Here is a 57,671-nt window from a genome sequence, read left to right as displayed (position 1 = left end):
GAGGGCCGCGTCATCCGGCTGCAGCGTGAACGCGCCATCGCTTGTCATCCCGATCGGGATGACGGTGAAGCGCTCGCGGTCAATCGCCGAGAGAACCCCGCCCGCTGTTGCGCAACTGATCGAATGCTCGCTTGACCGACCCCCAAAGAGCAGCGCCACCGTGAGCTTGTGCGTCATCGAGAGTCCTTTCGCCTTGCGGCTCGTCCGAATCGGTTGTGAGGTGCGGTGCGATGTCGCGCGGGTTCAGCGTGCCGGCCAGAACCTGGCGCACCTGCTCGACGATCGGCATCTCGACACCCTTGGCCTTGGCCAGTTCGAGAATGGGGCCGACGGATGCCAGGCCCTCAGTTGTCTGTTGCATCTGCTTGACCACGTCGCTCTGGCTGTAGCCCTGGCCGAGCAGACGCCCGGCCGTGTTGTTGCGCGAGAGCGGGGACTGGCAGGTGGCGATGAGGTCGCCGAGTCCGGCGAGGCCGGCGAGCGTCTCCGGATGCGCACCGTACGCCACGGCGAAGTCGGTCATCTCGACGAGCCCGCGCGTGATGATCGACGCCTTCGTGTTCTCGCCGTAGCCGACGCCGTCGACGATGCCGATGGCGACGGCGATCAGGTTCTTCAGCACGCCACCGAACTCCGTGCCGATGACGTCGGTGTTCACGAAGGAACGGAAGTAGTCGTTGCGGGCGAGCAGCGCGACGGCCTGGGCCGTCTCGAGGCTCGTCGAGGAGACGACGGCGGCCGTCGGCTGCTGCTTCGCGATCTCGAGGGCGAGGTTGGGGCCGGAGATCGCCGCAATGTTGTCCGGGCTGATCGGCAGGACCTGCTCGATCACCTCGCTCATGCGCAGCCCGCTCGAACGTTCGACGCCCTTCATCAGGGAGACGATGATCGCGTTCGCGCCCAGGTGCGGCTCGGCGGCGATCAGGTTCTCCCGCAGCGACTGGCTCGGAACGGAGACGAACACCTGCTCGGCGCCTGCGAGGGCCAGGTCGAGCCTGGCGGTCGCGCGGAGCGAGATCGGCAGGTTGATGCCAGGCAGGTAGTCGCTGTTGCGCTTGGCCTCCTGGATCTCGCGTGCGAGCTCAGGCCGGCGCGCCCACAGCACGACGTCTGCCCCGCCGTCGGCGAGGATCTTGGCGAAGGTCGTCCCCCAGCTTCCCGCTCCGAGCACGGCGACGCGTGTCCCCGGTCGAACGGTTGCGGTCTTGGCCCTAGGAGTCAAAACGACCCGTCTCCTTTTGGTCGTGGGCGCTGGGGTTCCAACGCTCGGCCGGAGCCTTCTCTCCGCGCAGATCTTCGAGCAGTGCGGTGATGGCATCCATCACCACGGCGGTCGCCTGGTTGAGGGATGCGGTGTCGAGAGGCTTGTCTCTGAATGCGTCTAGGTTCACGGGGTCACCGACCTTGACGAGAATGTGCTTGCGCGGGAAGAGGCTGATCTTCTTCGAGTAGCGGGCCATCAGCTGCTGGGTGCCCCAGTGCGCGACGGGGATGACGGGGATGCCGCGCTCAAGCGCGATGCGCACGGCGCCGGTCTTGCCGCGCATCGGCCAGAGATCGGGGTCGCGGGTCAGCGAGCCCTCCGGGTAGACGACGACCATGCGTCCCTTTTCGACGAGCTCCTCCGCGGCACGAATCGCGGAGTGCGACTTGTTGCCGTGGCGGTCGACGGGGATCTGCCCCGAGACACGCAGCGCCCAGCCGAGCACGGGAACCTTGAAGACGGAGGCCTTCGCGAGGAAGCGGGGGTAACGCCCCAGCTTCCACGCGACGACGCCGACGACGACGGGGTCGATCTCGCTGTAGTGATTCGGCGCGAGCACATAGGCGCCGTGCCGAGGCATCTTGTGCCCGTCACGAATCTCGTAGCGGGCAGCGAGGTTCATCAGCGGAACGGCGAGCAGCGCGAAGATCCAGAAGATCGACGGGTGACTCTTCTCCGAGCGCACGCGGCGTCCGGACTGTGTTGGTGCGGGCATTCCCCTATTATCGCGATCAGTCTTCGAGAACGAAGTCTGCACCGAGAATCTCGAGCTTGGTGAGGAAGTTCTCGTAACCGCGCGCGATGATTCCGACGTTGCTGACCGTCGAGGTTCCGTCCGCGCTCAACGCGGCCACGAGGTGGCTGAAGCCGCCGCGCAGATCGGGAACCTCGATGTCGGCACCCTTCAGAACGGTCGGTCCGGTGATCACAGCGGAGTGGTTGAAGTTGCGCTGCCCGAAACGGCAGGCCTGACCACCGAGGCACTCCTTGTGGATCTGAATCGTCGCGCCCATGTCGACCAGTGCGTCGACGAAGCCGAAGCGCTGCTCGTAGACGGTCTCGTGGACGATCGAGACACCCTTGGCCTTGGTCAGCGCCACGACGAGCGGCTGCTGCCAGTCGGTCATGAAGCCGGGGTGAACGCCCGTCTCGATGATGACCGGGTTGAGCTCGCCGCCTGGGTGGTAGAAGCGGATGCCGTCGTCGAGGATGTCGAACTGGCCGCCCACCTTGCGGTAGACGTTGAGGAAGGTCAGCATCTCGGCCTGGCGCGCGCCGCCGACGGTGATGTCACCCTCGGTTGCCAGCGCGGCGGCGGCCCAGCTGGCTGCCTCGTTGCGGTCGAAGAGCGAACGGTGCGTGTACCCGCTGAGGTGCTCGACGCCCTCGATGCGGATGACGCGGTCGGTGTCGACCGTGATCGTCGCGCCCATCTTCTGCAGGATGTTGATGAGATCCATGATCTCGGGCTCGATGGCCGCGCCCTTGAGCTCGGTGATGCCCTCAGCACGCACAGCGGTCAGCAGTACCTGCTCGGTGGCACCGACGCTCGGGTACGGCAGCTCGACCTTGGCTCCGTGCAGCCCGTTCGGGGCCGACATCCGGATGCCACTCGGCAGCTTCTCGACGACGGCACCGAAGGTGCGCAGCACGTCGAGGTGGAAGTCGATCGGGCGGTCGCCGATGCGGCATCCGCCGAGGTCGGGGATGAATGCCTCGCCGAGGCGGTGCAGCAGCGGCCCGCAGAACAGGATCGGGATGCGGCTGGAACCGGCGTGCGCGTCGATCGCCGCGAAGTGGGCGACCTCGACGTTGGTCGGGTCGAGGATGAGCTCGCCCTCTTCTTCGCCCTCGCTCACGTGGACGCCGTGCACCTCAAGGAGTCCGCGCACAATGCGGACGTCGCTGATGTTCGGAACATCCTTGAGCACGCTGGGCGTCTCGCCCAGCAGCGCAGCAACCATCGCCTTGGTGACGAGGTTCTTCGCGCCCTTCAGCTCAATGCGTCCCACGAGCGGCTTGCCGCCGTGGATGGTGATCTTGTCGACGGAGAGACCGACGGCCGAGCCGTGGTTCTTTGCATCATCGCCGAGACTGTTCAAATTTCCGCCTGCACGTTCTGCCTCACTGGGAGGGTCTGTGGCAACCAGCTCTCGCGGGTTGCCTCGAATTCTGTAATCAACGCTTCGTCGCGCAGGGTGAGCCCGATGTCGTCAAGACCTTCGAGCAGCCGCCACCGAGTGTAATCGTCAACCTCGAACGGAAGCTGAAGATCACCGACGGTGACAGTTCGCTCAACCAGATCGACGGTCGCTTCTATTCCCGGGTTCGCGTCGATGGCTGCCCAGATCTTCTCGACATCCTCCTCGCTGATCTGGGCGGCGAGCAGGCCCTGCTTGCCTGAGTTCCCGCGGAAGATGTCACCGAAACGCGGGCTCAGCACCACGTCGAAGCCGAAGTCGCGCAGCGCCCACACGGCGTGCTCACGCGAGGATCCCGTGCCGAAATCGGCACCGGCGACCAGCACGCGCGCGCCCTGGAACTCGGGCTTGTTGAGCACGAACTCCGGGTCCTGACGCCAGCCGTAGAAGAGCGCGTCGTCGAAGCCAGTCTTGGTGACGCGCTTGAGGAAGACGGCGGGGATGATCTGGTCGGTGTCGACGTTGGAGCGGCGCAGCGGAGCCGCGACGCCCGTGACGGTTGTGAACTTCTCCATGGCTACTTCGCCTCTCCCTCTGTGTTCAGCGACTCGGTGCCGTGCTCGAGGTCCCACGGGCTCGACAGCGTGCCGCGGATGGCGGTTGCCGCTGCCACGAGCGGGGAGACCAGGTGGGTGCGACCGCCCTTGCCCTGGCGGCCCTCGAAGTTGCGGTTCGAGGTGGATGCGCAGCGCTCCCCCGGGGCCAGCTGGTCCGGGTTCATGCCGAGGCACATCGAGCAGCCGGCGAAACGCCACTCGGCACCGAAGTCGGTGATGATCTTGTCGAGGCCCTCGGCCTCTGCCTCGATGCGCACGCGGGCGGATCCGGGAACGACCATGACGCGCACGCCGTCGGCCTTCTTCTTGCCCTGGATGACGCTGGCGAACGCGCGCAGGTCTTCGATGCGGCTGTTCGTGCACGAGCCCATGAAGACGGCGTCGACGGCCACCTCCTTGAGCGGAGTGCCAGCGGTCAGGTCCATGTACTCCAGTGCCCGCTCGGCGGCTGCGCGCTCGTTGGCGTCGCTGAAGTCGGCCGGGTTCGGGACCGTGTCACTCAGCGAGATGCCCTGGCCGGGGTTGGTGCCCCAGGTGACGAACGGCTCGAGCGTGTTCGCGTCGATGACGACCTCGGCGTCGAAGCTGGCGCCGTCATCAGTGGCGAGGGTGTCCCAGTATGCGACGGCGTCGTCCCAGTCCTGGCCGGATGGCGCGTGGGCGCGGCCCTTCAGGTACTCGTAGGTCGTGGCATCCGGTGCAACCATGCCCGCACGGGCACCGGCCTCGATCGACATGTTGCAGATCGTCATGCGGCCGTCCATCGACAGCGCACGGATGGCGCTTCCGCGGTACTCGAGCACGTAGCCCTGGCCTCCGCCTGTGCCGATCTTGGCGATGACGGCGAGGATGATGTCCTTGGCTGTAACACCGGGGCGAAGCTCGCCCTCGACGGTGATCGCCATCGTCTTGAACGGCTTGAGGGGCAACGTCTGCGTCGCCATCACGTGCTCGACCTCGCTCGTGCCGATGCCGAAGGCCATGGCGCCGAACGCGCCGTGGGTCGAGGTGTGCGAGTCACCGCAGACCACGGTGATGCCCGGCTGCGTGAGCCCGAGCTGGGGGCCGACGACGTGCACGATGCCCTGCTCGATGTCGCCGAGCGAGTGCAGGCGGACACCGAACTCGTCGCAGTTGCGGCGGAGCGTCTCGATCTGGGTGCGGCTCGTGAGATCGGCGATGGGCTTGTCGATGGCGAGCGTCGGCGTGTTGTGGTCCTCCGTCGCGATCGTCAGATCGGGGCGGCGGAGCTGCCGGCCGGCCATGCGCAGCCCGTCGAATGCCTGCGGGCTGGTGACCTCGTGAACGAGGTGCAGGTCGATGTAGATGAGGTCGGGAGTGCCGTCCTCACCCTTCTTCACGAGGTGGGCGTCCCAGACCTTCTCGGCCAGGGTGCGCGGGCGTGATGCAGAACGTGTTTCTGTGGTCATTGTGTGAGCGTCTTCCTCAATGAATGGTGGTCAGCCAACGACGAACTCCGCGACGAGGGAGGCCTGGGTTTCTAGGACTCGTCGCGGCACAGAAGAAGTCGACCGTACAACACAATTACAGGCTAGCACTCGGCGTGAAGGCGTCCGTTCGCACGACGACAACAGAGACATTGTCGCGCCCGCCGGCCTCGACGGCGGCCTCGACGAGCTCGTCGGCGATGCCGCCGAAGTCTCCCCGCGCCTCGCGTCTGGCGAAGATCGCCGTGATCTCGCTGCGGTCGAGTTCTTTGGTGAGCCCGTCGGAACAGATCAGGAAGGTGCTGTGCTCGACCGGTGAACTCAGCCAGACATCGACGTCGACGGTGTCCTCGGCGCCGAGCGCGCGGGTGATCACGTTGCGTTCGGGGTGCTGCTCCGCATCCTCTGCGCTGATGAGGCCGGCATCCACCATCGCCTGCACGGCGGAGTGGTCGACACTCTGCTGCTCGAGCACGCGGCCGTCCCAGCTGTACACCCGGGAGTCCCCGACGTTGAAGATCATCCAGCCATACTCGTTCTCGATGTCGCCGTCGACGAGGGCGACACCGGTCAGCGTTGTGCCGGCGACCGCCGTTCCAGAGTCCCCGGCCTCGCTCAGATCTCGGACGGCGTCATTGGCCGAGTGGATGGCGTCGAGCACCTGCTCCGGGGTGGTCAGGACGCCGGGCACGATGTGCTCGGTGAAGACGCGGGTGACCACCTGGCTGGCCGCGTCGCCGCGCGCGTGCCCGCCCATGCCGTCGGCGACCAGGAAGACGGGCGGTGCGGCGAGGAGCGAGTCCTCGTTCACCTTGCGCACGAGGCCGACGTCGCTGCGCGCCTCGACGACGAGCGCAAGTGTGCCGCTCGGCAGCGCGATGGTGCTCGGCAGGTCTGTTGCCACGTGCTTCTCCCGGATGACGAAGGTGCTGCCCGACGAACGGGGCGCTCCACGCTACCAAAGCGCGGGGCGCCCCGCCCGCTCTCTCGCCCGCTGCACCACAAACAGGCAGATCTGGCCGGGTGATGCCGAAAACAGGCGGATCCGGCGAAATTCGCTCGGAACCGCCTGTTCTCGCAACGCTGCCCAGCGCTGCGGACTAGTCCTCGGTGAAGTGCGGGACCTCTTCGAGCAGCGTGTGACCGCGCTTCTTGGCATCCGCACGTGCCTTGATCAGGCTCGCGATCGTCGCGACCGCCATCGAGGCGATGATCACGGCGAGCGATGTCCACGTGTCGATCTCCGGAGCCCACTCGATGCCGTGGCCGCCGTTGATGAACGGCAGCTCGTTGGTGTGCATGGCGTGGAAGACGAGCTTCACACCGATGAAGAACAAGATGAACGCGATGCCGTACTTGAGGTACTCCAGGCGCTCAAGCAGGCCACCGAGGAGGAAGTAGAGCTGGCGCAGACCCATCAGGGCGAACACGTTCGCGGTGAATACGATGAACGGGCTCTGGGTGATGCCGAAGATCGCGGGGATCGAGTCGAGGGCGAAGATCAGGTCGGTGGTGCCGATCGCGATGAAGACGATGATCATCGGGGTGAGCACTTTGCGGCCGTCGATGACGGTGCGCACCTTGGCACCGTCGAAGTCGTCACTGATCTTGACGCGGCGACGCAGCCACCGGATGAGGCCGTTCTCTCCGTCACCCTCGTCTTCCTTGCCGAAGGCCTGCTTGATGGCCGTGAAGAGGAGGAAGGCACCGAAGATGTAGAAGACCCAGCTGAAGCTCTCGATGAGCTGGGCGCCGAGCAGAATGAAGATTCCGCGCAGCACGAGGGCGATGATGATGCCAACCATCAGCACTTCTTGCTGGTACTTCCGCGGCACGCTGAAGCGGGCCATGATGATCACGAAGACGAACAGATTGTCGATCGACAGGCTGTACTCGGTGAGCCAACCGGCCAGGAACTGGCCGGCGTACTCGCCGCCGGCGAAGAGCAGCATGAGGCCTGCGAAAACCAGGGCCAGGAAGACGTAGAAACCCACCCAGAGCGACGCCTCTTTCATGGAGGGCACGTGGGGGCGTTTGAAGACGATCAGGAGATCGGCGACGAGGATCAGCGTCAGAACGACAAGTGATCCGATTTCGAATGCGATGGGCAGCTCGAGTTGCACGGGGACCTTTCGGAGTGAGTGCTTCGCCACTTGCGGTGGGTAGCACGAAACTCGAAAGTCTCTCCCCCACGAAAATCCGGCCTGGCCGATTCCTCGCGTCCCAAACCCGGAGCACCGACTGCGGCGCTCGTATTGACGGATTCGAAATGGGCATTCCTGCCCGGTGGGATACTCCCCTTCGCGTTGCCGAGTCTAGCGGATGCCGCCGCACCAGCGGCACCCCGAGCGGGCCGCGCCCAGCTTCGGCTGTGCCGATTCCCCTAGAATTTCTGTGCGCAGCGTCGCGCTCGTCCCCCTCCCCCCATTCTCAGAGCTGGAGCCCCGAGTGAGCATCGTCACGCCGCCGACCCGTCAATTCCGCAAGAGCCCGGCGTCGACAGCTCTCGGCTACACGATCTTCTTCAGCCGCTGGCTGCAGGCGCCCCTCTACCTCGGTCTCATCGTCGCCCAGGGTGTCTACGTCGTGCTCTTCATGCGCGAGCTGTGGCACCTCATCACGCACCTCGAGACGCTGACCGAGACCGGCGTGATGCTGCTCGTCCTCGGCCTCATCGACGTCGTCATGATCGCGAACCTGCTGATCATGGTCATCATCGGCGGCTACGAGACCTTCGTCTCGAAGATCAACCTCGACGGTCACCCCGACCAGCCGGAGTGGCTCAGCCACGTGAACGCCAACGTGCTGAAGGTCAAGCTGGCCATGGCGATCATCGGCATCTCCTCGATCCACCTGCTCAAGACCTTCATCGCCGTCGGCGACATGGGCGCCCCGAACTACGACGGCGGCTACACCTGGGACGGCGTGCTCTGGCAGGTCGTCATCCACTGTGTCTTCATTCTCTCGGCCATGGCGCTGGCCTGGATCGACAAGATCTCGCACAAGGCGCACCTCGAAGCCGTGCAGGCCCACACGCTGGACGACGCCGTCGTAACGGACTGATCCGGCCCCGTCACCCGGGGTAACATCGCCTCTGTACCATCCATCGGCGGCAGATCGCCGTCGCGTTCATCGACGAGCGAGAGGCGTATCAGTGCTGGCACTATTCAAGCCACACGGCGCTCCCGGACTGGAACTGGCCGATCGGCCGGAACCCCAACCGGGCGACCATGAAGTAAAAATCCGCGTGCTGCGAACCGGCATCTGCGGAACAGATCTGCACATCGAGAGTTGGGATGCCTGGGCGGCGAGCACCATCAAGCCACCCATCATCCCCGGCCACGAGTTCTACGGCGAGGTCGTCGAGGTCGGCCGAGACGTGCGCGACGTGCAGGTCGGCGCCCGCGTGTCCGGAGAGGGCCACATCGTGTGCGGCATCTGCCGCAACTGTCGCGCAGGGCGCAGGCAGATGTGCATCCGCACCGTGAGCGTCGGCGTGAACCGCGACGGCGCATTCGCCGAGTACGTGGTGATCCCGGAGAGCAACGTCTGGGTGCACACGGATGACGTCTCCCCCGAGGTCGCCGCGATCTTCGACCCGTTCGGCAACGCCGTGCACACCGCACTCAGCTTCCCGCTCGTCGGCGAAGACGTGCTCATCACCGGTGCAGGGCCCATCGGGCTCATGTCGGCGGCCGTCGCGCGCCACATCGGCGCCCGCTATATCGTCGTCACCGACGTCTCAGAGCCCCGCCTCGAACTGGCCAGGCAGATGGGCGCCGATCTCACCGTGAACGTCGCCGAGCGGCGGATCGTCGAGGCGCAGCGGGAGCTCGGGATGCGCGAGGGCTTCGACGTCGGCTTCGAGATGAGCGGCCACCCCGGCGCACTGCCGGAGATGATCGAGAACCTCAACCACGGCGGACGTGTCGCAATGCTCGGTCTGCCGAGCGCCCCGATCGATGTCGACTGGGCCAAGGTCGTGACGCACATGCTCACGATCAAGGGGATCTACGGCCGCGAGATGTACGAGTCGTGGAACGCGATGAGCGCCATGCTGCAGTCCAGCAGCGAGCTGCGCGGCGCACTCTCGGCCGTCATCACCGACCGCTTCCCCGCGCGAGAGTGGGAGGCCGGTTTCGCAGCGGCACGGGAGGCACACGGCGGCAAGGTCGTGCTCGATTGGAGTGAGGTCTGAGATGTACGGAACCATGAAACAGCGGGCTCAGCAGAGCCTTGACGAGATCGCGGCGGCCGGGCTGTACAAGCACGAGCGGCGCATCAGTTCGGCGCAGTCCGCGCACATCACGGCCAACGGCGGCGACGTGCTCAACTTCTGCGCCAACAACTACCTGGGGCTCGCCGACCACCCAGACATCATCGGGGCGGCGAAGACCGCGATGGACGACTGGGGCTTCGGCCTGGCGAGTGTTCGCTTCATCTGCGGCACGCAGGATCTGCACATCGAGCTGGAGCGGCGCGTCTCCGAGTTCCTCGGCACCGACGACGCGATCCTGTTCTCGAGTTGCTTCGATGCGAACGGCGGAGTCTTCGAGGGACTCTTCGGGGCGGAAGACGCCATCATCTCCGACTCGCTCAACCACGCGTCGATCATCGACGGCATCCGACTCTGCAAGGCCAGGCGCCTACGTTACGCCAACCGCGACATGGTCGAGCTCGAGGCGCAGCTCGTCGCGTCCGCGGATGCCAGGACGCGCGTCATCGTGACCGACGGCGTGTTCTCCATGGACGGCTCGCTGGCTCCGCTGGCCGAGATCTGCGACCTCGCCGAACGCTACGACGCGCTCGTGATGGTCGACGACTCGCACGCGGTCGGCTTCGTCGGCGAGCACGGCCGGGGCACCCCGGAGCTGGCCGGCGTCTCCGATCGGGTCGACATCTACACCGGCACGTTCGGCAAGGCCCTCGGCGGGGCGTCCGGCGGTTACGTCGCGGCCCACGCCGAACTCGTCGCACTGCTGCGCCAGCGCGCGCGGCCGTACCTGTTCTCGAACACGGTCGCCCCGGCCGTCGTCGCCGGCACGCTGGCCGCGCTCGACCTGATCGCAGGCAGCGGGGATGACAGGGAGCGGCTGCGTCAGAACGCCGCGCACTTCCGGGCGCGGATGACGGAGGAGGGCTTCGATCTGATTCCGGGCGAGCACCCGATCGTTCCCGTCATGTTCGGCGATGCCGCCCTGGCCGCCAGGATCGCGGACCACATGCTGGGCGACGGCGTGTATGTGATCGCATTCAGCTACCCCGTCGTCCCGCAGGGGACGGCGCGGATCCGGGTACAGCTGAGTGCTGCGCACAGCCGCGACGACATCGAGAAGGCCGTCGCGGCGTTCGTGAGCGCCAGGGCTGCGGAGAGCCCGGCCCAGCCCTCCTAGGCGTCTTCCAGGCCCCGCTCGTCGAAGCGGGGTCCTGGAAGCCACGGCGCGACATCGGGCGCCCCGGCGACGGCGTCATCGTCGTCGTCGCTGCTGAGCGGGTTCGCAATCTCGTCCTGCGGCATCCTGGCCCAGAGGATCGCGATCGCCGCGAACACGGCAGGCAGCACGCCGGCGATCAGGAAGGTCGGCCCGAGCCCGATGGACTCGCCGACCGGACCCGCCAGCGCCATCGAGATCGGCATGAGCGCGAGGGACACGAAGAAGTCGAGGCTCGACACCCGCCCGAGCATGTGCGGCGGCACGCGGCGCTGCAGCAGCGTTCCCCAGATCACGCCGCCGAGCGAGAAGAAGAAGCCGACGATGAACACCGCGACCGCCATCACCCAGACGTGGCTGGTGTAGCCGATCACGACGAGCGGCAGACAGCCGAGACCCCACGCCAGGTTCATGACGGTGAGGTAGCGCCGCGGCATCCGCATCGACGAGATCAGCAGTGAGCCGATCACGCTGCCGACGCCGAACGCGGCGAGCACGATGGCATACTCGGCCGGCCCTCCCCCCGCCGCGTCCTTGACGGCGAACGGCGCGAGCACGTCGATGGGCCCGATGACGACGAGGATGAACGCCAGCGCGAACAGCAGCGTCGCCAGCAGCCACGGCGTCGTGAACATGTACCGGAAGCCCTCGGCGAGGTCGCCGATGGCTGCGCGCACCGGGTGTCTGGTCTCGTGCGAGAGGTCCCTGCGAAGCGGCACGGTGCGCAGCACCACGAGGGCGGCGACCGCGAAGAGCTGCAGGACACCGACGATCACGAAGGCGAGAGCCGGGGATGCCGCGGCGACCGCCGCGCTGGCCAGGGCCGGACCGGCGGCCTGCAGTGCGGCGGGGCGCAGCATGCCCTCGAAGCCGTTTGCCGCCAGGAGATCGTCGCCGGGCAGGATCGACGGGAGCATTGCGCTGTATGCCGGGTAGAAGAAGCCCTCCCCGATGCCGATGATGAGGGCGGCGATCGCCAGGTGCCAGAGTTCGAGCCCGCCGGCCAGCGCCAGCGCGGCGACGGCTCCGATGACGAAGATCTTCGCCGCCTCGACGACGAGCAGTGTGTATTTCTGTGGGACCCGGTCGGCGACGACCCCACCGATCAGCACGACGGAGACGAGACCGATCCCGCTCATTGTCGCGACCAGGGAGAGCTGCACTGGACCGCCTCCGAGCTCGATCACCTGCCAGACGATCGCGACGAGCCACATGCCGGAGCCGAGCAACGACAGGGTGAGCGCTGTGGCCAGTATCCGGTACTGCGGCGCGCGGAACGGACGCAGTGCCCGCGGGAGCCCCCGCCCCGCCCGCTCAGTGCTCATCGTCCCCTCCGGCCGCATCGCTCGATAGCATCCGAAGCTACCAGCGGACGCCGACACGGGAAACAGCTGGAAAGCACGAAAGCCTCCGGCGAACCGGAGGCTTTCTTATTGTGACCCCAACCGGATTTGAACCGGTGCTGCCGCCGTGAGAGGGCGGTGTCCTAGGCCGCTAAACGATGGGGCCGTTTGTGCAACGTAACAATTATGCCGTACTTTTCACCCGGCCGAGAACACGGTTCCCGGCGCGGAAAGTCACGACAAAAAGCCCGGCTCCCGCGAAATGCGGGAGCCGGGCTGATGGTGACCCCAACCGGATTTGAACCGGTGCTGCCGCCGTGAGAGGGCGGTGTCCTAGGCCGCTAAACGATGGGGCCGTTTTTGCAACTTGAAAAGTATGTCACAGGGAATCGGTCGTTCCAAATCGACGCACGCCCGGGCGTTTCGTTCTGTGGGGTCCTGTCAGGCCAGAACCTTCAGCGCACCTGGCACGATCTCGACCTCGACCGGAAGCGGGCCGACCCGCTCCCCGTCCGCGTAGGCGACGATGTCGGCGGCGAGAAGTGAGACGCTGCGAACCCGCGTGATCTCTACCTCCGGCTCGCTCACATGCTCGCCGGAGAACACCCGGGGGAAGAGTCGGAGCAGCCGCGGTTTCGACAGTGCGCTCACGATGAAGAGGTCGAGCTCACCGTCGTCGAGCTCGGCGTCGGGGGTGATCTTCATGCCACCGCCGATCGAGACGCCGTTCGACACCGCGATCAGCATGGCGCTGACCTCGCGGGTGACGCCGTCGACGACGAGTGAGTACTGGATCGGCTTGAAGCTCAACAGCTCACGCAACATGGCGATCGTGTACCGACTGGGGCCGCGCGGGCGCGTCATGCGGTTCGCCCGCTCGTTCACCCTGGCGTCGAAGCCGGCCGAGAGCGCGCCGCAGAACCAGGTCGTGAGGGCGCCGTGGCGCACTCGGGCCGCGTCGATCACGCGTGGCGCACGCTGCAGCGCTTCGAGCAGCCGCTCGATGGCGGCATCCGCGTCGTCCAGGGGCAGACCGAGCACCCTGGCCATGTCGTTGCCGGTTCCGGATGCCACGATGCCAAGCGGGATCGATGTGCCGGCGACGAGGTTGGCTCCGAGCGAGACCATGCCGTCACCGCCGACGACGATGAGCGCATCGGTTCCGCGCGCGACGGCGTCTTCAGCCTCGCGGCGCAGCAGCTCGAGATTGGGTTCGCGCAGCATCGCGACCTCATAGCCGGCCTCGACGAGGCGTTCGGCGACGCGCGGTCCGACGTCGCGGCGTCGCCCGAACGATGCATTCGGGTTGATGGCCACGGTCAGGCGCAGCGGAGCAGTCGACATAGGCCGATTATGGCGGTGCCCGGCGCCCGCGCACGAATTGCGCACTGCGTGTTGCGCGTGAATGCGGCACGGTGTTTGCTACAGACATGCGCATTACGAAGCTGGAACACGCCGCCGTCGTCATCGAAGAAGGCGGCAAGACCCTCTTCATCGATCCGGGCAAGTTCACTCGCCCCGTCGCGGCCGACGCGTCGACCGCCGCCGTGGTGATCACCCACATGCACGACGATCACTGGACCCCGGAGCAGATCGAGCGCATCCGCGAGGCCAAGCCAGGCGTTCCGATCTTCGGGCCGGCCGGAGTCGTGGCCGCGGCCGCCGCGCACGGCATCGACGTCACGCAGGTCGAGGCGGGCGGCGCCGCGTCCGTCGACGGCTTCGAGCTCCGCTTCTTCGGCGGTGAGCATGCCGTCATCCACCGTTCCATCCCCATCATCGACAACCTCGGCGTGCTGGTGAACGAGCGTTTCTACTACGGCGGGGACTCCTTCGTCGCTCCGACCGGTGCGTCCGTTGAGGTACTCGCGGTACCGGCAGGCGCCCCGTGGATGAAGATCGCCGAGGCGATGGACTACGTGGAGTCCGTTGCCCCCGCGCAGAGCTTCCCGACGCACGAGATGCTGCTCTCGGATGCTGGCAAGGCACTCTCCAACGCCCGCATTGCGTGGAGCACTGAGCAGGGCGGCGGCACCTTCCGGGCGCTCACCCCCGGCGACAGCATCGAGCTGTAGGCCTCGCTCGGCTGACGCCCGCGATGGCTGGCAGCGGCCATGACCTGTCGAAACGCTGACGGCTTACTCGCCGTTCCCGTTTCCGTTCCCGTTCCCGTTCCCGTTCCCGTTCCCGTTTCCGTTGCCGTTCCCGTTGCCGTTGCCGTTCCCGTTGCCGTTGCCGCCACCGTTTCCACCGCCACCAGTACCGCCGCCGGTGTCCCCAACAGTGCCGCCGCCGGTGTCCTCAACAGTGCCGCCGCCGGTATCGTCAACAGTGCCGCCGCCTGTGTCGTCTCCAGGGATGTCATCCGTGATCTCACCGGTGACATCGGAACGCTCTCCGACGATCGCAGACGGGGGCAGCGTCGTGAACTCGTCTCCCCCGTACTTCGCATTCGCAACGGACATGACGGCCGGCCACATCCGGTGCCTGGCGGTCGAGGCGAGCCCGCTGTCGAAGGAGATCGCGCGCTGATTCGCATCCCCGGTCACGCTCACGACGGCGGCGACGGTTGCCACCTTGCTACTCGCCCCGTTCATCCAGGTGTCTTTGTTGCCGTCAGTCGTTCCTGTCTTGCCAATGACCGGCACCCGCGGCTCCGTGGCGAAGTATGACTGCGTCGCCGTTCCGCCCGTCATCACGCCCTGCAGGGCGAAGTGCATGGCCGCGGCGACCTCAGCCGAGACGGACTGCGAGCAGGTGGACTGCGGAACCGGCAGCTCAGTACCGTCCGCTTTGACGATCCGATCGATTACCACTGGACTGCATGTGACTCCGTTGTTGGCGATCCCCGCGAAGGCCACGGCCATGCTGAGGGGTGCGACCTCGTTGATGCCGATCACGGCCGATGCGCTCTGCACGAGCGGGTCGCCGTCTGCCCGATGCATCCCAAAGGCCTCGGCGGTCTTGCGAATACCGCAGAGGTCGAGTTTCTTCGCCATGCCGATGTATCCGGTGTTGATCGACTGCACCGTCGACTGCAGCGCCGTGTAGTTCGCACCCGACTCGTTGGCATCGTTCTTCGGGCTCCAGTGCTCACTGTTGTAGTTCTGCGGGCCGAGACAGCTGTCTTGGAACGTTCCCCAGTTCGCCTTGGGGCGCGAGTCGACCCGCTCGTTCAGCGAATGGCCCTCCTTCAGCCATTCGGCGAGCGTGAACACCTTGTAGCCGGATCCCGGCTGGAATCCGCTCGATCCGCCGTGTGCGTAGTCGGTGCTGTAGTTGATTCCCGTGTAGTTCGGATCATTGGCCGTGACCGCCGGATCCTGGCTGTACAACTTGTTCTGCACCATCGCGAGCACCCTGCCCGTGCCGACCTGCACGCTGGTGATCACAGCCCCGACGTCCCAACCTGGGTACGTCATCGGAACATTCGCCGCCATCGTCGCGGCGGCGGCCCCCTGCAGATCGAGGTCCAGGCTCGTGTATACGTTGTAGCCGCCACGCCGGAAGTTCAGCATGCGGGCGTCCGCATCGACTCCGAAGGTCGGGTCGGTTTGCAGCACGGTGCTGACGTAGTCGCAGAAGTACGCGGCGTTGCCTGCGCTCTGGCACCCGGTGCTCGGCTCCGTGATCATCGGCTCGACGGGACTCGCCACCGCCTCATCGTGCTGCGCCTTCGTGATCTTCGTGTACCGCAGCATCTGGTCGAGGATGTAGTCGCGGCGCGCCTTGTTCGCCGCGTAGCCGTTGGCCACGCCGTTCTGCCAGTCGTCCGGATGGTCGAGCTGGAACTTGACCGGGTTGTTCACGATCGCCATCAGACTGGCCGCCTGGGCGAGCGTCACCCCGGCTGCCGTGGTGTTGAAGTAGTAGTTGGCGGCCGCCTCGACCCCGTACACCGTGCCTCCGAAACCGGCGATGTTGAGGTAACCGAGCAGTACCTGGTCCTTGGTGTAGCGCTTCTCCAGGCCCAGCGCCAGCCGCATCTCCTTGAGCTTGCGTGACGGCGAGGTCTCGGTCGCCTCGTCGTAGCAGCTCAGCCGTTCCTCTTCGGTGGCCGCCCGTTCGCACTCCTGCACGTGCACGTTCTTGACGTACTGCTGCGCGATCGACGAACCGCCCTGGATGTCGTCGCCGAGCACGGTCATCGCCACGGCGCGCAGGGTGCCCTGGGCGTCGATGCCGCCGTGATCGTAGTAACGCGGGTCTTCGCCGGCGACGGCGGCATCCTTGATGAACTGGCTCACGCCACCCCAACCGACCTCGATGCGGTTCTGGTCGTAGAAGGAGGCGAGGAGCACGGGCTTGCCGTCGCTCTGCACGGCGAAGATGTTGCTCTTCTGCGACAGCGGCGTGATCGCGAGGTAGTCGGGGAAGCCCTCGAAATAGGCGATCGACCTGCTTGCCGCCAGGCCGCCGACGGCGAGCACCGGGGTGACCGCCCCGGCCAGCAGGGCCCCGGCGGCGACGGCCGCCGCAACGAGGCCGAGCAGCCCGCCGAAGACCCCGCCGACGCTGCGAGTCTCTGTGAAGGCAGGATTTCGATCCTTGCGTCCCACGCGTTCACCCCCGGCCTGCACATTCGTGAACATTGCTCAGTGATCTATGGAACAACAACATTCCGTCGAAGTCCAGAAACTTCTCGGCACGGATTCGTAGCGATCGGATGTCGGGATCAGCCAGCCGGTTCGGGCTGGGCCGGTGGACTCGAACGGCGTGCGCGCGCCTTCCAGATGAAGTCCACTGCGATCGAGAGCAGGATGATCCCGATGAGTGCGATCGCGGTGGCCGGCTCGTTCGCGAGCGTCGTCGTGCAGAACACGATGAATGTGCCGAGGGTCGCCACGAGCGCAATCACCAACACGATGATGTTGGCACCGGTGATCTTGTACAGGCGGAAGTGCGCAACGGTGACGGCCGTGAAGACGAGCAGCGCGACGGCGCTGCCGATCGACGCGATGTTGTTGACGTTGAATCCAACCACCAGAATGCTGGCCAGGGCCGCCATCACCAGGAGCCCGACCGGGAATCGCCCGATCGAGCGCCCGAACACCGGCGGGAACTGCCCGACGGAGGCGAGGTGCGCCGTCATCCCGATCGACGGATAGAGTCCGGCGTTGACCGCGCCGGTCGTCGAGAACAGCGCCGTGATCACCATGAGCACGTATCCCGCCTGACCGAGGGTCGGCTTGGCGGCTTCGGCGAGCGCCGTCGTGCCGTACTCGACAACCTGGTCTGCGGTGAGCGTTCCGAATACCCCGAGCGACACAGCGACGTAGATCGTCGTGGCGATGGCGAGCGCGAGGTAGATCGCCTTGGGCAGTTGGCGTGATGGATTGGGGAGGTCCTTCGCGGTGAAGGTGATCACACCGAATCCGAGGAAGGCGAAGAAGGTGAGCGCGATGCTGGCGATGATCTCCCTGACGCCGGGGTACCCGGCGGGCGAGAGCAGCTCGATGTTCCAGTTCGCGATGGTCACCGCGGCGAAGACGACGAGGATCGCCAGCACAACGACCACGATCACCGACTGCACGCGCGCCACGGCGGTGGAGCCGACCGCGTTGAGGGCCGTCATCACCACGATCAACACCAGGGCGAGCACCGTCGCCCAGAACGGATCGCCGCCGGCGACCACCGAGCTGGCGTACGCGCCGAACGATGAGGCGATCATCGCGACGACGATGGACCCGGCCGTGAAGAACAGCCACGACGCGATCCCCGTCAGATGCCCCTCGCCGAGACCGTGCGAGAGGTAGCCGAGGATCCCGCCGCCAGACGGATACTTGGCGCCCAGTTTGGCGAAGGAGTATCCCTGCAACGCTGCGATCACACCGGCGGCGAGAAACGACAGCCAGACGGCCGCCCCGGCAACGGCGCCCGCCGCGCCGAGGAGCGCGAAGATACCTGCACCGACCATCGAGCCGACCCCGATGAAGGTCGCTTGAATGACCGTCATCCGCTTCGCGCCGCTTGGAGCTGTCATGGGAATCGCCTCCACTACCCGTGTCCCGCGGTACTCAGCCGCGGCTGCGCTCGGCAAGGTTGAGGATGAACAGCGTCTGGGCGGCGATCATGCGCTCGATCTCGCCGGGGTCGACGGACTCATCGGAGGCGTGGATACGCGACTGGGCGGTGTCCTCAGCTCCCCAGAGGATGATGGCGCTCTCCGGCGCGACCTTCTGCAGCGAAGCGACGAGCGGGATCGAGGCCCCGCTGCCGATCGACTCAACCGAAACTCCGTATGCGGCCTCGAGAGCCGTAGATGCGGCGATGATCGCCGGGTGCGACTCGTCGACGGCGAAGGCGTGGCCGACCTTCACCTTCTCCACCTCGACCTCGCAGTTCCACGGCCGTTGCGAGCGGAGATGTGCCATGAGCGCCTCCAGCTGGGCGTCGCCGTCCGATCCAGGAACGATCCTCATCGAGAGCTTCGCGGTGACCTCGGGCAGCAGCACGTTCGAGGCCTCAGCCGTGTTCGGCAGATCCATGCCGAGCACCGTGACCGACGGCTTCGCCCAGATCCGGTCGGAGAGCGTGCCGGTTCCGAGGAACTCGACACCGGGCAGGATCGCGGATCCCTCGCGGTACACCGACTCCTCCATGCTCGCGCCGGCCCAGCTGCTGCTGTCGACACCGGGGATCACCGTGTCGCCGTTCTCGTCGTGCAGCGAGTCGAGCACGCGGATCATCGCCGTCATCGCATCGGGGGCCGCGCCGCCGAACATGCCGGAGTGCACGGGGTTGGCCAGGGTGCGCACGGTGACCGTGCACGCGACGTCGCCGCGGAGCGCGGTGGTGAGCCCTGGTCGGCCGACCTTCTGCGGACCGATGTCGGCGATGACATAGGCGTCGGCCGCGAAGAGCTCCGGGTTGTCCTCGACGAAGGCTTCGAGGTGCGAGATCGTCTCCTCCTCGCCCTCGACGAGGATCTTCACGCTGCACGGGCGATCGGCTCCAAGGAGTGCGAGGGTTCCGTAGTGGATGACGAGACCCGACTTGTCGTCGGCCGCACCGCGGCCGTAGATGCGACCGTCCGACTTCGTCACCGGCTCGAACGGCTCGCTCGTCCACCCCTGGCTCTTCGGCGCCGGCTGCACGTCGTAGTGCGCGTACAGCAGCACCGTCGGCGAGCCGGCGGGGCCGGGCAGGTCGGCGTAAACGCACGGGTAGCCGCCAGGGACGTCGAGGAGCTTGACCCCGTGTGCGCCGGCCGCCTCGAAGAGTTCGACGACCGCCGCCCCCATCGCGTGTACGGGTTCCGGATCGAATCCCGGGAAGGCGACGGAGGGGATGCGCACGAGAGCCTCGAGCCTCTCGATGATCTCGGGCATCAGCTCTGCCGCGCCGCGCGCGATCTGTTCTGGGTCGGACATTGGTGCCTCCAAACAGGGTGGTGTCTACAGGGTGGTGTCGATGAGCTTGGGTCTACGCGGTTGCGTCGACGAGGTGGGCGTTGCGCCGGTTCAGGCAGGCACGACGAGCTGGATCAGCAGGCCGGCGATGACGACAGCAACCCACGAGACGAGCATCGGGATCGTGAACGAGTGCCAGATCGGCACCTGGGTCAGCTTGGTCGAACCGGTGAGGTCTGTCTCCACCGCCGCGATCTGCGAACCATTGGCCGGGAACAGCCAGACACCGATCAGCGACGGCCACATGGCCGTGATGATTCCGGGCGCGAGCCCGGCGGCGAGCGCGATGGGGATGAGCGTGTTCGTGGTTGCCGACTGGCTCGTCGTGAGACCACAGACGATGAACAGGGCGACGGCGAGCAACAGCGGGTTGGCCTCGATCATCGCGCCGAGCGGTTCGATGATCGTCTCCTCGTTCGCCGAGATGAATGTGTCGGCCATCCAGGCGATTCCGAACAGCGCGACGGCGGCGACGAAGCCGGCCCTGAGCAGCGGCTGCTCGACGACGAGCGACGGCTTCACCTTCCTGACCAGGATGATCACGAGGGCCACGCTGAACATCACCATCTCGATGACGGTCGACATGCCGATCGGCACGAGCTCGCCCTCCGCATCGGGGAATGCCGGGCGCAGTCCGGGGAACAGGCCGAGAAGCACGATGAGCAGGGTGCCGGTGACGAAGATCCACGCGGCCGTCGCTCCGCCCTCAGGCACGGGATGCTCGATCAGCACCGGCGTCGCCTTGGCGCCGCCCCTGGACGCAGCACCGCCGGCCGCAGCACCGCCGGCCGCAGCACCTCCGGCCGCGGCCCCACCGGACACCGGGCCCGCTCCGCCCGCCGAGGTCGCGACCTGGCCGACGCGCGCCGCGTAGCGCTCCTGGAGCGCGGCAGGCACCTCGACGGTTCCCTCCGCAACTCGCTTCATGAACACCGGGTCATCGAGGAGGTCTTTTCCGAGGCGCTGCTGCACGAAGGAGGTGGCGATGCAGGCGACGATCGCCGCCGGCACCGTGATGAGCAGGATCTGCGGCAGACCGTATCCGGTTCCGTCCATCAGCACGATGTACGCGGCCATCGCCGCAGACACGGGGCTGGCCGTGATGCCGAGTCCGGAGGTGACGGTGGATGCCGCGAGTGCCCGCTCCGGGCGTTGCCCGTTGCGGTACGAGGTCTCGTAGATGACGGGGATCAGCGCGAAGAAGATGTTCGAGGTGCCGGAGAGCACGGTGAAGACGAACGCGACGAGTGGAGCCACGTAGGTGAGCCGTTTCGGATTTCGCTGGATGATCTTTGACGCGATGTTCACCAGGTAGTCGATGCCGCCGGCCGCCTGCATCGCCGAGGATGCCGTGATCACGGCGATGATGATGAAGAAGGCGTCGACGGGGATGGAACCAGGTGGAAGGTGGAAGGCGAACACGAGGACGACCGTGCCGACGACCCCCCAGAGCCCGAGCCCCAGGCCCCCGGTTCGGACACCGAGCACGATGGCCCCGATGACAACACAGCCCTGCAACGCGACGAGCAGATACTCCATCATTACCCCCAACCCTAGGCAGCGGCCCGACGAGCACGCCCTCGCCGATGTGGCCCAGAGTAAACAGGCCGGGATGGCGCGGCCATCATGCTGCAAGGGTGAAAGTTCGCTCGGCCGGCCGGCGGATGCCGCGATGGGGCCGTTAAACGACGAAAACCCGGGATATCAATCCCGGGTTCGTACTGTATTCACTGCTGGGGTACCTGGACTCGAACCAAGAACAAAGGTACCAGAAACCTCCGTGTTGCCAATTACACCATACCCCAATGCCCTACCGGGCCGGTGGCCGCGAAGCGAACTTCGAACCGAGAAGAACTCTATCCCATGCCGAGAGATCGGGCAAAACCGAGCCGGAATCCCGCGCGTGCCGCCGCCGGAATCCGTCGGCGGATGCCGTCAGACCGGCAGGAGCGGGCCGAGCAGATCGCGGTTCAGCGCAGCGGCGACCTGCGCGCCGTGCCCGGCCGCGATGATCAGCTGTTCCGGGCCGGGTGCGGTCGAGTCACCGGCCGCGTAGACGCCGGGAACGCTCGTGCGTCCGCAGGCATCGACGGCGATGAGGCCCTCGGCATCGAGTGCGATGCCGAGTCCGTCGAGGTAGCCGATGGCCGGAGTCCAGGCCGGGCGCACGAACCCGGCCTCGCGGGGAACCGTCTCACCATCGGCGAGGAGCACACCCGTCATCCGACCCTGCTCCCCCACCACGTCGGCGATGGGGCGGCGTTCGACGGCGATGCCGCGGGCCCCGAGCGCCTCCTGTTCGGCGGCGCTCACGGCATCCGCACCGTTGGTGAAGACGATCAGGTCGTTCGACCACTGGCTGATGAGAAGTGCGCGCTCGGCGAGGTCAGCCGATTCACCGATGAGCGCCAAGGCCTCATCACGCTTCTCGTAGCCGTCGCATTCGACGCAGCTGTGCAGATCGGTTCCGTACCAGGCGCGCAGGCTCGGCACCGATGGCATCGTCTCGACCAGCCCCGTCGCGACGACGATGTTGCCGACCGTGACCTCGAGATTCGCCGCACCGCGGATGCCGCGGGCGGCAAGCTCGAAGCCACCGCCCTGCAGCGCGCGCACGCTCTGCACCAGGCCGGCATGGAAGCTGGCGCCCGGGTAGCCCTCGAACTCCTCCCGGCCGAGCTTGCGCAGCTCGAGCGGCGGCACACCGTCACGCGTCAGAAAGCCGTGCGAGCGCAGCGTCGCCGCATTGCGCGGACGGTTGCTGTCGATCAGCAGGACCGTCCTGCGGGAGCGCACGAGGCCGAGGGCCGCGCTCAACCCGGCCGGCCCCGCCCCGATCACGGCGACGTCGAATTCGCTCATTGCAACCCCCTCGAAACTACGCGGTCAGCGAAGCAGCCAGTCGGTTCAGACGCGCCAACGTGTCATCCTTGCCGAGGATCTGCATCGACTCGAACAACGGCGGCGAGATCTTGCGACCGGACACGGCGACGCGCAGCGGGCCGTATGCGACGCGCGGCTTGAGACCCAGTCCGTCGATCAGGGCGCCACTCAGGGCCTCCTGCAGCTGCTCGTGCGTCCATTCCACCGCGGGAATACGATCGAGCGCGTCGACGGATGCCGCGAGCACCTCTCCGGCGTTGGCCGGCAGCGATGCGAGCGCCTGCTCGTCGTACTCCAGGCCGGCGGCATCCGTGAAGAGGAAGCCGAGCATGCCGGGCGCCTCGCCGAGCAGCGTGATGCGCTCCTGCACCAGCGGCGCGGCCTCTGCCAGCGTTGCCGCCTGGCTCGGGCTGAGCGGAGCCGTGAGGATTCCGGCCTTCTCGAGGTAGGGAACGGTGCGCGCGGCGAAGTCGGCGACGTCGAGCCTGCGCACGTGGTCGCCGTTGATCGACTCCGCCTTCTTCAGGTCGAAGCGGGCCGGGTTCGGGTTCACGTCCTCGACGTCGAACGCGGCGATGAGCTCCTCGATCGAGAAGACGTCGCGGTCGTGCGAGAGCGACCAGCCGAGCAGCGAGAGGTAGTTGACGAGGCCCTCTGGGATGAACCCGCGGTCGCGGTGGTGGAACAGGTTCGACTCGGGGTCGCGCTTGGAGAGCTTCTTGTTGCCGTCGCCCATGACGTAGGGCAGGTGGCCGAAGCGCGGCACGAAGCTCGTCACGCCGATGTCGATGAGCGCGTGGTAGAGCGCGATCTGGCGGGGCGTCGACGAGAGCAGGTCCTCGCCGCGCAGCACATGGGTGACCTGCATGAGCGCGTCATCGACCGGGTTCACCAGCGTGTACAGCGGCGCGCCGTTCGGGCGCACGACGACGAAGTCGGTGAAGGAACCGGCCGGGAAGGTGATCTCGCCGCGGACCATGTCGTCGAAGGAGAGATCGGTGTCCGGAACCCGCAGACGCAGGGCGGGCTCGCGGCCCTCCGCGCGGAAGGCGGCGCGCTGCTCCTCGGTCAGATCGCGGTCGAAGTTGTCGTAGCCGTGCTGCTTGGGGCGGCCCGCCGCCTCATTGCGGGCGTCGATCTCCTCGGCGTTCGAGTACGACTCGTAGACGTGCCCTGACGCAACGAGCTTCTCGATCACACCGAGGTAGATGTCGGTGCGCTGCGACTGCCGGTACGGCTCGTGCGGCCCGCCGACGTTCACGCCCTCGTCCCAGTCGAGCTTCAGCCAGCTGAGCGCGTCGACGAGCTGGTGGAAGCTCTCCTCGCTGTCGCGGGCGGCATCCGTGTCTTCGATGCGGAAGATCAGCTTTCCACCGGTGTGGCGCGCGTATGCCCAGTTGAACAGGGCGGTGCGCACCATGCCGACGTGCGGCGTTCCGGTGGGCGAGGGGCAGAAGCGCACGCGTACGTCGCTGCCGGTGGCGGTGGACCAGGGGTGATTTGCGTCAGACATCGTGACCAATCTTAGTTGGCGCTGGCTGAATGGTCTGCTGGAGAAGCGGTGAGCTCTTCGAGCACGCGCAGGGTGGCCGCGATCGCGGGCACGTGCGTGGCCCCCGGGGTCGTGACGACGTGGATCGTGCGGTGATTGCGATTGCTCGTCGGACGCACGACGACACCGGCCGGCGTTCCCACCGACTCGATCGCGAGGGTCGGCAGCATCGCGACGCCGAGGCCGGCGGCCACCATGCTCATGACCGCCAGGAAGTTGTCGGTCTCGTAGCCGATGCGCGGGGTGAAACCGCCGGCATCGCAGAGTTCGAGCAGGTGGCCACGGCAGCGCGGGCATCCGGCGATCCAGGCCTCAGCGGAGAGCGCGGCGACGTCGACGGTCTCGGATGACGCATACTCATGACCGGCTGGCAGCACGAGCATCATCTCCTCCCGGCTCAATGCCTCCGCGCGCAGGCCGTGCGCGCTCTCGGTGTGCGGATCGACCCGGTCACCCGGGTAGCTGAAGGTGAGCGCGAGGTCGGCCTTGCCCTCGCGCACGGCCGAGACGGCCTCCGGCGGCTCCGCCTCGATGTAGCTGATGTTGATGCCCGGGTGCCGCGCGGCCATCGCCGCGAGCAGCCGCGGGACGATCGTCGGCGACGCGGAGGGGAACGCGGCGAGCCGCACCCGACCTGAGCGCAAGCCGGTGAGTTCGGCCAACTCGCCCGCCGCCGCATCGAGCGCCCTGATCACGGGGCGGGCGTGGCGGGCAAGCACCAGCCCGGCCTCCGTGAGGCGCACGCCACGGCCCACGCGCTCGACGACGGGCATGCCGATGCGCTGGTCGAGGCGCTTCAGGTGCTGGCTGATGGCCGGCTGGCTGTAGCCGAGCGCGTCGGCCGCCGCCGTGATCGAGCCGTGCTCGGCGATGGCGTCGACAACGCGCAGCGAGTGGGAATCGAGATCGAGTTCTGCGCTCATTCCGCAATCATAACCGTTGCTTATCAATCACATTGAATCACTCCCCTTGTCGAATGGAATCGGAGCACTCAAGCTGGAACCATGCACAGCGCCACGAGCCACCGCCCCGTCAGCACGACGGCGCACCGCGTGGTGCCCGGCAGCACATCGCTGAGCGACGCCGCCACCCTCTTCCGTGGCGGCCGCGGCTACCTCAGCGCATGCACGATGGGGCTGCCGACGACGGAGACGGTCGCCGCAACGCTGCGCGACGCTGAACGCTGGGCCCGCGGCGAGGCGAGCGTGCCAGACTACGCCGCCACCGTCGAGCGGGTGCGCGCGAGCTACGCCGGCCTCGTCGGCACCACGGTCGACCGTGTCGCCATCGGCGCCCAGGCCTCGGTGTTCACCGGCATGGTCGCTGCAAGCGTTGCCGACGGTGCCGAGGTGCTCTGCGTCGACGGCGACTTCAGCTCGATGGTCTTCCCCTTCCTCGGGCAGGAGCACCGCGGTGTCCGCGTGCGGCACGTTCCGCTGGCCGAGCTGGCGTCCTCGATCACGGCCGACACGGCCCTCGTCGTGTTCTCGTTGGTGCAATCGTCATCCGGCGCCGTTGCGGATGCAGCAGGCATCACCGCCGCCGCACGCAGGCACGGCGCGCGCACACTGTGCGACACGACCCAGGCCGCCGGCTGGATGCCCGTCGATGCCGAGGCATTCGACGCCACGATCTGCCACAGCTACAAGTGGCTCTGCGCCCCACGCGGCGTGGCCTTCTTCACCGTCTCGAGCGCCTTCCAGGACGAGCTGCGCCCCCTGCACACCGGTTGGTACGCCGGCGAGGACCCCATCGCCGCCTGCTACGGACCTGGCATGCAGCTCGCGGCCAGCGCGCGCCGATTCGACGCATCACCGGCCTGGCAGGCCTGGGTCGGCGCCGAGCCGGCGATCGAACTGTTCCGGAGCCTCGACCTCGAGGCGGTGCGCACGCACGCCGTCGGGCTGGCCGATGCGTTCTGCGACGGTCTCGGAATCGAGGCGCGCGGTCAGGCGATCGTGAGCTGGCCGGATGCCGATGGTACGGCGCTCGGGCAGCTGACGGCGTCCGGGATCACCGCATCGGGCCGAGCCGGCTGCGCACGGGTCGCGTTCCACCTCTGGAACGACGAGTACGACGTGCGCGACGCGCTCCGCGCCCTCGGCCGCTGAGGCTCTCGCGGTCTTCCGCTGGCCGAGTAGCGAGTAGCGAGTAGCAAGCGTCTCGCGACGTGCTGTGGATAACTTCTGCGGGCGAGCGCGACAATCCGAAATACTGCATCAATGCCGTACATGTACATCGTGGAGTGCGCCGACAAGTCGTTCTACGTTGGCAGCACGTGGGACGTTGAGCAGCGCGTGTGGCAGCACAACCACGATGGCGGGGCGGCATACACGCGACGACGACGGCCCGTTCGGCTGGTGTACTTCGAGGAGTACGAGTCGATCGCGGAGGCCCATGGACGCGAGAAGCAGGTTCAAGGCTGGGGACGTGCGAAGCGACGGGCGCTGATCGACGGCATCGGCGACACCGTGCTGCCATCGCTCGCGAAGAAGCGGTTCCAGACTCCGCGTTCCGGCACCGAGAGCGCCCCGCCTCCGCCGGTCGAGTAGCGAGGAACGAGGAACGAGCGTATCGAGACCACGCAGACACCCGCTTCAACCCGAAACCGGGTCTCGATACGGCCGCAAGCGGCCTACTCGACCAACGTAAACAAGCTCGGCCCCGCCTCCGCCGGTCGAGTAGCGAGGAACGAGCGTATCGAGACCCGCAGAAACCCGTTTCAACCCGAACCGGGTCTCGATACGGCCGCAAGCGGCCTGCTCGACCAACGTAAGCAACAGCAAGCGGACTACTCGACCAACGGAAGCAGCAGCGGCGGCCTACTCGAGCAACGGGAGCAGCCGTGGCGCTAGAGGCGGACGATGGGGTTGCTCAGCGTGCCGATGCCCTCGACGGTCACGGTCGCGACGTCGCCAGCCTGCACGGGGAATGAGCCGGCCGGCGCACCGGTGAGGATGACGTCGCCAGGCAGCAGCGTGAAGCAGCTGGAGAGGAACGACACCGTCTCGGCTGCCGAGTGCCGCAGCAGCGCGGTGTCGCCGTTCTGCGCCTGCGCGCCGTTCACCCCGCCGCTGACGTCGATGCCCTCGAGGTCGAACTCGGTCTCGATCAGCGGGCCGAGCGGGCAGAAGCCGTCGAAGCTCTTCGCCCGCGCGCTGTGGTCGTCACTCTTCAGCAGGTCGACCGCCGTGAGGTCGTTGGCGATCGTGTAGCCGAAGATCTTGTCCTCTGCCTCCTCGATCGACACGTTCTTGGCGATCTTGCCGATCACGATCGCGATCTCCGCAGCACCGTGGACCTCGGCGGATGCCGCAGGCAGCACGACGCGGTCGCCCGGCCCGACGACGGTCGTGTTCGGCTTGATGAAGAACTGCGGCTCGAGCCTGCGGTCGCCCTCCGCCTCCTGCTCGTCCCGTTCGGCCTCGCTCGCGTAGTAGCCGCGGCCGACGCCGATCACCTTGGAACGCGGGATGACGGGTGCGAGCAACACGGCATCCGCGAGCGGCACCCGCTCCCCCGTCGTGTCCAGTCCGCCGAACATGGGGTCGGAGGCGAGCACGACGAGGTCGCCGTCATCGACGATGCCATAGGCGATGCGGGCGTCGTGGCTGAAGCGTGCGATCTTCACTGGAAGGACCTTTCGGAGGCGGTGGGGCGGCGACTACGCGTCGAGGCGGGTCAGCCAGCCGTGACGGTCTGGACGGCGGCCGTACTGGATGTCGGTGAGCTCCTCGCGGAGCGACATCGTGAGCTCGCCGGCCGGGGCGTCGGCATCGCCGATGGTCACCTCGTTGTTGCGCAGCTGTGCGATCGGCGTGATGACGGCGGCGGTGCCGCAGGCGAACACCTCGGTGATCTCACCGGATGCGACACCCTCCTGCCATTCGGCGAGGGTGACGCGACGCTGCTCGACGGTGAGGCCACGGTCGCGGGCCAGCTGCAGCACCGAGTCGAGGGTGATGCCCTCGAGAATGCTGGGCGACTCCGGCGTGACGACGCGGCCGTCCTTGTAGACGAGGACGACGTTCATGCCGCCGAGCTCCTCGAGGTACTTGCCCTCAGAGGAGTCGAGGAAAAGCACCTGGGCGCAGCCCTGCTTGTACGCCTCTGCCTGCGGCAGGAGGCTGGAGGCGTAGTTGCCTCCGGTCTTGGCTGCGCCGGTTCCGCCGCGGCCCGCGCGGGCGTAGTCGGTGGAGAGCCAGATCGAGATCGGCTTCACGCCACCGGGGAAGTATGCGCCAGCGGGGCTGGCGATCACGTAGTAGGCCACCTTCTCCGCTGCACGCACACCGAGGAACGCCTCCTTGGCGAACATGAATGGGCGCAGGTACAGGCTCTCGTCCGGTGCCGACGGCACCCAGGCGCCGTCGACCGCGATGAGCTGCTTGAGCGACTCGATGAAGTACTCGGTCGGCAGCTCAGGCAGGGCGAGGCGGCGCGCCGAGCGCTGCATGCGCTCCGCGTTGGCCTCCGGGCGGAAGGTCCAGATCGAGCCGTCCTCGTGCCGGTAGGCCTTCATGCCCTCGAAGATCGTCTGCGAGTAGTGCAGAACCGCGGCGGCGGGGTCGAGCGGGATCGGGGCGTACGGCTGCACGCGCGGCCGGTGCCATCCGCCCTTGGCCGACCAGCAGATGTCGACGGTGTGGTCGGTGAAGTGGTTGCCGAAGCCGGGGTTCGCGAGAATCTCGGCGCGGGCGGCATCCGAGGCGCCAACCAGGTTGCGGGTGACGGCGAATTCGAGGGGTGCTGGGCTGCTGGTCATCGTTCGTCCTTGTCGATCGGGAGTGGGTCAGATGCGGGCGGCGATGGCGTCGCCGATGGTGGCGGTCGACCGGGCTTCCCCGGTGCGGGCCGCCATGTCGGCGGTCACGGCCGTGTTGACGGTGTCGGCTTCCGCGCTCAGGCCGAGGTGGGCCAGGAGCAGCGCGACGGAGAGGATCGCCGCGGTGGGGTCGGCCAGCTGCTTGCCAGCGATGTCGGGGGCCGAGCCGTGGATGGGCTCGAACATGCTGGGGAACTGGCCGCTCGGGTTGATGTTGCCCGATGCCGCGAGGCCGATGCCGCCGCTGATTGCCGCAGCCAGATCGGTGAGGATGTCGCCGAAGAGGTTGTCCGTGACGATGACGTCAAACCTAGCAGGGTCGGTCACGAAGAAGATCGTCGCCGCGTCGATGTGCAGGTAGTCCACGGTGACGTCGGGGAACTCGGCGGCCACCGCCGTGACGGTGCGCTGCCAGAGCGCGCCAGAGAACACGAGGACGTTCGTCTTGTGCACCAGCGTGAGCTTCTTGCGGGGGCGGGCGGATGCCACGGCGAAGGCGTGGCGCACGAGGCGCTCCACGCCGAAGGCGGTGTTGACCGAGACCTCGTTGGCGACCTCATGCGGCGTGCCCTGGCGGATCGCGCCGCCGTTGCCGACGTACGGGCCCTCTGTGCCCTCGCGAACGACGACGAAGTCGACATCGCCCGGATTGGCCAGCGGGCTGGCGACGCCGGGGAACAGCACGGTCGGGCGCAGGTTCACGTAGTGGTCGAGGCTGAAGCGCAGCTTGAGCAGCAGTCCGCGCTCGATGTTGGCGCCGACGAGGCGCGGGTCGCCAGGCACGCCGCCGACGGCGCCGAGCAGGATGGCGTCGTGCGCCTTGATGGCATCGAGGTCGGCATCCGTCAGGACGTCGCCGGTCTCGAGGAAGCGGTTCGCGCCCAGAGAGAAGTGGGTCGTGTCGATCGTGACGTCGCTGCTCGCCGTTGCGGCATCGAGAACCTTGAGCGCCTCGGCAATGACCTCTGGGCCGATCCCATCGCCGGGAATGACAGCAAGTTTCACGACACGGGACATTGCACTCCTTGAGAATTGCGAGGGGGTGGGCCATGCGGCACGACTGTCTCCAGCGTAGTACCGAGGCCCACCCCGTTCGCGCCCCTCTAGCGTGCGTTACGGAGTGTGGTCAGGCCGATGACCGCGGCGGCCAGCACCAGGGCGGTGCCGATCCAGGCGGCAAGGCCGACACCGCTGTCGAAAGCGAGCCGTGCCGAGTCGAGCAGCGCCGCTGCCGCATCGGCAGGCAGCTGAGCGGCCACGGCCACGGCGCCACCCAGCGTCTCACCGGCCGCAGCCTGCTGGACATCGCTCAGACCCTGCGGCAGTTCGACGGCCGCGCGGTAGGAGGCCGTGAGAATCGTGCCGAGGATGGCGGTTCCGAGCACAGCGCCCAGCTCGTAGGCGGTCTCGGAGACAGCCGACGCGGCGCCGGCCTTGTCGGCTGGCACATTCGTGAGGATGAGCTCGTTCGAGACGGTCTCCGCCGCGCCGATTCCGAGGCCGAGCGCACTGAAGGTGATCGCGATGCCGAGGGCGGAGATGTGCCCGCCGCTCAGCGCGATCGCCGCGTAGCCGCCGGCCGAGATCAGCAGCGCGGCCGGGACGAGGCGCGACGGTCGCACCCGCTTGGCAACCGGCACGACGGCGAGGCCGGCGATGATCATGATCACAAGCCCCGGCACCAGCACGAAGCCGGCGGTCATGGGCGAGAGTCCGAGCACCAGCTGCAGGTGCTGCGAGACGAAGAACAGCCCACCGACCAGGGCGACGACGCTGAGCAGGTTGATCAGCACCGCGCCGCTGAACGCGCCACGCCGGAACAACTCGGGATCGAGCATCGGCGTCTCGAGCCGGTACTGGCGGCGGACGAAGAGCACGCCCGCCGTCACACCGATGAGGATGACGACGACACCGAGCACGTCGAAACCACTCTCGGCGATGTGCTTGATTCCGAAGACGATGGGCAGCATCGTGACGAGCGAGAGCAGAATGCTCGGAACATCGATCTTGCCCGGGTGCGGGTCACGCGACTCGGGGACGAGGATCGGGACCAGGATCATGAGCGGCACGAGCAGCGGCACCGCGAGGAGAAACACTGAGCCCCACGAGAAGTTCTCGAGCAGCATTCCACCGACGATCGGTCCGAGGGCGCTTCCCGCCGCGAATCCGCTGGCCCAGATGGCGACGGCGAGGCGACGCTGATCCCGGTCGGTGAACACGGAGCGCAGCAGCGACAGGGTCGACGGCATCAGCATGGCGCCGAAGAAGCCGAGCATGGCGCGCGCGGCGATGAGCCATTCGATGCTCGGGGCGAATGCGGCGGCCACCGAGACGATGCCGAATCCGGCCGAACCGATGAGCAGAAGCTTGCGGCGTCCGATGCGGTCGCCGAGGCTGCCCATCGACACCAGCAGTCCGGCGAGCATGAGCGGGTAGATGTCGATCATCCAGAGCAACTGGGTGCCCGTCGGCTGGAGCGCCTCCGAGATGGCAGGCAGGGCGAAGTTCAGGACGGTGTTGTCGATGGAGATCAGCAACACGGGCAGCATGAGCACTGCGAGCGCGACCCATTGCCGTTTGCTGCGCGTCGACTGCACGGCAGTTGACGCGGTGGTGTTCACGGTGGGGGTTGACACGACTATCAGCTCTTTCAATTCTGTGCGTTCTACTGCGCGCGTTCTGTTGTGCGCGCGGTTGCGCCGAGCGCAACTTGGACTCGACAACAATACCGTCCAGCCGGTACAGTAGTCAAATGCCGGCACAGCCTCCTCGCTACGCTGGGCGTGTGAGCACCGCACACCCAACGCGCGACCGTATTCTCGACGCCTTCGAGGCGCTGCTGATCGACGACGGCGAAAAGGCGGCGACGCTGGATGCCGTCGCGGCCATCGCCGGGGTCTCCAAGGGCGGTCTGCTCTACCACTTCGCATCGAAGGACGCGCTCGTCGAGGGGCAGCTCGCCCGGATGACCGCACTCGGCACGACGGATGTCGAGAACATCAGAACCGCGCCGGCCGGATCCGTCGACTACCTGATCCGCACCTCCGTGAACGCCGGCACCCCGCTCGACCGTGCGATCATCGCCGCGGCCTGCCTGGCCCAGGGCAAGCACCCGGCCGCCAATGAGGCGCTCGCCGCGCTCCGCGTGCAGTGGCTGGCCGTCATCGAAGAGGCCGTCGGCGACCCGGACATCGCCGAGGCGGTCCTCCTGGTCAGCGACGGCCTGTACTACAACTCCGCACTCGCCGGCCCGGTCGCCGGCACGAGCATCGACCCGAGCTCGCCGGCATCCGCTGCCCAGATCGACCGGCTGCTTGCCGTGCTGGGGCGACTGCTCGACTAGGCCCGCTCGCCTGGCCGCTGCTCAGCTCAGCTCAGCTCGAAGCTCACATCCGGCCCGGTCGTCACGGGGCGATGCCGGCGAGCGCCGGCTTGAAACCCAGACGGGCGTTCTCGCAGCATGCCGGTCTGCACACATCGGGCCATGGCCCGAGGGTCGTCATCGCCGGGCGCTCCGCGACGGGCACGCCGTCTCGGCGTTCGAGAACGAGGTCGACAAGCCCGGAGACGTAGTCCCTGTTGGTCCCGGGTGTTGCCACCCTGATCATGCTCAGACCACTCTGTTCCGCTGTCTCACGCGCCTCGTTGTCCAGATCCCACATGACCTCCATGTGGTCGCTGACGAAGCCGAGCGGCACAACGATGACGCGGCGGCGGCCGGCAGCAGGCAGCTCGGCGATCGCGTCGTTGATGTCCGGCTCCAGCCACGGGGTGCTCGGCGCTCCGGAACGGGACTGATAGACCAGCTGCCACGGCACCGGAGCGAGCGGCTCCGCATTCGCGCGCTCGGCCCTGCGCTGCTCGACGGCGAGCATGACGACCTCGGCGACGGCGTTGTGCTGAGCGGCGTATGCGCCGCCGTGGCCGAAGTCGAGGTCCCTGGGGCCGGAGCGCTCGGCATCCGCCGTTGGGATCGAGTGCGTGGCGAACAGCACCTCGACCTCATCGGCGAGGCCGGCCGCGCCGAAGTCGACCTCGCACGCGGCGATGGCCTCATCAACGCCGTCGATGAACGGGGTCACGAAGCCGGGGTGGTCGAAGAACTGCCGCACCTTGTCGATCGTGATGGTGCCATGCGTTCCGCTGGAATCCAGGGCGCCCCAGAGGTCTTCGCGGTACTGACGACAGCTGGAGTACGAGGAGTACGCGCTGGTCGCGATGGCAATGAGCGAGCGGAAGCCGCGCCGCTCGGCCTCCTCAATCGCCTCACTCAGATAGGGCGCCCAATTGCGGTTGCCCCAGAGCACCGGCAGGTCGATGCCACGGCGCTTGAGCTCGGCCTCCAGCGCGGCCTTGAGCTGGCGGTTGTGATCATTGATCGGGCTGACCCCGCCGAAGTGCCGGTAGTGCGTTGCGACCTCCTCGAGTCGCTCCTCCGGGATGCCGCGCCCCCTCGTCACATTCCGCAGGAAGGGGATGACGTCGTCCTGCCCCTCCGGCCCGCCGAAGCCGGCGAGCAGGATCGCGTCGTAGTGCGTCGGGGCCGTGTCATCCGTGTTGTGCATTGCTGCTCCATCAATCGTTATTTATCTAGCTAGGCTAGTTATTAACGTAACATGGTGTTGTGGGCGTGCCGGCCCAGAGCGGAGGGCTGCGATGCAGGAACACCGATCCGTGCTGGTGACGGGCGCGACCGGGTACATCGGCGGGCGGTTGGTGCCGAGGCTCCTCGATGCCGGCCACCGCGTGCGCGTGCTCGCCCGCTCCGCGGACAAGCTGCGGGATGTGCCATGGCGCAACCGCGTCGAGGTGATGGAAGGCGATTTGCTCAACCCCGCGGACGTCGCGTCGGCGTGCGAGGGCTGTGAGGTCGTCGTCTACCTCGTCCACTCGCTCTCGGCCAGCGGCTCCTTCGAGGAGACCGAGCTGCAGACGGCGCGACACCTCGCGGATGCGGCGCTCGCCGCCGGCGTGCGCCGCATCGTCTACCTGGGTGGCCTCCACCCGGACTCGGCGGAACTCAGCCGCCACCTGCGCTCACGGGCGGCGGTCGGTGAGCTCTTCCTGGGCTCCGGGGTGCCGACGGTCGCACTGCAGGCCGGCATCGTGATCGGTTCGGGTTCCTCCTCGTTCGAGATGATCCGGCACCTCACCGAGGTCCTGCCGTACATGCCGGCGCCGCGATGGGTGCGCAATCGCGTGCAGCCCATCGCGGTGCGTGACGTGCTGCACTACCTGCTCGGAGCGGTGAGCGTGCATGACGACGTCAACAGAACGTTCGACCTCGGCGGCCCGGACATCCTGCGCTACGGCCAGATGATGAACGGCTACGCCGTCGAGGCGGGCTTGCCGCAACGACCGATCGCACCGCTGCCCGTGCTGACACCCTGGCTGGCCTCCCAGTGGGTCAACCTGGTGACACCGATCCCCCGCAGGCTCGCCGTTCCGATCATCGAATCGCTGCAGTACGACTGCGTGGTGCGCGAACACGACATCGACGCGCTGATCCCGCCCCCGGATGACGGTCTCACCGGGTACCGGAAGGCCGTGCGCCTCGCGCTGGCGCGAATGAAGGATGGCACGGTCGAGACGTCCTGGCACGGCGCGAGCCTGCATGACGCCCCGGCCGATTCGCTCCCCAGCGATCCCGACTGGGCCGGGCACACCGTTTTCGTGGATGAGAGGGAGCGTTCGACGCCGGCGGCGAGTGCGGAGCTCTGGGCCGTGATCGAGGGAATCGGCGGTGAGAACGGCTGGTACTCATTCCCCCTGGCGTGGGCGGTGCGCGGCTGGTTCGACAAACTGGTCGGCGGCGTCGGTCTGAACCGGGGGCGGAGGCACACCGCCACGCTGCACACGGGTGACGCTCTCGACTTCTGGCGAGTGGAGCGGGTGGAGCCGGGAGCCAGGCTGCGCCTGCGTGCCGAGATGCGCGTTCCCGGTCGCGCCTGGCTCGAGCTGGAGACGCGCGACGTCGGTGATCGGCGCGTCTACCGGCAGCGCGCGATCTACTTTCCGCACGGGCTGGCCGGCAGGCTCTACTGGTACGTGCTCGTGCCATTCCACGGCATCATCTTCGCCGGCATGGCGAACCGCATCGTGCTGGAGGCCGAGGCTCGCAGCGAGGATGCGAAAACGGCCAGAGTGCGCTGAGCTCTCTGGCCGTTTCCGTGGGTTGCCGTGCGTTCTAGGCGAGTGCCTCCGCCACCTCGCTGATGGCGACGGGGGTGCGCACTCCCGTGCGGCGGTCCCAGATCTCGACGACACCGTCCGCGACACCGCGGCCGGCGATCACGATCGTCGGAACGCCGATGAGCTCAGCGTCACCGAACTTGACTCCGGGCGAGACCTTCGGCCGGTCGTCGAAGAGCACGTCCTTGCCCGCGGCCTCGAGGGCCGCGGCAACGGTCTCCGCCGCCTCGAACACGGCGGCGTCACGGCCAGTGGCCACGACGTGCACGTCGAACGGCGCGACGGACGGCGGCCAGATCAGGCCGTTCGCGTCGTTGTTGAGCTCGGCGATGATCGCGAGGATGCGGGTGACGCCGATGCCGTACGAGCCCATCGTCACGGTGACGAGCTTGCCGTTCTCATCGAGCACCTTGAGGCCGAGCGCCTCGGCGTACTTGCGTCCGAGCTGGAAGACGTGACCGATCTCCATGCCACGGGCCAGCTCCACCGGGCCGGAGCCGTTGGGCGCGGGGTCGCCGTCCCGGACTTCCGCGACCTCGACGAAGCCGTCCGCCGTGAAGTCACGGCCGGCGACGAGGCCGAAGACGTGGTGGCCGTGCTCGTTGGCGCCCGTGATCCAGCCGGTGCCGGGGACGACGCGGGGGTCGAGCAGGTAGCGGATGTTCTGACGGTCAGGGAAGGCCTGCTCACCAAGGAACTGTCCATGCTGCGGGTGCCAGGGGCCGATGTACCCCTTCGTCAAGTACACTCCTGCGATCCCGTCAAAGAGACCTGGTTCGTTGGCCTTGAAGTCGTCCTCGTTGGCCGGCTCGACCTCGGCCGGGGAGAATGCGGCCTCCGCGCGCTTCTGGTCGACCTCGCGGTCGCCCGGCAGGCCGACGACGACGAGCTCGCGGCGGCCGTCGGGGTAGCGGAGCGCCAGCACGACGTTTTTCAGCGTGTCTGCGGCGGTCCACGGCCGGCCGTCGGGGCGCGGGTGGTTCGCGTTCGCGGCGTCGACGAGCGTCTGGATCGTGGCGGTGTCCGGCGTCGGGAGCACCTCGGCGGGAGCGAGCCCGTCGAAGGGGATCGCCTCGGGAACCACGGTGGTGAACGCCTCGACGTTGGCCGCGTAGCCGCCGGCCGATCGCACGAAGGTGTCCTCGCCGATCGGCGTCGGGTGCAGGAACTCCTCGCTCTTGGAACCACCCATCGCGCCGGCATCCGCCTTGACGATGACGTACTCCAGGCCGAGGCGCGTGAAGATGCGCTCGTAGGCGTCACGCTGGGCCTGGTAGCTGGCGTCGAGGCCGGCATCCGTGTAGTCGAAGGAGTATGCGTCCTTCATGGTGAACTCGCGGCCGCGCAGCAGGCCGGCACGGGGGCGCGCCTCGTCGCGGTACTTGTCCTGGATCTGGTAGATCGACAGCGGCAGGTCCTTGTAGGAGTTGTAGAGATCCTTCACGAGGAGCGTGAAGACCTCTTCGTGCGTGGGGGCGAGCAGGTAGTCGGAGCCCTTGCGGTCCTTCAGGCGGAACAGGCCCTCGCCGTACTCCTCCCAGCGGCCGGTGATCTCATACGGTTCACGCGGCAGCAGCGCGGGGAAGTGCACCTCGTGCGCGCCGGCGTTGTGCATCTCCTCGCGCACGATGCGCTCGATCTTCTCCTTGACGCGCAGGCCGAGCGGCAGCCACGCGAACACGCCTGGGGCTTGGCGGCGAATGTAGCCGGCCCGCACGAGCAGGCGGTGGCTGGTGACCTCGGCATCGGAGGGGTCTTCGCGCAACGTTCGGAGGAAGTAGTTCGACAGGCGTGTAATCACCCTCCCTACTTTACTGGCGCGCCCCTAGGCTGAGCGCATGCCGACCCGCCGCCCGCACGTCACCGCCTCAGCGGCGCAGACGGAGCTGGCCGCGGCGCTGGCCGAGCTGCGGATCTCGCTCGAGCTTCCCGACGAGTTCCCGGCGGATGCCGTGGCCGAGGCCGTCTGGGTGGCCACGCACCTCGAGCTGCCGCGGCACGACCTCACCGCCGTCGAGTTCGTGACGATCGACCCTGCGAACGCGACCGACCTGGACCAGGCCATGCACATCGAGGCGCTGCCGGGGCCGGCCGGCGGTTTCCGGGTGCGCTACGCGATCGCCGACGTTCCAGCGCTCGTCTCCCCCGGCGGTGCAGTCGACCGGGAGGCCAGGCTGCGCGGCCAGACGATCTACGCCGCCGACGGCCGCATCCCGCTGCATCCGCCCGCCATCGGCGACGGCGCGGGATCGCTGCTGCCTGGCGCGCCGCGCAGCGCCTACGTCTGGGATTTCACCCTCGACGCCGACGCCGAGGTGCAGCGCGCGACCGTGCGGCGTGCGCGGATCCGTTCCCGAGCCAGGCTGAGCTACGCCGAGGTGCAGCGTGCGATCGACGCCGGCACGGCGACCGGGACGCTGGCGCTGCTGCAGCCCGTCGGTCTCGCGCGGATCGAGCTGGAGCGGCGGCGGGGCGGCGCCAGCCTGAACTCCCCGGACGAGGAGATCGTGCTCGGCCCCGACGGCTACACGCTGCGGCGCCGCGAACCGCTGCCCGTCGAGGACTGGAACGCCCAGCTCTCGCTGATGACCGGCATGGCGGCCGCCTCCATCATGATCGACGGCGGAGTCGGGATCCTGCGCACGATGCCGGCGCCGAGCGAGGAGGAGTTCGCGAGCTTCCGCCGGCAGACCGTCGCCCTCGGCCTGCCGTGGCCGGATTCCCAACGCTACGGCGACTACCTGCGCGCCCTCGATCGGCAGAACCCGGCGGCGCTGGCCGTGCTGCAGGCGGCCACCAGCCTGTTCCGCGGGGCCGGCTATGTCGCGTTCGACACGTCGGCTGGCCTGCCGGCTCCGCGCGACACCGTGCAGTCGGCGATCGCGGCGCCCTACGCGCACGCGACCGCGCCGCTGCGCCGTCTCGTCGACCGCTGGAGCCTCGTCATCTGTGCGGCGCTCTGCGCCGGCGACACCGTTCCGGAGTGGGCACGGCACTCGCTCACTGAACTGCCGTCCATCATGGCGGCGAGCGCCAGACGCGCAGCCGATCTCGACGCCACGTCGATCAACCGCGTCGAGGCCGCGCTGCTCAGCGACGACGTCGGCCGGCGGTTCGAGGCCACGGTCCTGTCGCTCCGCGGCGACTCCGCGCGGGTGCAGCTCGCCGAGCCGGCTGTGACGGCCGAGTGCCATGCGTCGCGGCATCCGTCGCCGGGATCGCGCGTGAGCGTGTTGCTGCTCGCCGCCGACATCGCCAGCGGCAGCGTGCGTTTCGAGGCGGTCGAATAGCGGGCACGCTGATGTCTGATTTCCGCTACCGAGGCGCGCGTGCGCGTGTCAGTCTTGAGGCATGACCGAACGAACGGATGCCGCAGCCACCGCACTCTTCGCGGAGCGATACCGTGCCATGAGCTCGCGGGACGCCCGCTTCGACGGCCAGTTCATCACCGGTGTGCACTCGACGGGCATCTACTGCCGGCCGAGCTGCCCGGCCACGACGCCGAAGCCGGGCAATGTCTCGTTCTACCTGACCGCCGCCGCCGCTCACGAGGCCGGGCTGCGCGCATGCAAGCGCTGCCTGCCCGACGCCGTGCCGGGCTCGCCGGAATGGAACGTGCGCGACGACCTGGCCGCCAGGGCGATGCGGCTCATCGTCGACGGTGAGGTGGAACGCACGGGTGTTCCCGGGCTCTCCGCCCGCCTCGGCTACACCCCCAGGCACCTGACTCGCGTGCTGCAGGCCGAACTCGGCGCAGGTCCGCTGGCGCTCGCCAGGGCGCAACGCGCGCAGACGGCCCGTGAGCTGCTCGTGAACACCGAGCTGCCGATCAGCGACATCGCCTTCGCCGCCGGATTCGGCAGCGTGCGCCAGTTCAACGAGACGGTCTCCGCCGTGTACCAGCAGACCCCGAGTGCGCTCAGGCAGCGCGGTGCCGCCAGACGGGCGCGGCACGCCGTCGCCCCTCCTGCCGCGGCCGAGCAGGGCACGGCCGTCACGCTGCGGCTGCCGGCCCGTGCTCCGTTCGACGGCGCAGGGGTGCTCGGCTTCCTGGGCGTGCGCGCCGTCACCGGCGTCGAGAGCTTCGCCGACGGCGTCTACCGCCGTGCCGTGCGGCTGCCGTCCGGCGTCGCGACGATCAGCCTGCGCGTCGACGGCACGCCGTCCGCGCCCGTCGTCGCCTGCGATGCGACGCTCGACGAGCTCAGCGACCTGGCGCCGCTCGTCACCAGGGTGCGCCGCCTGCTCGACCTCGACGCGGATGCCGATGCGATCGACTCGGCGCTCGCCGCCGACCCCGCGCTCGCCCCCGCCGTCGCGGCCGTCCCCGGAATCCGCGTCCCTGGCAGTATGAGCCCGGAGGAGACGCTGTTCCGGGCACTCATCGGCCAGCAGATCTCGGTCGCCGCCGCCCGCACGACGCTCGGCCGACTGGCCGCTGCCCTCGGCGACCGGCTGCCAGATGCGCGGGGCGGCTGGCTGCTGTTCCCGACGGCCGAGCAGATCGCGGCGGGCGGGCGCGCCGTGCTGCGCGGCCCGGCGGCGCGCATCGACACGATCATGCGAGTGGCCGAGGCCCTGGCATCCGGAGAACTGCACCTCGATGTCGGCGAGAGCACGGAGGAGCTCACCGCACGGCTCACCGCGCTGCCTGGCATCGGCCCGTGGACGGCCGGCTACGTCGCGATGCGCGTGCTCGGCAGCCCCGATGTGCTGCTGACGAGCGATCTCGCGATCCGGCAGGGCGCTGGCCGGCTGGGGCTGCCAGGCGATGCGAAGGCGCTCGCCGCGCACGGCGCGGGGTGGGCGCCGTGGCGCAGCTACGCCGGCATGCACCTGTGGAGGGCGCTCGCCGGCTGAGGACTGCACCGCTTCGGCCTCGGGGCCGCCGCTAGTATGGCCCCATGGCTGTGACCGACGAAGCGATTCTCAAGATCAAGGACATGATCGTCTCGGGCAAACTCCACCCCGGCGATCGCCTGCCACCTGAGAAGGAGCTCAGCGAGGAGCTCGGTCTCTCCCGCAGCTCGCTGCGCGAGGCGGTCAAGGCGCTCGAGGTCATCCGGGTGCTCGACGTGCGCCGCGGCGATGGCACCTACGTCACGAGCCTGGAACCGGCGCTGCTGCTTGAGGCGATGTCATTCGTCGTCGATCTGCACGGCGACACGTCCATCCTCGAGATCTTTGCCGTGCGGCGGATCCTCGAGCCGGCCGCGACGGCGCTGGCGGCCGACCAGATCGACGACGACACGATCGCGGAGCTCGCGGCGCTCATCGCCGAGGTCGACGGCTCGACCTCGGTCGAGGGGCTCGTCGAACACGACCTGGAGTTCCACCGCCGCATCGTGGCCTCCGCGGGCAACAGCTACCTCTCCAGCCTGATCGACTCGCTGTCCAGCCACACCGTGCGCGCCCGCATCTGGCGCGGCATCACGCAGGAGAACGCCGTCGAGCGCACGCTCCACGAGCATGCGGCCATCGTCGCCGCGCTCGCCCAGGGCGACGCCAAGCTCGCCAGCGCGCTCACGGTCGTGCACATCAGCGGGATCGAGCACTGGCTGCGCGAAGCGCTCTGATCGCCGCAGACATCGGACGCTTGAAGGCGTTGCCCTTCACATCACGCGCATTTCTGGCATCCTTGTCTCAGTACATCGGATGAATGGAGCCCGGAACACATGATCGTCGCACTGCACTCTGAGATCCGGGCCGGGGCCGTCGACGGCTACCGCGCTGCCCACCTCACCATTCCGGAAGAACTCGTGGCGAGCTTCGACCGCTTCGGCATCCACGACTGGACGATCTGGCGTTCCGGCCACCGGCTGTTCCACCTGGTCGATTGCGACGACTTCGACGCCGCGCTCGCGGCTCTCGACGATGACCCGGCGAACGCGCGCTGGCAGCTCGACATCGGGCGTTACGTCGAGTTGTTCCGCGGCGCGGACGGCGAGGAGGGCTTCAGCCCGCTCGAGCAGGTGTGGGCCCTCAGCGCCCAGAAGGCCGCCACCCAGAACCCCAGCGCCTGATGGGTGTCATCGACGCGCACGTCCACGTCTGGGACACAGCGCGCTTCGACTACCCGTGGCTGTCCGGGATCCCCGCGCTGAATGCACCGATGCTGCCTGGCGACGTCGACCGCGCGGGCGGGCGTGTCAGCGGGATGGTCTTCGTCCAGGCCGATTGCGCGGCGGAGAGCTCGCTCGACGAGGCCAGATGGGTCAGCGGAGCGGAGTGGCCGGAGCTCGTCGGCATCGTTGCGGCGGCGAATCTGCACGACGAGTCTGCCCTGCCCGGCCACCTCGACGCGCTGGCCGAGATTCCGGGCGTCGTCGGCATCCGCCACCTGTTGCAGGGGGAACCGGATTCCGTGTTCGAGAGCGCGGCGGTGCGGAACAGCCTCGGCATGCTCGCGGAACGTGGACTGAGCTTTGACGCCTGCGTGCGGCACGATCAGCTGCCACGGCTCGTCACGCTGCTGCGCGGGCTGCCGACGCTCAGGGTCGTGCTCGACCACCTCGGCAAGCCGCCGATCGATGAGGGAATCGACAGCGACGCCGGCATCGCGTGGGCGGAGGCAATCGGCCAGCTCGCCGCGCTCGACGCCGTCACGGTCAAGGTCTCCGGGCTCACGGCTGAGACGCAGGATGCCGCGGCCCTCGACCGCAATGCCGGCGCGTTCATCCGACACACCGTCGAGAGCTTCGGCGCGGACCGGGCCATGATCGGCAGCGACTGGCCCGTGAGCGCGAAGCTCGGGACGGGCGGAACACTCGAGGCCTGGATCGCACGGGTTCACGAGGCCACCGGCGCCTCGGCGGCCGAGCGCACCGCCATCGAGGGCACGAGCGCGCAGTCGTTCTACGGTCTTCCGGGCTAAATACGGTCTTCCGGGCTAGAAGGGTGCTTCGTCGCCGTCCCACCAGCTTGGCCTGGCCCGCGCGAGCCGGGTGGCGGTGAACCCGGTCGGGGTCTGCACAGTGACAAGATCGTCCCCGGCGGGCGTCTGAGTCTTGCTGATTCTGATCTTGCTCAGTGTTTTGAGCCGGTGGTCGGGGGTGCAGAGCGGGATCAGGTTGTCGATGTTGGACGGGCCGTGGTCGCGAGCCCATTCCCGCACGTGGTCGATATCGGCCATCGCCGAGGAACAGTCGCAGCCGGGCCGGGCGCAAGACCCGTACTTGATGGTCAACCAATCCCGTTGGGCCTTCGTGGGCCGATACTTGTCGCGCTCCAGGTTGAGGAGTTCGCCGCTGATGGGGTCCGTGCCGGCCCGGCGGAACGCGGGGGCGTCGTGGAAGAGCTTCGCGGCGGTGACCGGGTCGATGGGGCCGTAACCGTGCAGGATGGCCGACTGGCCGCCCCGGTCCTGATCGTCCAGTCGGTTGTTGTTCAGGCCATTGTTGTTCAGGCCATTGTCGTTCAGGCCCAGGAGGCTGAGGATCGGCACGAGCAGGATCGGTCGCACCTTCGCGGCGGTCGGGGTGCCGTCCCCGGCCAGCCAGGCCGCGGCCAGGTCGGCGCGGATCTGCATCTGAGTGCGCCGCTGCACACCGAAAGCGGGACCAGGACCGGCGCCAGCGCCGGTGGCGCGGTCGGTTTCTGAACGGTGGATGGTGCGGGCCGTCTGTGAGAGGCGCTGGCTGATCCGGATGGCGTCGGGCGCGGAGAGGTAGAGATGCAGCCAGGCCATGCCGTCCTCGGCGGGCTCCAGCTTCACGCGCCTCTCGGCCATTGCCCGGCCGTGGCGCGCCTCGGCCGGTTCGGCCAGGAGGCGCTCCTGCAGGGTGCGCGCTTTCTGTCGGAACGCTTCCGGTGTCATGGTCGCGGCTGCGCCGGCCAGCAGAGCGTCATAGCGGGCGAGCGCGGCCGGGTCGCCGAGTCCGGCCAGATGCTGCACCGCGGCGGAGGCGTGAGCGTAACTGGTCAGTCCGGCCTGGAAGAGTTCCCACAGTTTCGGCAGGGAGTCGATCAACGCCCGACCCTCGTAGGCGCGGGTGCGAGCAACGCTTGTGGAGAGCTGGAGCTGCATGCCGGCGTCGGTCGCGGCGGCACGCTCGGCCAGCTCCCTGGCGTCCGGCTCCTGCAGGGCGCCCGGCCACAGATACACGGAGAGGTTGCGGCGGCTGGTCTGCACCGCCGCGGCCAAAGCGGCGAGCTGGGCGGCCATGGCCCGGTTCGCCGCGTGCTGGGCGTTCGCCGCCTCGGCAATGGAGAAGCCGACGGCCTCCGCCGCGGTCACAGCGAGGGGCGAAGACTCGACAGGGAGAACGAAGTCAGCGGCATCACAATCAGGAGCATCGAACTCGGGAGCGCCGGGATCATCAAAATACCAACCGACCGGGGCTTCCATGCTTCTTTGCATGGGTCATTTCTAGAAGAATGATACGAGGAAATCCAGTATTTTCTGAGATTTTATCGCATTTTTCTGTGAAACGGCGCCGGTGGCATCCGCACCACATTGGTGGCGGATGCCCCCGGCTCCAACACGCTCAGACCGCCTCGAGGGCGGCCCAGAGCTCCTCGGGAATCGGTGCGGACGCCCTGAGCAGGTTCTCGCGAACCGCCTCGGCGCGCGAGGTGCCGACGACGACGGTGGCGACCGCCGGGTGCCGTGCGGGGAACTGCAGCGCGGCGGCCGGCAGGTCGACGCCGAACTCGGCGCAGACGGCGGCGAGCTTCCTGGCGCGCTCGAGCACCGCGGCCGGCACAGCGCCGTAGTTGTAGCTGGCGTCGGCGGCCGGCGTGTTCGTGGCGAGCAGGCCCGAGTTGAACACGGCGGCGTCGACGACGCGCACGCCGTTCTCCAGGCACGCGGGCAGGAGCTCCTCGGCGGCGGGCTGCTCGAGCAGGGTGTAGCGACCGGCGATCATGACGAGGTCGATGTCCGCCTCGCGCACCGCGCGGGTGGCGACGGCCGCATCGTTGACACCGATGCCGATCGCGCGCACGAGACCCTCCTCGCGCAGGCGGGCGAGGGCGGGCAGTGCCTCAGCGAGCCCCCGCTCCAGGTCGTAGACGTCGGGATCGTGCAGGTACAGGATGTCGATGAAGTCCAGGCCCATGCGCTCGAGCGAGTCCTCGAGGCTGCGGCGAACCCCCGCCTCGCTGGGGTCGTAGACCCGCATGAGGTCGTTGGGAACCTCGAAGGCGTTCTCGTGGTCTGTGCCACCGGAGAAGTCCGGGTTCGGCACGAGCAGGCGCCCCACCTTGGTCGAGACGATGAACTCATCGCGCGGCTTCTCGCGGAGGAAGGCGCCGAGACGGCGCTCCGAGAGCCCGAGGCCATAGTGCGGAGCGGTGTCGAAGTAGCGGATGCCGCCATCCCACGCCGCCTGCAGCGTTTCCTGCGCCGTGGCGTCATCGACGCTCCGGTACAGGTTGCCGATCGAGGCGGCTCCGAAACCGATCGGACCGAAATCGAGTTCGCTCACGCGCTGACCTCCTGCCCGCGGTGCGCGCCGGTCCAGCTGAACTCGGCGATCGACGACGCGTGCATCTCTGCTCCGGCGCCGGGGGCCAGCGGAGCGCGGTAGTTGCCATTGTCCATCACGACGGGCGTGACGAAGTGCTCGTGCAGGTGGTCGACGAACTCGATCACCCGGCCGTCCTTGCTGCCGGAGACGGCGATGAAGTCGAACATGCTGAGGTGCTGAACGGCCTCGCAGAGGCCGACGCCGCCCGCGTGCGGGCAGACGGGGACACCGAACTTCGCGGCGAGCAGCAGGTTCGCGATGTTCTCGTTCACGCCGCCGACGCGCGCCGCGTCGATCTGCATGAAGCCGATGGCATCCGCCTGCAGCAGCTGCTTGAAGATGATGCGGTTCTGGGCGTGCTCACCGGTGGCGACCGGGATCGGGGCGATGCCGCGGGCGATCGCCGCGTGGCCGAGCACGTCGTCGGGGCTGGTGGGCTCTTCGACCCATGTGATGTCGAACTGCTCGAGCGCCTTGACCCAGGCGATGGCGTCCGCGACGTCCCAGCGCTGGTTGGCGTCGATCGCGATCGGGAATCCCTCTCCGCAGGTCTCGCGGGCGATCCGCAGGCGACGGATGTCGTCGTCGAGGTCGGCACCGACCTTCAGCTTGATCTGGGTGAAGCCGTCGGCGATGGCCTCGCGGCAGAGGTGCGCGAGCTTCTCATCGGAGTAGCCGAGCCAACCGGGGCTCGTCGTGTATCCGGGGTAGCCCTCGGCGAGCAGCTGCGCTTCGCGCTCCGCCCTGCCCGGTTCTGCCGCCCGCAGGATCTCGAGCGCCTCCTCCGGTGTCAGCGCGTCGCTGAGGTAGCGGAAGTCGACGAGCGAGACGATCTCCTCCGGGCTGAGCGACGCGAGCAGCTGCCACAGCGGCTTGCCCTCGCGCTTGGCGCGAAGATCCCAGAGTGCGTTGATCACGGCACCGATGGCCATGTGCATGACGCCCTTCTCCGGGCCGAGCCAGCGCAGCTGCGAGTCGTGCATGAAGAGCCGGGAGGTCGCACCCATGTCGCCGAGGAGCTCCTCGACGTTGCGGCCGAGCAGGTGGCCGGCGAGAGTCTCGATCGCGGCGACCTCGACGTCGTTGCCACGGCCGATCGTGAAGACGAAGCCATGCCCTTCGAGACCGTCCTCCGCGTCCGTGCGGATGACGAGGTAGGCCGCCGAGTAGTCGGGGTCTGGGTTCATGGCATCGGAGCCATCCAGCTGAAGAGACGTCGGAAAACGGACGTCGCTGGTGTCGACACTGGTGATGATGCTCATGAAAACCTTCCCTTGGGGTCAAGTGACTATAAACATCCGATCTTTGGCTTGTCAATCGAGAGCCTTTCGGAAACAATGGGGAAATCAGCGCCGTGAGTGCGTGCAAGAGTTCCGATGATTGGAAGTAGTTCAATGAGATTTGCCCGCCTGGGAGCCGTCGGTCGCGAGACGCCCGTCCTTGTCGACGGTGAGGTCAACTACGACCTCAGCGGCGTCACGCGCGACATCGACGGCGAATTCTTCGAGTCGGACGGGCCGGCCCGCGCCGCCGCCGCCCTGGCCGCCGGCGAGCTTCCCGTGTTCGAGGCGGACGGCGTCCGCGTCGGTGCGGCGATCGCCCGCCCCAGCGCCGTCATCTGCGTCGGCATGAACTACGCCGCCCACGCCGCGGAGTCCGGCTCCGCGCCGCCGGAGAACCTGGTCATGTTCCTCAAGACGCCGAACACCGTCGCCGGCCCGTTCGACACCGTCTCGATCCCCCGCGGCAGCACCAAGACCGACTGGGAGGTCGAGCTCGGCATCGTCATCGGAGAGCGCGCGAGCTACCTCGATTCCCCGGAGGACAGCATCAAGCACATCGCCGGATTCGTCGTCGCGAACGACCTGTCGGAGCGCGACTTCCAGATGGCGGTCTCCGGCGGCCAGTGGAGCAAGGGCAAGTGTTCCCCCGGCTTCAACCCGACCGGCCCCGTCGTCGTCACCCCCGACGAGGTCGACTACGCCAATCTGCGTCTGCGCAGCTGGGTCAACGGCGAGCCGCGGCAGGACTCTTCGACCGCCGACCTCATCTTCGACGTCGACTACATCGTCTGGCACCTCAGCCAGTTCCTCGCCCTCGAGCCCGGTGATCTCGTGCTCACGGGAACCCCGGAGGGCGTCGCGCTCTCCGGCCGCTTCCCCTACCTCGGCGCCGGCGACGTCGTCGAGGTCGAGATCGATGGACTCGGCCGCCAGCGACAGGAATTCGTGCAGGCCTGAGCGCCGCACCGAAAGGAATCACCGACATGACATCTGACACCACCCAGCCAGAACTCGCCGACCTCGTCGCCATCGTCACGGGCGGCGCCTCCGGAATCGGCGCGGCCATCGCAGAGCGCCTCGCCAGCAAGGGCGCCCAGGTCGCCGTCTTCGACCTGAACCCGGATGCCGCAGACCCCAAGCACTTCGCCGTGCCCGTCGACGTCTCCGACGACGCCAGTGTGCGCGCCGGCGTCGCCGCCGTCGCCGAGCGCTTCGGTCGCATCGACATCGTGATCAACAACGCCGGCATCGGCGCGCAGGGCACGATCGAGGCCAACGGCGACGAGGAGTGGCACCGCGTCTACGACATCAACGTGCTCGGGCTCGTGCGCGTCTCGCGCGCCGCGCTGCCGTGGCTCCGCCAGTCGCCGGCCGCCGCGATCGTCAACACCTGCTCCATCGCCGCGACCGCCGGGCTGCCGGAGCGAGCGCTCTACAGCGCGACCAAGGGCGCTGTGCTCTCGCTCAGCCAGGCCATGGCCGCAGACCACTTGCGTGAGGGCATCCGCGTGAACACCGTGAACCCCGGCACGGCCGACACCCCATGGGTGCAGCGCCTGCTCGGCTCGGCAGCCGACCCGGCGGCCGAGCGTGCGGCCCTCGAGGCGCGCCAGCCGCACGGCCGACTCGTCTCGGCCGACGAGGTCGCCGCGGCCGTCGCGTACCTCGCGAGCCCGCTCGCCGGCTCGACGACGGGCACCTCGATCGCCGTCGACGGCGGCATGCAGGGCCTCCGGCTCCGCCCCATCGCGTAAGCGCGACGCGCAGCGTCGCGAAAGGCGGCAGCCCGTTCCAAGGAAGCCTGCGGAACCGTCACCGCTGCAGGTGCGGCCATCGGAGCGTCGGGGCCACGATTCACGTCGACCCCGACGCTCCGGCGTATCCTGCGCGGATTATCTGTGGCTATCAGTCAACGCATTCTCGGATCTGCTGGTGAATAGATACAAGATAAATCTGCCGCTGGCCGATAGCGTAGAGAAGTGAAGTTTGCGCATCTCAGAGTCGAAGGCCAGTCCACCCCGCGTCTTGCGGTCACCATCGGCGGCGGCGCTCTCTTCCTCGACGAGGTGATGGACGAGGCCCCCGCCGATCTGCAGCAGCTGATCGAGCGCGGTGAGCCTGGCCTGGCCCATGTGCGGGCCGTCGTCGACCAGGCCGTCGCGCAGCGCGTGTCGCTCACCCCGGTCGACGAGCTCCGCCACGCTTCGGCCGTGCTCCGTCCCCCGCACATCCTCGCCGTCGGCGCGAACTACGCCGCCCACGCCAGCGAGCTGAAGCTGCGCAGCGAGAGCGCCATGACGGTGTTCGCGCTCTGGCCCAACTCGCTCACCGCGCACGAGGCGACAACCACCTGGCCGGGCGAGATCTCCCAGCAGGTCGACTACGAGGCAGAGCTCGGCGTGATCATCGGCAAGCCGGCCAAGAACGTGTCGGTGCGCGACGCCCTCGACTACGTCTGGGGCTACACGGTCGTCAACGACATCACCGCCCGCGACATCCAGTTCAGCGAGGCGCAGTGGTCCAGGTGCAAGTCCTTCGACGGCTTCACGCCCACCGGACCCGTCGTCGTCACGGCCGATGAGGTGCCGGACCCCCAGGACCTCTGGCTGACCACGAACGTCGACGGCCACATCCTGCAGGACGCCTCCAGCGGCGAGATGGTACGCACCGTCGCCGAGATCATCGCCTACCTCTCGCGCTCGGCCACGATTCCGGCCGGTACGCTGATCTCGACCGGCAGCCCGGGCGGCGCCGGCTACTCGCGCAAGCCCCCGGTCTTCCTCCGCGACGGATCAACCGTCACCGTCTCGATCGGCGGCATCGGCTACCTGACCACGCACTGCCGAGTCATCTGAGGCTGATCTCAACAGGAGAAGGCCGTCCACGGCCGCGTCGAGACCACGGCTCGCGCGAACGAGAAAGGCTCGGCCCGCGGTCTCCCGCGGGCCGAGCCTTTTTCGATGCTCTGGCGTTACTCGGAGGGCTCGCCCTGCAGATCGGTCACCGCGACGGTGGCGGCGGCGTCCATGCCCGAGAGCTTGCTCGGCTGCAGCTGCTCCATCACCTCGTCGCGGGTCATCAGGCCGGCCGCGACGACGAGGTCGGCGACGGGGTGACCCGTGCTGAGCGCGACCTTGGCGATCTTCGCTGCCTCGGTGTAGCCGATGAACGGGATGAGCGCGGTGATCACGCCGACGCTGGATGCGACCATCGCCTCGAGGCGGTCCTCGTTGGCGGTGATGCCGTCGACGCAGTTCACGCGCAGCGTCCAGCACGCCTGCGTCATCCACGCCAGGCCCTGGAACAGGGAGTGCGCGATCACGGGCTCGAAGGCGTTCAGCTGCAGCTGCCCGGCCTCGGCGGCCATGGTGACGGTGACGTCGTTGCCGGCGATCGCGTAGGCGACCTGCGAGACGGCCTCGGGGATGACGGGGTTGACCTTGCCGGGCATGATGCTCGAACCGGCCTGCATGGGCGGCAGGTTGATCTCGCCGAATCCGGCCTGCGGGCCGGAGGAGAGCAGACGCAGGTCGTTGCAGATCTTGGAGAGCTTGATGGCGCTGCGCTTGAGCGATCCGCTGAACGACATGAAGGCGCCGGCGTCGCTCGTCGACTCGATCAGGTCGGGGGCGCTCTCGATCTTGAGCCCGGTGATCTCGCTGAGGTGGCGCACGGCGGCTGCGGCGTAGCCGGGGTCGGCGGTGATGCCGGTTCCGATGGCCGTCGCGCCCAGGTTGACCTCGGCCAGCAGCCAGAGCGTCTCGGTGAGACGGTCGTAGTCCTCGCCCAGCGTCGTCGCGTAGCCGTGGAATTCCTGGCCGAGCGTCATCGGAACGGCATCCTGCAGCTGGGTGCGGCCGACCTTCAGGACGTTGTGGAAGTCGACACCCTTCTTCGCGAACGACTCCTGCAGCAGGCGCAGCTCGGCCAGCAGGTGGCGCAGCGAGAAGGCGAGGCCGACCTTGATGGCGGTCGGGTAGGTGTCGTTGGTCGACTGGCTGCGGTTGACGTCGTCGATGGGGTGCAGGATGTCGTAGCGCCCCTTCTCGTAGCCGGCGAGCTCGAGCGCGAGGTTGGTGATGACCTCGTTGGCGTTCATGTTGGTCGAGGTTCCCGCTCCGCCCTGGATGACACCGACGACGAACTCCTCGTGGCGGGCGCCCTGGATGATGCGCGTGCAGGCCGCGTCGATCCAGCGGCCCTTCTCCTCGGTGAGCGCGCCGACCTCGACGTTGGCACGGGCACAGGCCTGCTTGACCTGGGCGAGGGCACGCACGAGGTCGGGGTAGACCGAGATCGGTCGCTTGGCGATGGGGAAGTTGTCGAGTGCGCGCTTCGTGTGCACACCCCAGTACGCGTCTTCGGGAACCTCGACGGTTCCGAGCGAATCGCTCTCCAGGCGGAATCCGGGGCTTGCCTGCATGAGTGGCTCTTCCTGTGCTGCCGCGAAAGCGATGCCGGTGGCACCCTCCGCGAACGTTGTTGACGTGCTGCTGGGCGTGCTAGTCGACACGAACGGCTCCATTGCCTCGAGGTTGTGCGAGCCTGCGGCTCTCAGTTACCCATCAAGCCTATCGCGAGAGCCGTGCACGATTCCGGGCACCCGGCCGCAGAAAACGGCGCAGAAACGCCGTATGGCGCAACACTGTGCATGTTGCGCCACACGGCGGTCGGTTCTCGGCGGCGTTGCCGCCGAGCCGTTAGAAGCTGCCGAATGGCAGGAACGCGAACGGAATCATCACGAGACCGAAGAGCAGGGCGCCCAGGCCGATGAGCACGGAGCCGGCGAGGAGAGCACCGTTCAGCACGACGCCCCAGATGGCCATGGTGCGGCTGCTCGGTTCGCGCTTGAGCGCGAGGATGCCGAAGACAAGGCCGGCGACGGGCAGGAAGAAGGTCCAGCCTGCGACGATCGAGACGACGCCGAGCACGAGGCTCGAGATGCTCATCCACTGCTTCTCAGCCGCCGATGCTGGCGCGGATGCCGGAGCGGGAGCCGCGAATGGCTGGCCGCTGTTCGTGCCTTCGGCTGCCGGCGCGGTGGGCGCAGGCTCGGCGGGAGCCGACGGAACAACGGGGATGGTGGCGGACATGAGTGGTCTCCTTCGTATGCGGTGTGTGTGCCCGTTTCGAGCACATCAATAACGTTACGGAGCTTCCGCACAGCCAACTATGGGGATATCCCCCGGAATGGCCGGTGGGGCCTCCGCCGTAGCGAAGACCCCACCGGTCCGTGATGATTGCCGTTCGGCGCTAGGCGCGAGGCTCCGCGACCTCGTCGCGGCCCGCCCCGTCGATTCCGGCCTCGTCGATTCCGTCGCTGGCGAGCAGCTCCTCCTCGACCGCTCCCCCGTAGCCCTCCGTCTCCGGGTCGCCGTGCAGCCCGCCGGAGACGGCGTACTCCTCCTCCGGCGAGAGCACGAGGCGCTTGCGCCCCCACACCGCGAAGATGACCAGCATGACGGCGTAGACGACGACGATCGCGACGATCGCCGGCCCGAAGGTCGGGTTCAACAGGAAGCCGACGAAGATGAGCGCCGCGATGATCGCCGCGATGATCGCACCGGGAACGCCCCACGGGCTGATGTACGGCCGCTTGGCGTCCGGGAACTTCCTGCGCAGGATCACGAAAGCCGTCATCTGCAGCAGGTACGCCAGCACCGCGCCCCAGACCGCGATGTTGAGCACGATCTGACCGGCGACACCAGTCGACCCTCCGGCCGAGTCGACGACGACCAGTGCGATGAAGCCGATGATGCCGCCGACCAGCAGAGCCACCCACGGCGTCTGCCGCTTGCCGGTGAGCGAGAGGAACTTGGGGTAGTAGCCGGCGCGCGAGAGCGAGTACATGTTGCGGCCGTAGGCGAACATGATGCCCTGCAGGGATGCCAGCAGGCCGACGAGCGCGAAGAGTGCGAGCACGGCGGCGACACCGTCGCCGACGATGGCCCGGAAACCGTCGAGCAGTGGCTCCCCCGCCTTGCCGGTCACTTCGGCACCCAGGATTCCGGTGTTGAGGAACAGCACCAGGAGGCCGGTCACGATGAGTGTTCCGCGAGCCCAGAGACCGGCACGCGGGATGTCGCGCACCGGGTTGTGCGCCTCCTCGGCCGCGAGCGGCAGCTCTTCGATGCCGAGGAAGAACCACATGGCGAACGGCAGCGCGAACAGGATCGGCAGCACGCCGTGCGGGAGGAACTCGGTCTGGCCGGCATCCGGGGCGATGTCGAACAGTTTGTCCCAGCTGAACAGGCCGGAGCCGATCGCCATCACCGCGAACACCAGGAGGATGCCGATCGAGATGATCGAGACCACGATGGCGAAGCGGAAGGAGATCGCCGCGCCCGCCGAGTTCAGCAGGATGAACGCGACATAGAGGACGGCCCACCACACCCAGGCCGGCATCGAGAAGCCGAGCAGCTCCGTGGTGATGCTATTGGCGTACGCGGCCGAGAAGTACACGATCACGGCCGTCGTCGCGACGTACTCGATCGTCTCGGCCAGGCCGGTGACGAAGCCGCCCCACGGACCCATCGCCGCGCGGGAGAAGGAGTAGGCGCCGCCGGTGTGCGGCATGGCGGAGGACATCTCACCGATGGAGAAGATGAGGCCGTAGTACATGACAACGAGCACAGCGAAGGCGATCAGCATTCCGCCGAATCCGGCGAAGTCGATGCCGAAGTTCCAGCCGGAGAAATCGCCGGAGATGACCGCGGCGACGGCGAGACCCCAGAGGCCCCAGACGCCAGCGGAGCGCCTGAGCTTGCGCTTCTCGAAATAGCCGGCTTCGGCAGTCGTATAGGTGACTCCCGACACATTCAAGGTGTCTTTGGACATTCACGTTCCTTCGCGCTCTGGGTGCGACCCCTGCAGAAACGGGGCCGGCGACTGGGCAGGTGACTTGCTGGCATGACTATAGGGCCTGCAATGGTTCGACGTACATACCTTTAGCGGAAAGATTTTTGGCCATTCCGTCGCAGCATCGGCAATATTCACCCGGCACGCGACACAGTCCTGTGATGTAATGGTCGCCAAGCAAACCATTCTCGGTTCCGCCCACCTGGTTCTGTTCACTCTCGTTGCTGTCAGATCTCACTGAGGAGATGCGTATGACCCCCCGCTCCGGAAACCTCTCACTCGAAGAGCTCACCGCTCTGGTCAGGATCGGGGAGATCGACACGGTCATCGTGGCGTTCACCGACATGCAGGGTCGCCTGGTCGGCAAGCGCGTCTCAGCCAGGCTCTTCGTCGAGGATGCCGCGGAGCACGGCGTCGAGTGCTGCAACTACCTCCTCGCCGTCGACGTCGAGATGAACACGGTCGACGGCTACGCCATGTCCGGCTGGGAGCGCGGCTACGGCGACATGGCGATGATCCCCGACTTCGACACCTTGCGCGTGGTGCCGTGGCTGCCGACGACCGCGATGGTCACCGCCGATCTGCAGTGGCTCGACCACAGCCCCGTCGTCGCATCGCCCCGCCAGATCCTGAAGGCCCAGCTCGAGCGCCTCAGCGAACGGGGTCTCGTGCCCTTCGTCGGCACGGAGCTCGAGTTCATCGTTTTCGACGACAGTTACCGCCAGGCCTGGGCAAAGGGCTACCGCGAGCTGACCCCGGCATCCGACTACAACATCGACTACGCGCTGCTCGCCTCGACCAGGATGGAACCGCTGCTGCGCGACATCCGCAACTCGATGGACGCAGCAGGCATGTACTCGGAGGGCGTGAAGGGCGAGTGCAACCTCGGCCAGCAGGAGATCGCCTTCCGCTACGCCCACGCCCTGGCCACCTGCGACAACCACTCGATCTACAAGAACGGTGCGAAGGAGATCGCCGACGCACACGGCAAGAGCCTGACCTTCATGGCGAAGTTCAACGAGCGCGAGGGCAACAGTTGCCACATCCACATCTCACTGCGCGGCGCGGACGGCGAAGCGGTCTTCGCCGACGCAACGGATGAGCACGGGATGTCGAAGATGTTCCGTCACTTCATGGCCGGCCAGCTCGCCGCGATGCGCGAGCTCACCCTGTTCTTCGCCCCCAACATCAACTCGTACAAGCGCTTCGTCGACGGCAGCTTCGCCCCGACCGCCGTGGCCTGGGGCATCGACAACCGCACCTGCTCGCTCCGCGTCGTCGGACGCGGCCACGGAATGCGCGTCGAGAACCGCGTGCCAGGCGGCGACGTCAACCAGTACCTGGCCGTCGCCGCCCTGATCGCCGCCGGGCTGCACGGCATCGAGAACGAGCTTGAGCTGGAGGACGTCTTCGTCGGCAATGCGTACACCGGCGGCGCTGAGCGCGTGCCGAGCAGTCTGCGCGAGGCAGCCGCCCTCTTCGCTGAGTCGGCGATCGCCAGGGAGGCGTTCGGCGACGAGGTCGTCGAGCACTACCTCAACAACGCCGCCGTCGAGCTCGCCGCCTACGACGCGGCCGTCACAGACTGGGAGCGCATCCGTGGCTTCGAGCGACTCTGAGAGACCAACCGCCGCCCCGGTGATCGGCATCACCACCTATCTGGAGCAGGCGCAGACCGGCGTCTGGGATGTGCGGGCGTCGTTCCTGCCCAAGGTCTACATCGACGCGGTGACGGATGCCGGCGGCACGGCCGTGCTCCTGCCTCCGCAGCCGGTGAACCCAGCAGCGGTCCGCCGCCTTCTCGATTCGCTCGACGGGCTCATCGTCTCGGGTGGAGCCGATGTCGACCCGGCCCGCTACGGCCAGCAGCCGCACGCCAAGACCGGCGCACCCCGCACCGACCGCGACGACTGGGAGGACGCGCTGTTGACGGCGGCCATCGACGCCGAGCTGCCGTTCCTCGGCATCTGTCGGGGCGCCCAGATGCTCAACGTCGCACTCGGCGGCACCCTGCACCAGCACCTGCCCGACGTCGTCGGCAGCGAGAAGTACCAGCCGGCACCGGCCGAATTCGGCAGCGAGTCCGTGAGCATTGCGGCCGGCACCGCCCTCTCGACCCTGCTCGGCGATGGCCTCGACGTGCACGTCTACCACCACCAGGCGCTCGACCGGGTCGCCGACGGACTCCTCGTCAGCGCGCGGACGGCCGATGGCGTGATCGAGGCGGTCGAACTGCCGAGCGTTCCATTCGGGGTGGCCGTGCAGTGGCATCCGGAGGAGAACGAGGCGGACCGACGACTCTTCGCCGGCCTCGTCGCCGCCGCCAGAGAACACGCGAGCCAGAAGGAGCAGCAGTGAGCTACACGATCATCAACCCGGCCGACGAGAGCGTCGTGGCGAGCGTCGAGCACCTCGATCTCGAGGCGACGGATGCCGCCATCGCCCGCGCGGCGCTCGCTCAGCGGGCCTGGGCGCCCGTCGCTCCAGCAGACAAGGCCCGCGCCCTCCGCCGCTTTGCCGCCGCCGTAGACGCCGACATCGAGAACCTCGCGCAGACCGAGATGCGCAACTCCGGCCACCCCATCGCGCAGGCGCGCTGGGAGGCCGGCCACGTGCGCGACGTGCTCGACTACTACTCCGCCTCGCCAGAGCGGCTCTTCGGCAAGCAGATCCCCGTCTCCGGCGGTCTCGACGTCACCTTCAACGAGCCGCTCGGCGTCGTCGGTGTGATCACGCCGTGGAACTTCCCCATGACGATCGCGGCGTGGGGTTTCGCCCCCGCGCTGGCCGCCGGGAACGCCGTCGTGCTGAAGCCGGCGGAGTGGACGCCGCTCACGAGCATCCGTCTGGCGGAGCTCGCCCTCGAATCCGGCTTGCCCGACGGCCTGTTCCAGGTGCTGCCCGGCCCCGGATCCGTCGTCGGAGAACGCTTCGTGACGAACCAGACGGTGCGCAAGATCGTCTTCACGGGTTCGACGGCGGTCGGCAAGCGGATCATGGCCGGATGCGCAGGGCAGGTCAAGCGCGTCACCCTCGAACTCGGCGGCAAGAGCGCGAACATCGTCTTCGCCGACTCCGATCTCGAGAAGGCAGCGGCGACCGCACCGTACGGCGTCTTCGAGAATGCCGGCCAGGACTGCTGCGCCCGCAGCCGCATCCTCGTGCAGCGGAGCGTCTACGACCGCTTCATGGAGCTGCTGGAGCCCGCAGTGCAGGGCGTCGTCGTCGGCGACCCCGCGCTGGAGAGCACCGAGATGGGGCCGCTGGTCTCCCGCGCCCACTTCGACTCGGTGAGCTCCTTCGTTCCGGATGACGCACCGATCGCCTTCCGCGGCAGCGCGCCGGAGGGTGCGGGCTACTGGTTCGCGCCGACCGTGCTCACGCCGGAGCGCGGAGACCGCAGCGCCCGCGAGGAGATCTTCGGTCCCGTCGTCACGGTCCTTCCCTTCGACGACGAGGCCGACGCCCTCCAGCTGGCCAACGACAGCGACTACGGCCTGTCCGGCTCCATCTGGACCCGCGACGTCGGCCGCGCCATCCGCGTGGCCCGCGGGGTCGAGTCAGGCAACCTGTCCGTCAACTCGCACTCCTCCGTGCGCTACAGCACCCCGTTCGGCGGATTCAAGCAGTCGGGGCTCGGCCGCGAGCTCGGCCCGGACGCGCCGCTGGCCTTCACCGAAACCAAGAACGTCTTCCTCGCGGTCGACTGAACACCTGACGTACGAAAGAGAGAACCATGAACGCAATCGCTCCCATCGACCTGACCCAGCGTCTCGCCGGCAAGGTCGCCGTCATCACCGGCGGCGCCAGCGGCATCGGCCTCGCCACGGCGAAGCGCTTCGCCGCCGAGGGCGCCCGCGTCGTGATCGGCGACATGGACGAGACGACGGGCGCCGCGGCGGCCGAACTCGTCGGCGGCCTGTTCGTCAAGGTCAACGTCACCGACGAGGAGCAGGTCAACAACCTCTTCGACACGGCGGCAGCCAGCTACGGCTCGGTCGACATCGCCTTCAACAACGCCGGCATCTCGCCACCCGATGACGACTCCATCGAGACGACGGAGCTGCCGGCGTGGGAGAAGGTGCAGGACGTCAACCTCAAGTCGGTCTACCTCTGCTCCAGGGCGGCGCTGCGGCACATGGTCAAGCAAGGCAAGGGCTCGATCATCAACACGGCGTCGTTCGTGGCCGTGATGGGCTCGGCGACCTCGCAGATCTCGTACACCGCGTCCAAGGGTGGTGTGCTCGCGATGAGTCGGGAGCTCGGGGTGCAGTTCGCCCGTCAGGGCATCAGGGTCAACGCCCTCTGCCCCGGCCCCGTCAACACCCCGCTGCTGCAGGAACTCTTCGCCAAGGACCAGGAGCGGGCCCAGCGCCGCCTCGTGCACATCCCGGTCGGTCGCTTCGCGGAACCGGAGGAACTCGCGGCAGCCGTCGCGTTCCTCGCCAGCGACGACTCGTCGTTCATCACCGGCTCGACGTTCCTCGTCGACGGCGGCATCAGCTCGGCCTACGTCACCCCGGTCTGAGCAGTAGCCCTCACCCCCCCCCCCCCCAACCGAGCACCGCCCATTGGCAAGCGACCCTAAGCTGGAATGATGGTTGATTCACCGGACGCAGCACAGCACGGCCTTCTGAGCGCCGAGCTGTTGCTGCGCCCTGGGAAGACGGCGAACGCCTTCGAGGAGACGGTACAGCGTCTGCTGCAGACGATCCGGCTCGGGCTGATCGCGCCGGGCGAGAAGCTCCCGGCCGAGCGCGAACTCGCCGCAATGCTCTCGGTGAGCCGCGACACCCTGCGCGAGGCGATCGCCGCGCTCACGGAGGCCGGCTACGTGCTCTCCCGGCGCGGCCGGTACGGCGGGACCTTCGTCGTCGACCCCGTGCCGCGAGGCACGCCGACGGTCGGCGCGAACGGCGAGCTGCGCGAGCGCCGGGAGGTTCCGGTCGCC

Annotated in this window: 50 protein-coding genes and 3 tRNA genes (2 of these 53 only partly in view); 21 read left to right on the top strand and 32 right to left on the bottom strand. The window is 67.9% G+C overall.

The window, feature by feature from the left end:
• The 8 genes from EV379_RS05115 to EV379_RS05080 form a co-directional block, all read right to left on the bottom strand.
• On the bottom strand, positions 1-177 hold the beginning of the coding sequence (locus EV379_RS05115; protein WP_130505183.1) for a D-alanine--D-alanine ligase family protein. 912 nt of this gene lie to the left of the window's left edge; only the first 177 of its 1,089 coding nucleotides appear in the window; the start codon lies at positions 175-177; its stop codon lies beyond the left edge, outside the window.
• Positions 80-1,222, bottom strand: a complete 1,143-nt coding sequence (locus EV379_RS05110; protein WP_242616248.1) for an NAD(P)H-dependent glycerol-3-phosphate dehydrogenase — start codon at positions 1,220-1,222, stop codon at positions 80-82. The genes EV379_RS05115 and EV379_RS05110 overlap by 98 nt, the downstream gene beginning before the upstream one ends.
• On the bottom strand, positions 1,212-1,979 hold the full coding sequence (locus EV379_RS05105) for a lysophospholipid acyltransferase family protein (protein WP_130505181.1): 768 nt from the start codon (positions 1,977-1,979) through the stop codon (positions 1,212-1,214). The genes EV379_RS05110 and EV379_RS05105 overlap by 11 nt, the downstream gene beginning before the upstream one ends.
• A gap of 16 nt (positions 1,980-1,995) precedes the next feature.
• On the bottom strand, positions 1,996-3,366 hold the full coding sequence (gene murA, locus EV379_RS05100) for a UDP-N-acetylglucosamine 1-carboxyvinyltransferase (RefSeq protein WP_130505180.1): 1,371 nt from the start codon (positions 3,364-3,366) through the stop codon (positions 1,996-1,998).
• A complete protein-coding gene (gene leuD, locus EV379_RS05095; RefSeq protein ID WP_130505179.1) occupies positions 3,363-3,980 on the bottom strand; it encodes a 3-isopropylmalate dehydratase small subunit in 618 nt (205 codons plus the stop codon). The genes murA and leuD overlap by 4 nt, the downstream gene beginning before the upstream one ends.
• Positions 3,981-3,982: 2 nt before the next feature.
• Positions 3,983-5,452, bottom strand: coding sequence for a 3-isopropylmalate dehydratase large subunit (leuC, locus tag EV379_RS05090; RefSeq protein WP_130505178.1), 1,470 nt, complete (start codon positions 5,450-5,452; stop codon positions 3,983-3,985).
• Positions 5,453-5,567: 115 nt separating this feature from the next.
• Positions 5,568-6,374, bottom strand: coding sequence for a PP2C family protein-serine/threonine phosphatase (locus tag EV379_RS05085; RefSeq protein ID WP_242616247.1), 807 nt, complete (start codon positions 6,372-6,374; stop codon positions 5,568-5,570).
• 196 nt (positions 6,375-6,570) lie between these two features.
• Positions 6,571-7,593, bottom strand: a complete 1,023-nt coding sequence (locus tag EV379_RS05080; RefSeq protein ID WP_130507313.1) for a TerC family protein — start codon at positions 7,591-7,593, stop codon at positions 6,571-6,573.
• Positions 7,594-7,918: 325 nt separating this feature from the next.
• Between EV379_RS05080 and EV379_RS05075 the strand changes: the two genes are divergently transcribed.
• The 3 genes from EV379_RS05075 (at position 7,919) to EV379_RS05065 (ending at position 10,863) form a co-directional block, all read left to right on the top strand.
• Positions 7,919-8,533 (top strand): TIGR00645 family protein, encoded by a 615-nt coding sequence (locus tag EV379_RS05075; protein WP_242616246.1) that lies wholly within the window; start codon positions 7,919-7,921, stop codon positions 8,531-8,533.
• Positions 8,534-8,624: 91 nt separating this feature from the next.
• Complete coding sequence (gene tdh, locus EV379_RS05070) at positions 8,625-9,668, top strand: L-threonine 3-dehydrogenase (RefSeq protein WP_130505176.1); 1,044 nt, start codon at positions 8,625-8,627, stop codon at positions 9,666-9,668.
• A 1-nt stretch (position 9,669) separates the two neighbouring features.
• Positions 9,670-10,863 (top strand): glycine C-acetyltransferase, encoded by a 1,194-nt coding sequence (locus EV379_RS05065; protein ID WP_130505175.1) that lies wholly within the window; start codon positions 9,670-9,672, stop codon positions 10,861-10,863.
• Here EV379_RS05065 and EV379_RS05060 read toward each other — a convergent pair.
• From EV379_RS05060 to EV379_RS05045, 4 genes are all read right to left on the bottom strand, one after another.
• On the bottom strand, positions 10,860-12,227 hold the full coding sequence (locus EV379_RS05060; RefSeq protein ID WP_130505174.1) for an MFS transporter: 1,368 nt from the start codon (positions 12,225-12,227) through the stop codon (positions 10,860-10,862). The genes EV379_RS05065 and EV379_RS05060 overlap by 4 nt on opposite strands.
• A gap of 111 nt (positions 12,228-12,338) precedes the next feature.
• Positions 12,339-12,411, bottom strand: a tRNA-Glu gene (locus tag EV379_RS05055).
• 114 nt (positions 12,412-12,525) lie between these two features.
• Positions 12,526-12,601 (bottom strand) — tRNA-Glu (locus tag EV379_RS05050).
• An 85-nt stretch (positions 12,602-12,686) separates the two neighbouring features.
• A complete protein-coding gene (locus tag EV379_RS05045; RefSeq protein WP_130505173.1) occupies positions 12,687-13,589 on the bottom strand; it encodes a diacylglycerol/lipid kinase family protein in 903 nt (300 codons plus the stop codon).
• A gap of 86 nt (positions 13,590-13,675) precedes the next feature.
• Here EV379_RS05045 and EV379_RS05040 point away from each other — a divergent pair, with 86 nt between their 5' ends.
• Entirely contained in the window at positions 13,676-14,320 is a 645-nt protein-coding gene (locus EV379_RS05040) for an MBL fold metallo-hydrolase (protein WP_130505172.1), read from the top strand.
• A 63-nt stretch (positions 14,321-14,383) separates the two neighbouring features.
• Here the strand turns inward: EV379_RS05040 and EV379_RS05035 are convergent, their stop codons facing one another.
• From EV379_RS05035 to EV379_RS05000, 8 genes are all read right to left on the bottom strand, one after another.
• The gene (locus tag EV379_RS05035; protein ID WP_130505171.1) at positions 14,384-16,837 is read right to left on the bottom strand and encodes a transglycosylase domain-containing protein; all 2,454 of its coding nucleotides are present in this window, start codon (positions 16,835-16,837) and stop codon (positions 14,384-14,386) included.
• A gap of 83 nt (positions 16,838-16,920) precedes the next feature.
• A complete protein-coding gene (locus EV379_RS05030; RefSeq protein WP_130505170.1) occupies positions 16,921-18,228 on the bottom strand; it encodes an APC family permease in 1,308 nt (435 codons plus the stop codon).
• Between the two features lie 34 nt (positions 18,229-18,262).
• Complete coding sequence (locus tag EV379_RS05025) at positions 18,263-19,618, bottom strand: M20/M25/M40 family metallo-hydrolase (protein ID WP_130505169.1); 1,356 nt, start codon at positions 19,616-19,618, stop codon at positions 18,263-18,265.
• 90 nt (positions 19,619-19,708) lie between these two features.
• Positions 19,709-21,199 carry an anaerobic C4-dicarboxylate transporter family protein gene (locus EV379_RS05020; RefSeq protein ID WP_242616245.1) on the bottom strand — a complete coding sequence of 497 codons (1,491 nt, stop codon included), beginning with the start codon at positions 21,197-21,199 and terminating at the stop codon, positions 19,709-19,711.
• A gap of 191 nt (positions 21,200-21,390) precedes the next feature.
• A tRNA-Gln gene (locus tag EV379_RS05015) sits at positions 21,391-21,462 on the bottom strand.
• Positions 21,463-21,592: 130 nt separating this feature from the next.
• Complete coding sequence (locus EV379_RS05010; RefSeq protein WP_130505168.1) at positions 21,593-22,519, bottom strand: NAD(P)/FAD-dependent oxidoreductase; 927 nt, start codon at positions 22,517-22,519, stop codon at positions 21,593-21,595.
• Positions 22,520-22,535: 16 nt separating this feature from the next.
• Positions 22,536-24,053 (bottom strand): glutamate--tRNA ligase, encoded by a 1,518-nt coding sequence (gene gltX / locus EV379_RS05005; protein WP_130505167.1) that lies wholly within the window; start codon positions 24,051-24,053, stop codon positions 22,536-22,538.
• Positions 24,054-24,064: 11 nt separating this feature from the next.
• Positions 24,065-25,015: a LysR family transcriptional regulator gene (locus EV379_RS05000; protein ID WP_130505166.1), complete on the bottom strand. Its 951-nt coding sequence runs from the start codon at positions 25,013-25,015 to the stop codon at positions 24,065-24,067.
• An 81-nt stretch (positions 25,016-25,096) separates the two neighbouring features.
• Here EV379_RS05000 and EV379_RS04995 point away from each other — a divergent pair, with 81 nt between their 5' ends.
• Entirely contained in the window at positions 25,097-26,203 is a 1,107-nt protein-coding gene (locus tag EV379_RS04995; RefSeq protein ID WP_130505165.1) for an aminotransferase class V-fold PLP-dependent enzyme, read from the top strand.
• 111 nt (positions 26,204-26,314) lie between these two features.
• Positions 26,315-26,644, top strand: coding sequence for a GIY-YIG nuclease family protein (locus tag EV379_RS04990; RefSeq protein WP_130505164.1), 330 nt, complete (start codon positions 26,315-26,317; stop codon positions 26,642-26,644).
• Positions 26,645-26,943: 299 nt separating this feature from the next.
• Here EV379_RS04990 and EV379_RS04985 read toward each other — a convergent pair whose 3' ends face one another.
• The 4 genes from EV379_RS04985 to EV379_RS04970 all read right to left on the bottom strand — a co-directional run bounded on the left by EV379_RS04985 (position 26,944) and on the right by EV379_RS04970 (position 31,553).
• The gene (locus tag EV379_RS04985) at positions 26,944-27,723 is read right to left on the bottom strand and encodes a fumarylacetoacetate hydrolase family protein (protein ID WP_130505163.1); all 780 of its coding nucleotides are present in this window, start codon (positions 27,721-27,723) and stop codon (positions 26,944-26,946) included.
• A gap of 33 nt (positions 27,724-27,756) precedes the next feature.
• Positions 27,757-28,857: a branched-chain amino acid aminotransferase gene (locus tag EV379_RS04980; protein WP_130505162.1), complete on the bottom strand. Its 1,101-nt coding sequence runs from the start codon at positions 28,855-28,857 to the stop codon at positions 27,757-27,759.
• A gap of 27 nt (positions 28,858-28,884) precedes the next feature.
• A complete protein-coding gene (locus tag EV379_RS04975; RefSeq protein WP_130505161.1) occupies positions 28,885-29,934 on the bottom strand; it encodes a 3-isopropylmalate dehydrogenase in 1,050 nt (349 codons plus the stop codon).
• An 86-nt stretch (positions 29,935-30,020) separates the two neighbouring features.
• Entirely contained in the window at positions 30,021-31,553 is a 1,533-nt protein-coding gene (locus tag EV379_RS04970; RefSeq protein ID WP_242616244.1) for an MFS transporter, read from the bottom strand.
• Between the two features lie 149 nt (positions 31,554-31,702).
• On the opposite strand from EV379_RS04970, the gene EV379_RS17485 reads away from it, so the two are divergent.
• Positions 31,703-32,260, top strand: coding sequence for a TetR/AcrR family transcriptional regulator (locus EV379_RS17485; RefSeq protein ID WP_278044021.1), 558 nt, complete (start codon positions 31,703-31,705; stop codon positions 32,258-32,260).
• Positions 32,261-32,321: 61 nt separating this feature from the next.
• On the opposite strand, the gene EV379_RS04960 is transcribed toward EV379_RS17485, so the two are convergent.
• The gene (locus EV379_RS04960) at positions 32,322-33,482 is read right to left on the bottom strand and encodes a ferrochelatase (protein WP_130505159.1); all 1,161 of its coding nucleotides are present in this window, start codon (positions 33,480-33,482) and stop codon (positions 32,322-32,324) included.
• A gap of 91 nt (positions 33,483-33,573) precedes the next feature.
• Between EV379_RS04960 and EV379_RS04955 the strand changes: the two genes are divergently transcribed.
• Entirely contained in the window at positions 33,574-35,070 is a 1,497-nt protein-coding gene (locus EV379_RS04955; protein WP_130505158.1) for an SDR family oxidoreductase, read from the top strand.
• Between the two features lie 34 nt (positions 35,071-35,104).
• Here EV379_RS04955 and EV379_RS04950 read toward each other — a convergent pair whose 3' ends face one another.
• The gene (locus tag EV379_RS04950; protein WP_207226197.1) at positions 35,105-36,910 is read right to left on the bottom strand and encodes a proline--tRNA ligase; all 1,806 of its coding nucleotides are present in this window, start codon (positions 36,908-36,910) and stop codon (positions 35,105-35,107) included.
• Positions 36,911-36,947: 37 nt separating this feature from the next.
• Between EV379_RS04950 and EV379_RS04945 the strand changes: the two genes are divergently transcribed.
• The 5 genes from EV379_RS04945 (at position 36,948) to EV379_RS04925 (ending at position 41,983) form a co-directional block, all read left to right on the top strand.
• Positions 36,948-38,399, top strand: a complete 1,452-nt coding sequence (locus EV379_RS04945) for an RNB domain-containing ribonuclease (RefSeq protein ID WP_130505157.1) — start codon at positions 36,948-36,950, stop codon at positions 38,397-38,399.
• Positions 38,400-38,460: 61 nt separating this feature from the next.
• Positions 38,461-39,969 carry an AlkA N-terminal domain-containing protein gene (locus tag EV379_RS04940; protein WP_130505156.1) on the top strand — a complete coding sequence of 503 codons (1,509 nt, stop codon included), beginning with the start codon at positions 38,461-38,463 and terminating at the stop codon, positions 39,967-39,969.
• A gap of 44 nt (positions 39,970-40,013) precedes the next feature.
• Positions 40,014-40,685, top strand: coding sequence for a FadR/GntR family transcriptional regulator (locus tag EV379_RS04935; protein WP_130505155.1), 672 nt, complete (start codon positions 40,014-40,016; stop codon positions 40,683-40,685).
• Between the two features lie 99 nt (positions 40,686-40,784).
• On the top strand, positions 40,785-41,132 hold the full coding sequence (locus tag EV379_RS04930; protein WP_130505154.1) for an L-rhamnose mutarotase: 348 nt from the start codon (positions 40,785-40,787) through the stop codon (positions 41,130-41,132).
• Positions 41,132-41,983, top strand: coding sequence for an amidohydrolase family protein (locus tag EV379_RS04925; RefSeq protein ID WP_130505153.1), 852 nt, complete (start codon positions 41,132-41,134; stop codon positions 41,981-41,983). Before EV379_RS04930 ends, EV379_RS04925 begins: the two co-directional genes overlap by 1 nt.
• 15 nt (positions 41,984-41,998) lie before the next feature.
• Here the strand turns inward: EV379_RS04925 and EV379_RS04920 are convergent, their stop codons facing one another.
• From EV379_RS04920 to EV379_RS04910, 3 genes are all read right to left on the bottom strand, one after another.
• The gene (locus EV379_RS04920; protein WP_165397289.1) at positions 41,999-43,456 is read right to left on the bottom strand and encodes an HNH endonuclease signature motif containing protein; all 1,458 of its coding nucleotides are present in this window, start codon (positions 43,454-43,456) and stop codon (positions 41,999-42,001) included.
• Between the two features lie 139 nt (positions 43,457-43,595).
• Entirely contained in the window at positions 43,596-44,537 is a 942-nt protein-coding gene (locus tag EV379_RS04915) for an aldo/keto reductase (protein ID WP_130505151.1), read from the bottom strand.
• Entirely contained in the window at positions 44,534-45,841 is a 1,308-nt protein-coding gene (locus EV379_RS04910) for an L-fuconate dehydratase (RefSeq protein ID WP_130505150.1), read from the bottom strand. Before EV379_RS04910 ends, EV379_RS04915 begins: the two co-directional genes overlap by 4 nt.
• A gap of 132 nt (positions 45,842-45,973) precedes the next feature.
• On the opposite strand from EV379_RS04910, the gene EV379_RS04905 reads away from it, so the two are divergent.
• From EV379_RS04905 to EV379_RS04895, 3 genes are all read left to right on the top strand, one after another.
• Positions 45,974-46,819, top strand: a complete 846-nt coding sequence (locus EV379_RS04905; protein WP_130505149.1) for a fumarylacetoacetate hydrolase family protein — start codon at positions 45,974-45,976, stop codon at positions 46,817-46,819.
• A 26-nt stretch (positions 46,820-46,845) separates the two neighbouring features.
• A complete protein-coding gene (locus EV379_RS04900; protein ID WP_130505148.1) occupies positions 46,846-47,616 on the top strand; it encodes an SDR family NAD(P)-dependent oxidoreductase in 771 nt (256 codons plus the stop codon).
• Positions 47,617-47,841: 225 nt separating this feature from the next.
• The gene (locus tag EV379_RS04895; protein ID WP_165397288.1) at positions 47,842-48,717 is read left to right on the top strand and encodes a fumarylacetoacetate hydrolase family protein; all 876 of its coding nucleotides are present in this window, start codon (positions 47,842-47,844) and stop codon (positions 48,715-48,717) included.
• 116 nt (positions 48,718-48,833) lie between these two features.
• On the opposite strand, the gene EV379_RS04890 is transcribed toward EV379_RS04895, so the two are convergent.
• The 3 genes from EV379_RS04890 to EV379_RS04880 all read right to left on the bottom strand — a co-directional run bounded on the left by EV379_RS04890 (position 48,834) and on the right by EV379_RS04880 (position 52,699).
• Complete coding sequence (locus tag EV379_RS04890; RefSeq protein WP_130505147.1) at positions 48,834-50,285, bottom strand: aspartate ammonia-lyase; 1,452 nt, start codon at positions 50,283-50,285, stop codon at positions 48,834-48,836.
• A 277-nt stretch (positions 50,286-50,562) separates the two neighbouring features.
• The gene (locus EV379_RS17350; protein WP_242616243.1) at positions 50,563-50,955 is read right to left on the bottom strand and encodes a DUF4190 domain-containing protein; all 393 of its coding nucleotides are present in this window, start codon (positions 50,953-50,955) and stop codon (positions 50,563-50,565) included.
• Between the two features lie 160 nt (positions 50,956-51,115).
• Positions 51,116-52,699, bottom strand: coding sequence for an amino acid permease (locus EV379_RS04880; RefSeq protein ID WP_130505146.1), 1,584 nt, complete (start codon positions 52,697-52,699; stop codon positions 51,116-51,118).
• A gap of 272 nt (positions 52,700-52,971) precedes the next feature.
• Between EV379_RS04880 and EV379_RS17345 the strand changes: the two genes are divergently transcribed.
• The 5 genes from EV379_RS17345 to EV379_RS04860 all read left to right on the top strand — a co-directional run.
• On the top strand, positions 52,972-54,339 hold the full coding sequence (locus EV379_RS17345; RefSeq protein WP_242616242.1) for a glutamine synthetase family protein: 1,368 nt from the start codon (positions 52,972-52,974) through the stop codon (positions 54,337-54,339).
• A complete protein-coding gene (locus tag EV379_RS04875) occupies positions 54,320-55,078 on the top strand; it encodes a gamma-glutamyl-gamma-aminobutyrate hydrolase family protein (protein WP_242616241.1) in 759 nt (252 codons plus the stop codon). Before EV379_RS17345 ends, EV379_RS04875 begins: the two co-directional genes overlap by 20 nt.
• Positions 55,075-56,430, top strand: a complete 1,356-nt coding sequence (locus tag EV379_RS04870; RefSeq protein ID WP_130505144.1) for an aldehyde dehydrogenase family protein — start codon at positions 55,075-55,077, stop codon at positions 56,428-56,430. Before EV379_RS04875 ends, EV379_RS04870 begins: the two co-directional genes overlap by 4 nt.
• Before the next feature lie 26 nt (positions 56,431-56,456).
• Positions 56,457-57,248: a 3-oxoacyl-ACP reductase gene (locus EV379_RS04865; RefSeq protein ID WP_207226196.1), complete on the top strand. Its 792-nt coding sequence runs from the start codon at positions 56,457-56,459 to the stop codon at positions 57,246-57,248.
• 69 nt (positions 57,249-57,317) lie between these two features.
• On the top strand, positions 57,318-57,671 hold the start of the coding sequence (locus tag EV379_RS04860; RefSeq protein ID WP_130505143.1) for a FadR/GntR family transcriptional regulator. Its footprint extends 408 nt past the window's final position; the window shows 354 of its 762 coding nt (coding positions 1-354); its start codon is at positions 57,318-57,320; the stop codon falls past the right edge of the window.

This window comes from Microterricola gilva (assembly GCF_004217495.1).
In the GTDB taxonomy this organism is placed as follows: Bacteria; Actinomycetota; Actinomycetes; order Actinomycetales; family Microbacteriaceae; genus Microterricola; species Microterricola gilva.
Note: the sequence above shows the minus strand (reverse complement) of the source record. Positions and strands in the feature narration are given on the sequence as shown.

Coding starts and splice junctions, on each gene's coding strand:
- EV379_RS04945 (WP_130505157.1), top strand. CDS start 36,948: ATGCCGACCCGCCGCCCGCACGTCACCGCCTCAGCGGCGCAGACGGAG.
- EV379_RS05010 (WP_130505168.1), bottom strand. CDS start 22,519: ATGAGCGAATTCGACGTCGCCGTGATCGGGGCGGGGCCGGCCGGGTTG.
- EV379_RS04990 (WP_130505164.1), top strand. CDS start 26,315: ATGCCGTACATGTACATCGTGGAGTGCGCCGACAAGTCGTTCTACGTT.
- EV379_RS05060 (WP_130505174.1), bottom strand. CDS start 12,227: ATGAGCACTGAGCGGGCGGGGCGGGGGCTCCCGCGGGCACTGCGTCCG.
- gltX (WP_130505167.1), bottom strand. CDS start 24,053: ATGTCTGACGCAAATCACCCCTGGTCCACCGCCACCGGCAGCGACGTA.
- EV379_RS05000 (WP_130505166.1), bottom strand. CDS start 25,015: ATGAGCGCAGAACTCGATCTCGATTCCCACTCGCTGCGCGTTGTCGAC.
- EV379_RS04975 (WP_130505161.1), bottom strand. CDS start 29,934: ATGTCCCGTGTCGTGAAACTTGCTGTCATTCCCGGCGATGGGATCGGC.
- EV379_RS04995 (WP_130505165.1), top strand. CDS start 25,097: ATGCACAGCGCCACGAGCCACCGCCCCGTCAGCACGACGGCGCACCGC.
- EV379_RS04940 (WP_130505156.1), top strand. CDS start 38,461: ATGACCGAACGAACGGATGCCGCAGCCACCGCACTCTTCGCGGAGCGA.
- EV379_RS04910 (WP_130505150.1), bottom strand. CDS start 45,841: ATGAGCATCATCACCAGTGTCGACACCAGCGACGTCCGTTTTCCGACG.
- leuC (WP_130505178.1), bottom strand. CDS start 5,452: ATGACCACAGAAACACGTTCTGCATCACGCCCGCGCACCCTGGCCGAG.
- EV379_RS04865 (WP_207226196.1), top strand. CDS start 56,457: ATGAACGCAATCGCTCCCATCGACCTGACCCAGCGTCTCGCCGGCAAG.
- EV379_RS04890 (WP_130505147.1), bottom strand. CDS start 50,285: ATGCAGGCAAGCCCCGGATTCCGCCTGGAGAGCGATTCGCTCGGAACC.
- EV379_RS04920 (WP_165397289.1), bottom strand. CDS start 43,456: ATGGAAGCCCCGGTCGGTTGGTATTTTGATGATCCCGGCGCTCCCGAG.
- EV379_RS04980 (WP_130505162.1), bottom strand. CDS start 28,857: ATGACCAGCAGCCCAGCACCCCTCGAATTCGCCGTCACCCGCAACCTG.
- EV379_RS04880 (WP_130505146.1), bottom strand. CDS start 52,699: ATGTCCAAAGACACCTTGAATGTGTCGGGAGTCACCTATACGACTGCC.
- EV379_RS04960 (WP_130505159.1), bottom strand. CDS start 33,482: ATGCACAACACGGATGACACGGCCCCGACGCACTACGACGCGATCCTG.
- EV379_RS05040 (WP_130505172.1), top strand. CDS start 13,676: ATGCGCATTACGAAGCTGGAACACGCCGCCGTCGTCATCGAAGAAGGC.
- EV379_RS04955 (WP_130505158.1), top strand. CDS start 33,574: ATGCAGGAACACCGATCCGTGCTGGTGACGGGCGCGACCGGGTACATC.
- EV379_RS04925 (WP_130505153.1), top strand. CDS start 41,132: ATGGGTGTCATCGACGCGCACGTCCACGTCTGGGACACAGCGCGCTTC.
- leuD (WP_130505179.1), bottom strand. CDS start 3,980: ATGGAGAAGTTCACAACCGTCACGGGCGTCGCGGCTCCGCTGCGCCGC.
- EV379_RS05035 (WP_130505171.1), bottom strand. CDS start 16,837: ATGTTCACGAATGTGCAGGCCGGGGGTGAACGCGTGGGACGCAAGGAT.
- EV379_RS05105 (WP_130505181.1), bottom strand. CDS start 1,979: ATGCCCGCACCAACACAGTCCGGACGCCGCGTGCGCTCGGAGAAGAGT.
- EV379_RS05030 (WP_130505170.1), bottom strand. CDS start 18,228: ATGACAGCTCCAAGCGGCGCGAAGCGGATGACGGTCATTCAAGCGACC.
- EV379_RS05020 (WP_242616245.1), bottom strand. CDS start 21,199: ATGATGGAGTATCTGCTCGTCGCGTTGCAGGGCTGTGTTGTCATCGGG.
- EV379_RS17350 (WP_242616243.1), bottom strand. CDS start 50,955: ATGTCCGCCACCATCCCCGTTGTTCCGTCGGCTCCCGCCGAGCCTGCG.
- EV379_RS05045 (WP_130505173.1), bottom strand. CDS start 13,589: ATGTCGACTGCTCCGCTGCGCCTGACCGTGGCCATCAACCCGAATGCA.
- EV379_RS04930 (WP_130505154.1), top strand. CDS start 40,785: ATGATCGTCGCACTGCACTCTGAGATCCGGGCCGGGGCCGTCGACGGC.
- EV379_RS17345 (WP_242616242.1), top strand. CDS start 52,972: ATGACCCCCCGCTCCGGAAACCTCTCACTCGAAGAGCTCACCGCTCTG.
- EV379_RS05025 (WP_130505169.1), bottom strand. CDS start 19,618: ATGTCCGACCCAGAACAGATCGCGCGCGGCGCGGCAGAGCTGATGCCC.
- EV379_RS04905 (WP_130505149.1), top strand. CDS start 45,974: ATGAGATTTGCCCGCCTGGGAGCCGTCGGTCGCGAGACGCCCGTCCTT.
- EV379_RS05065 (WP_130505175.1), top strand. CDS start 9,670: ATGTACGGAACCATGAAACAGCGGGCTCAGCAGAGCCTTGACGAGATC.
- EV379_RS04935 (WP_130505155.1), top strand. CDS start 40,014: ATGGCTGTGACCGACGAAGCGATTCTCAAGATCAAGGACATGATCGTC.
- EV379_RS04900 (WP_130505148.1), top strand. CDS start 46,846: ATGACATCTGACACCACCCAGCCAGAACTCGCCGACCTCGTCGCCATC.